General features: G+C 69.6%; 55 protein-coding genes and 1 riboswitch (1 of these 56 running past the window's edge). Of the genes, 23 read left to right on the forward strand and 32 right to left on the reverse strand.

What is annotated here, in order from left to right:
* Positions 1 to 4: 4 nt before the first annotated feature.
* From VGN58_RS01430 to VGN58_RS01450, 5 genes are all read right to left on the reverse strand, one after another.
* A complete protein-coding gene (locus tag VGN58_RS01430) occupies positions 5 to 1,978 on the reverse strand; it encodes a hypothetical protein (RefSeq protein ID WP_327480906.1) in 1,974 nt (657 codons plus the stop codon).
* Positions 1,979 to 2,008: 30 nt separating this feature from the next.
* Positions 2,009 to 2,644, reverse strand: a complete 636-nt coding sequence (locus VGN58_RS01435) for a hypothetical protein (RefSeq protein ID WP_327480908.1) — start codon at positions 2,642 to 2,644, stop codon at positions 2,009 to 2,011.
* 15 nt (positions 2,645 to 2,659) lie between these two features.
* Positions 2,660 to 3,322, reverse strand: a complete 663-nt coding sequence (locus tag VGN58_RS01440; protein WP_327480910.1) for a PspA/IM30 family protein — start codon at positions 3,320 to 3,322, stop codon at positions 2,660 to 2,662.
* The gene (locus tag VGN58_RS01445) at positions 3,322 to 3,963 is read right to left on the reverse strand and encodes a DUF2170 family protein (protein ID WP_327480912.1); all 642 of its coding nucleotides are present in this window, start codon (positions 3,961 to 3,963) and stop codon (positions 3,322 to 3,324) included. Before VGN58_RS01445 ends, VGN58_RS01440 begins: the two co-directional genes overlap by 1 nt.
* A gap of 72 nt (positions 3,964 to 4,035) precedes the next feature.
* A complete protein-coding gene (locus VGN58_RS01450) occupies positions 4,036 to 4,509 on the reverse strand; it encodes an Lrp/AsnC family transcriptional regulator (protein ID WP_327480914.1) in 474 nt (157 codons plus the stop codon).
* A 165-nt stretch (positions 4,510 to 4,674) separates the two neighbouring features.
* Here VGN58_RS01450 and VGN58_RS01455 point away from each other — a divergent pair, with 165 nt between their 5' ends.
* The 3 genes from VGN58_RS01455 to VGN58_RS01465 all read left to right on the forward strand — a co-directional run bounded on the left by VGN58_RS01455 (position 4,675) and on the right by VGN58_RS01465 (position 7,371).
* Positions 4,675 to 5,568: a proline dehydrogenase family protein gene (locus VGN58_RS01455; RefSeq protein WP_327480916.1), complete on the forward strand. Its 894-nt coding sequence runs from the start codon at positions 4,675 to 4,677 to the stop codon at positions 5,566 to 5,568.
* Positions 5,561 to 5,986, forward strand: a complete 426-nt coding sequence (locus VGN58_RS01460) for a DUF2000 family protein (RefSeq protein ID WP_327480918.1) — start codon at positions 5,561 to 5,563, stop codon at positions 5,984 to 5,986. Before VGN58_RS01455 ends, VGN58_RS01460 begins: the two co-directional genes overlap by 8 nt.
* 296 nt (positions 5,987 to 6,282) lie before the next feature.
* Positions 6,283 to 7,371 carry a glycerophosphodiester phosphodiesterase gene (locus VGN58_RS01465; RefSeq protein WP_414710725.1) on the forward strand — a complete coding sequence of 363 codons (1,089 nt, stop codon included), beginning with the start codon at positions 6,283 to 6,285 and terminating at the stop codon, positions 7,369 to 7,371.
* A 5-nt stretch (positions 7,372 to 7,376) separates the two neighbouring features.
* Here VGN58_RS01465 and fabB read toward each other — a convergent pair whose 3' ends face one another.
* A complete protein-coding gene (gene fabB, locus VGN58_RS01470; protein ID WP_327480920.1) occupies positions 7,377 to 8,585 on the reverse strand; it encodes a beta-ketoacyl-ACP synthase I in 1,209 nt (402 codons plus the stop codon).
* On the reverse strand, positions 8,585 to 9,100 hold the full coding sequence (fabA, locus tag VGN58_RS01475) for a 3-hydroxyacyl-[acyl-carrier-protein] dehydratase FabA (protein ID WP_327480922.1): 516 nt from the start codon (positions 9,098 to 9,100) through the stop codon (positions 8,585 to 8,587). Before fabA ends, fabB begins: the two co-directional genes overlap by 1 nt.
* 213 nt (positions 9,101 to 9,313) lie before the next feature.
* Between fabA and dinB the strand changes: the two genes are divergently transcribed.
* Both dinB and VGN58_RS01485 read left to right on the forward strand, forming a co-directional pair.
* Positions 9,314 to 10,384: a DNA polymerase IV gene (gene dinB, locus VGN58_RS01480; RefSeq protein ID WP_327480924.1), complete on the forward strand. Its 1,071-nt coding sequence runs from the start codon at positions 9,314 to 9,316 to the stop codon at positions 10,382 to 10,384.
* 118 nt (positions 10,385 to 10,502) lie between these two features.
* Positions 10,503 to 10,982: a hypothetical protein gene (locus VGN58_RS01485; RefSeq protein ID WP_327480926.1), complete on the forward strand. Its 480-nt coding sequence runs from the start codon at positions 10,503 to 10,505 to the stop codon at positions 10,980 to 10,982.
* A 17-nt stretch (positions 10,983 to 10,999) separates the two neighbouring features.
* Here the strand turns inward: VGN58_RS01485 and btuB are convergent, their stop codons facing one another.
* From btuB to VGN58_RS01500, 3 genes are all read right to left on the reverse strand, one after another.
* Positions 11,000 to 12,865 (reverse strand): TonB-dependent vitamin B12 receptor, encoded by a 1,866-nt coding sequence (gene btuB, locus VGN58_RS01490; RefSeq protein WP_327480928.1) that lies wholly within the window; start codon positions 12,863 to 12,865, stop codon positions 11,000 to 11,002.
* Between the two features lie 125 nt (positions 12,866 to 12,990).
* Positions 12,991 to 13,211, reverse strand: a riboswitch (cobalamin riboswitch).
* A gap of 208 nt (positions 13,212 to 13,419) precedes the next feature.
* A complete protein-coding gene (locus VGN58_RS01495; protein ID WP_055939591.1) occupies positions 13,420 to 13,791 on the reverse strand; it encodes a TfoX/Sxy family protein in 372 nt (123 codons plus the stop codon).
* Positions 13,788 to 14,273, reverse strand: a complete 486-nt coding sequence (locus VGN58_RS01500) for a GAF domain-containing protein (RefSeq protein WP_055939594.1) — start codon at positions 14,271 to 14,273, stop codon at positions 13,788 to 13,790. The genes VGN58_RS01495 and VGN58_RS01500 overlap by 4 nt, the downstream gene beginning before the upstream one ends.
* Positions 14,274 to 14,392: 119 nt before the next feature.
* On the opposite strand from VGN58_RS01500, the gene bioD reads away from it, so the two are divergent.
* Positions 14,393 to 15,061: a dethiobiotin synthase gene (bioD, locus tag VGN58_RS01505; protein ID WP_327480931.1), complete on the forward strand. Its 669-nt coding sequence runs from the start codon at positions 14,393 to 14,395 to the stop codon at positions 15,059 to 15,061.
* Positions 15,062 to 15,254: 193 nt separating this feature from the next.
* Here the strand turns inward: bioD and VGN58_RS01510 are convergent, their stop codons facing one another.
* The 3 genes from VGN58_RS01510 to VGN58_RS01520 form a co-directional block, all read right to left on the reverse strand.
* Positions 15,255 to 15,647 (reverse strand): phasin family protein, encoded by a 393-nt coding sequence (locus tag VGN58_RS01510; protein ID WP_327480933.1) that lies wholly within the window; start codon positions 15,645 to 15,647, stop codon positions 15,255 to 15,257.
* 157 nt (positions 15,648 to 15,804) lie between these two features.
* The gene (gene queD / locus VGN58_RS01515; protein WP_327480936.1) at positions 15,805 to 16,161 is read right to left on the reverse strand and encodes a 6-carboxytetrahydropterin synthase QueD; all 357 of its coding nucleotides are present in this window, start codon (positions 16,159 to 16,161) and stop codon (positions 15,805 to 15,807) included.
* Between the two features lie 62 nt (positions 16,162 to 16,223).
* Positions 16,224 to 17,594, reverse strand: coding sequence for a DEAD/DEAH box helicase (locus VGN58_RS01520; protein WP_414710726.1), 1,371 nt, complete (start codon positions 17,592 to 17,594; stop codon positions 16,224 to 16,226).
* Positions 17,595 to 17,992: 398 nt separating this feature from the next.
* Between VGN58_RS01520 and VGN58_RS01525 the strand changes: the two genes are divergently transcribed.
* The gene (locus VGN58_RS01525; protein ID WP_327480938.1) at positions 17,993 to 18,760 is read left to right on the forward strand and encodes a Crp/Fnr family transcriptional regulator; all 768 of its coding nucleotides are present in this window, start codon (positions 17,993 to 17,995) and stop codon (positions 18,758 to 18,760) included.
* A gap of 72 nt (positions 18,761 to 18,832) precedes the next feature.
* On the opposite strand, the gene VGN58_RS01530 is transcribed toward VGN58_RS01525, so the two are convergent.
* From VGN58_RS01530 to ccoN, 16 genes are all read right to left on the reverse strand, one after another.
* Positions 18,833 to 19,390, reverse strand: coding sequence for a hypothetical protein (locus VGN58_RS01530; protein ID WP_327480940.1), 558 nt, complete (start codon positions 19,388 to 19,390; stop codon positions 18,833 to 18,835).
* Positions 19,391 to 19,420: 30 nt separating this feature from the next.
* Complete coding sequence (locus tag VGN58_RS01535) at positions 19,421 to 21,604, reverse strand: phospholipase (RefSeq protein WP_327480942.1); 2,184 nt, start codon at positions 21,602 to 21,604, stop codon at positions 19,421 to 19,423.
* Between the two features lie 15 nt (positions 21,605 to 21,619).
* Positions 21,620 to 22,462, reverse strand: coding sequence for an ankyrin repeat domain-containing protein (locus VGN58_RS01540; protein ID WP_327480945.1), 843 nt, complete (start codon positions 22,460 to 22,462; stop codon positions 21,620 to 21,622).
* A 118-nt stretch (positions 22,463 to 22,580) separates the two neighbouring features.
* Positions 22,581 to 23,432, reverse strand: a complete 852-nt coding sequence (locus VGN58_RS01545) for an ankyrin repeat domain-containing protein (RefSeq protein WP_414710727.1) — start codon at positions 23,430 to 23,432, stop codon at positions 22,581 to 22,583.
* A 256-nt stretch (positions 23,433 to 23,688) separates the two neighbouring features.
* Positions 23,689 to 25,386, reverse strand: coding sequence for a thiol reductant ABC exporter subunit CydC (gene cydC / locus VGN58_RS01550; RefSeq protein WP_327480946.1), 1,698 nt, complete (start codon positions 25,384 to 25,386; stop codon positions 23,689 to 23,691).
* Positions 25,383 to 27,068: a thiol reductant ABC exporter subunit CydD gene (cydD, locus tag VGN58_RS01555; protein WP_327480947.1), complete on the reverse strand. Its 1,686-nt coding sequence runs from the start codon at positions 27,066 to 27,068 to the stop codon at positions 25,383 to 25,385. Before cydD ends, cydC begins: the two co-directional genes overlap by 4 nt.
* Positions 27,065 to 27,790 carry a sulfite exporter TauE/SafE family protein gene (locus VGN58_RS01560; RefSeq protein WP_327480950.1) on the reverse strand — a complete coding sequence of 242 codons (726 nt, stop codon included), beginning with the start codon at positions 27,788 to 27,790 and terminating at the stop codon, positions 27,065 to 27,067. The genes cydD and VGN58_RS01560 overlap by 4 nt, the downstream gene beginning before the upstream one ends.
* On the reverse strand, positions 27,780 to 27,974 hold the full coding sequence (ccoS, locus tag VGN58_RS01565; RefSeq protein WP_062351317.1) for a cbb3-type cytochrome oxidase assembly protein CcoS: 195 nt from the start codon (positions 27,972 to 27,974) through the stop codon (positions 27,780 to 27,782). Before ccoS ends, VGN58_RS01560 begins: the two co-directional genes overlap by 11 nt.
* Positions 27,971 to 30,343, reverse strand: a complete 2,373-nt coding sequence (locus VGN58_RS01570) for a heavy metal translocating P-type ATPase (RefSeq protein WP_327480955.1) — start codon at positions 30,341 to 30,343, stop codon at positions 27,971 to 27,973. The genes ccoS and VGN58_RS01570 overlap by 4 nt, the downstream gene beginning before the upstream one ends.
* An 8-nt stretch (positions 30,344 to 30,351) precedes the next feature.
* Positions 30,352 to 30,873 (reverse strand): FixH family protein, encoded by a 522-nt coding sequence (locus tag VGN58_RS01575; RefSeq protein ID WP_327480957.1) that lies wholly within the window; start codon positions 30,871 to 30,873, stop codon positions 30,352 to 30,354.
* Complete coding sequence (locus tag VGN58_RS01580; protein ID WP_327480959.1) at positions 30,870 to 32,462, reverse strand: 4Fe-4S dicluster domain-containing protein; 1,593 nt, start codon at positions 32,460 to 32,462, stop codon at positions 30,870 to 30,872. Before VGN58_RS01580 ends, VGN58_RS01575 begins: the two co-directional genes overlap by 4 nt.
* 76 nt (positions 32,463 to 32,538) lie before the next feature.
* Positions 32,539 to 32,835 carry a hypothetical protein gene (locus VGN58_RS01585; RefSeq protein WP_055939627.1) on the reverse strand — a complete coding sequence of 99 codons (297 nt, stop codon included), beginning with the start codon at positions 32,833 to 32,835 and terminating at the stop codon, positions 32,539 to 32,541.
* Positions 32,832 to 33,767, reverse strand: a complete 936-nt coding sequence (ccoP, locus tag VGN58_RS01590) for a cytochrome-c oxidase, cbb3-type subunit III (protein WP_327480961.1) — start codon at positions 33,765 to 33,767, stop codon at positions 32,832 to 32,834. Before ccoP ends, VGN58_RS01585 begins: the two co-directional genes overlap by 4 nt.
* Positions 33,764 to 33,904 (reverse strand): cbb3-type cytochrome c oxidase subunit 3, encoded by a 141-nt coding sequence (locus tag VGN58_RS01595; protein WP_327480963.1) that lies wholly within the window; start codon positions 33,902 to 33,904, stop codon positions 33,764 to 33,766. The genes ccoP and VGN58_RS01595 overlap by 4 nt, the downstream gene beginning before the upstream one ends.
* A gap of 3 nt (positions 33,905 to 33,907) precedes the next feature.
* Positions 33,908 to 34,528, reverse strand: coding sequence for a cytochrome-c oxidase, cbb3-type subunit II (gene ccoO / locus VGN58_RS01600; protein WP_327480965.1), 621 nt, complete (start codon positions 34,526 to 34,528; stop codon positions 33,908 to 33,910).
* Positions 34,529 to 34,538: 10 nt separating this feature from the next.
* On the reverse strand, positions 34,539 to 35,978 hold the full coding sequence (ccoN, locus tag VGN58_RS01605; RefSeq protein WP_327480967.1) for a cytochrome-c oxidase, cbb3-type subunit I: 1,440 nt from the start codon (positions 35,976 to 35,978) through the stop codon (positions 34,539 to 34,541).
* A 220-nt stretch (positions 35,979 to 36,198) separates the two neighbouring features.
* Here ccoN and VGN58_RS01610 point away from each other — a divergent pair, with 220 nt between their 5' ends.
* The 11 genes from VGN58_RS01610 to VGN58_RS01660 all read left to right on the forward strand — a co-directional run bounded on the left by VGN58_RS01610 (position 36,199) and on the right by VGN58_RS01660 (position 47,175).
* Positions 36,199 to 37,770, forward strand: coding sequence for a cytochrome ubiquinol oxidase subunit I (locus VGN58_RS01610; RefSeq protein WP_327480969.1), 1,572 nt, complete (start codon positions 36,199 to 36,201; stop codon positions 37,768 to 37,770).
* 12 nt (positions 37,771 to 37,782) lie between these two features.
* Positions 37,783 to 38,928, forward strand: a complete 1,146-nt coding sequence (gene cydB, locus VGN58_RS01615) for a cytochrome d ubiquinol oxidase subunit II (protein ID WP_327480971.1) — start codon at positions 37,783 to 37,785, stop codon at positions 38,926 to 38,928.
* Between the two features lie 11 nt (positions 38,929 to 38,939).
* Entirely contained in the window at positions 38,940 to 39,056 is a 117-nt protein-coding gene (gene cydX, locus VGN58_RS01620) for a cytochrome bd-I oxidase subunit CydX (protein ID WP_327480973.1), read from the forward strand.
* A gap of 156 nt (positions 39,057 to 39,212) precedes the next feature.
* Complete coding sequence (locus VGN58_RS01625) at positions 39,213 to 40,634, forward strand: sialate O-acetylesterase (RefSeq protein WP_327480975.1); 1,422 nt, start codon at positions 39,213 to 39,215, stop codon at positions 40,632 to 40,634.
* 139 nt (positions 40,635 to 40,773) lie between these two features.
* The gene (locus VGN58_RS01630) at positions 40,774 to 41,433 is read left to right on the forward strand and encodes a thermostable hemolysin (RefSeq protein WP_327480977.1); all 660 of its coding nucleotides are present in this window, start codon (positions 40,774 to 40,776) and stop codon (positions 41,431 to 41,433) included.
* Positions 41,430 to 42,935, forward strand: a complete 1,506-nt coding sequence (locus VGN58_RS01635) for an AMP-binding protein (protein ID WP_327480979.1) — start codon at positions 41,430 to 41,432, stop codon at positions 42,933 to 42,935. Before VGN58_RS01630 ends, VGN58_RS01635 begins: the two co-directional genes overlap by 4 nt.
* Complete coding sequence (locus VGN58_RS01640; RefSeq protein WP_327480981.1) at positions 42,932 to 43,606, forward strand: iron-containing redox enzyme family protein; 675 nt, start codon at positions 42,932 to 42,934, stop codon at positions 43,604 to 43,606. Before VGN58_RS01635 ends, VGN58_RS01640 begins: the two co-directional genes overlap by 4 nt.
* Positions 43,606 to 44,445, forward strand: a complete 840-nt coding sequence (locus VGN58_RS01645; RefSeq protein ID WP_327480983.1) for an SDR family oxidoreductase — start codon at positions 43,606 to 43,608, stop codon at positions 44,443 to 44,445. The genes VGN58_RS01640 and VGN58_RS01645 overlap by 1 nt, the downstream gene beginning before the upstream one ends.
* Positions 44,426 to 45,091, forward strand: coding sequence for a hypothetical protein (locus VGN58_RS01650; RefSeq protein WP_327480985.1), 666 nt, complete (start codon positions 44,426 to 44,428; stop codon positions 45,089 to 45,091). The genes VGN58_RS01645 and VGN58_RS01650 overlap by 20 nt, the downstream gene beginning before the upstream one ends.
* Before the next feature lie 24 nt (positions 45,092 to 45,115).
* The gene (locus tag VGN58_RS01655; protein ID WP_327480987.1) at positions 45,116 to 45,790 is read left to right on the forward strand and encodes a response regulator transcription factor; all 675 of its coding nucleotides are present in this window, start codon (positions 45,116 to 45,118) and stop codon (positions 45,788 to 45,790) included.
* Between the two features lie 17 nt (positions 45,791 to 45,807).
* Positions 45,808 to 47,175 carry an ATP-binding protein gene (locus tag VGN58_RS01660; RefSeq protein WP_327482016.1) on the forward strand — a complete coding sequence of 456 codons (1,368 nt, stop codon included), beginning with the start codon at positions 45,808 to 45,810 and terminating at the stop codon, positions 47,173 to 47,175.
* A gap of 7 nt (positions 47,176 to 47,182) precedes the next feature.
* Here VGN58_RS01660 and arsN2 read toward each other — a convergent pair whose 3' ends face one another.
* Genes arsN2 through azu form a run of 3 tightly spaced genes read right to left on the reverse strand, consistent with a single transcriptional unit; the run spans position 47,183 to position 48,490 of the window.
* Positions 47,183 to 47,626: an arsenic resistance N-acetyltransferase ArsN2 gene (gene arsN2 / locus VGN58_RS01665; protein ID WP_327480989.1), complete on the reverse strand. Its 444-nt coding sequence runs from the start codon at positions 47,624 to 47,626 to the stop codon at positions 47,183 to 47,185.
* Positions 47,627 to 47,646: 20 nt separating this feature from the next.
* Entirely contained in the window at positions 47,647 to 47,991 is a 345-nt protein-coding gene (locus VGN58_RS01670) for a hypothetical protein (protein WP_327480991.1), read from the reverse strand.
* A gap of 43 nt (positions 47,992 to 48,034) precedes the next feature.
* Complete coding sequence (gene azu, locus VGN58_RS01675; protein ID WP_327480993.1) at positions 48,035 to 48,490, reverse strand: azurin; 456 nt, start codon at positions 48,488 to 48,490, stop codon at positions 48,035 to 48,037.
* 166 nt (positions 48,491 to 48,656) lie between these two features.
* Between azu and VGN58_RS01680 the strand changes: the two genes are divergently transcribed.
* The 5 genes from VGN58_RS01680 to VGN58_RS01700 all read left to right on the forward strand — a co-directional run.
* Positions 48,657 to 49,901 (forward strand): molybdopterin molybdotransferase MoeA, encoded by a 1,245-nt coding sequence (locus VGN58_RS01680; RefSeq protein ID WP_327480995.1) that lies wholly within the window; start codon positions 48,657 to 48,659, stop codon positions 49,899 to 49,901.
* Positions 49,901 to 50,455, forward strand: a complete 555-nt coding sequence (mobA, locus tag VGN58_RS01685; protein WP_327480997.1) for a molybdenum cofactor guanylyltransferase — start codon at positions 49,901 to 49,903, stop codon at positions 50,453 to 50,455. The genes VGN58_RS01680 and mobA overlap by 1 nt, the downstream gene beginning before the upstream one ends.
* Before the next feature lie 344 nt (positions 50,456 to 50,799).
* Positions 50,800 to 51,906, forward strand: coding sequence for a Fe(3+) ABC transporter substrate-binding protein (locus tag VGN58_RS01690; protein ID WP_327480999.1), 1,107 nt, complete (start codon positions 50,800 to 50,802; stop codon positions 51,904 to 51,906).
* Positions 51,907 to 51,916: 10 nt separating this feature from the next.
* Positions 51,917 to 53,578, forward strand: coding sequence for an iron ABC transporter permease (locus VGN58_RS01695; RefSeq protein ID WP_327481001.1), 1,662 nt, complete (start codon positions 51,917 to 51,919; stop codon positions 53,576 to 53,578).
* On the forward strand, positions 53,575 to 54,450 hold the 5' portion of the coding sequence (locus tag VGN58_RS01700; RefSeq protein ID WP_327481003.1) for an ABC transporter ATP-binding protein. 126 nt of this gene lie beyond the right edge of the window; only the first 876 of its 1,002 coding nucleotides appear in the window; the start codon lies at positions 53,575 to 53,577; its stop codon lies off the right edge, out of view. The genes VGN58_RS01695 and VGN58_RS01700 overlap by 4 nt, the downstream gene beginning before the upstream one ends.

Genomic DNA, 54,450 nt, shown 5'->3' on the forward strand with positions numbered 1-54,450 from the left:
TGGATCAGGCGTCGGTCGCTTCGGCCGTTCGACCGGGCGCAGGCAGGCCGGCGCCCGCCAGCCGACCCAGCAGCTGCGATGCGATCGGGCTTTCGCCCACGATGCCTTCCAGCGCCTTGCCCAGCGAGATGCCCTTGGTCAGCGCGTCGAACACGCCGCCGTCGCCGCCGATCAGCTCGATGTTGGCGCTCTTCAGCGCGCCGGCCAGCACCTCGGCGTTCTCGCGCGAGATCGCCTTGCCCGCGTCGATCGACGCCAGCAGCTGGCGCAGCTGGGTTTCCAGCAGCATGCGGAACTCCTCGTGGCTGCGCGCATCCGGGCTCATCTTGCCCATCGCGTCGAACTTCGAGGTCAGGCCTTCGGCTTCGGCGGACATCTTCTTGGCGATGTTGCTGGCTTCGGCATCGCCCATCGCCTGGGTGGCGCTGGCGTTGGCCTGGCCCAGCTTCTGCGCGCCGTCGGCCTCGGCGGTCAGGCGCTCGCTCAGCACGCGCGCATCGGCGTTGCCCTGCTTGTAGGTGGCGTCGGCCTTGGCTTCCAGCACGCGGGCTTCGGCCAGCCCGGTCTTCTCCATCGCCACGGCGTTGGCTTCCCGCACCTGCGCTTCGGCCAGGCCGGGCGCCGCGGTCTCGGCGCGCACGCCGTCGGCCAGCACGCGCTTGGCTTCGGCCTGCTTGGCGGCGGCCTGCAGTTCCGCCTCGGCCAGCACGGTCATCTCGACGGCGCGGTGGCGCGCGGCCTGCTCCGCCGCTTCGGCGGCTTTCACGTCCTTGACCAGCGTTTCCTGCGCGGCGGCTTCGGCCGCGAGCACGGTTACCTGCTTGGCGCGGTCGGCCTCGGCGACCTCGCGGGTTTCCTTGATCTTCTCTTCGGCCACGGCGACGGTCTGTTCGATCTGGGTCCGCTCACGCACGACGTTGGCCACTTCCATGCGGCCCTGCTCCACGACCTTGTCGCGGTCGACCTGCTGCATCTGCACTTCCTTGTCGGTGTTGACGCGCTCCAGCTGCTCGGCACGTGCCACGCGCTCGAGCTCGATGGCGACGGCGCGGCGGCGGTTCTGTTCGGCCACTTCGACCTGGCGCAGCTGCTCCTGCTCGCGGATCTTGATCTGCTCCTCGGTTTCCAGGCGCGCGCGCTCGGACACCTGGCGCTGCTCCTCGATCACCTTGGCGGTCTCGGCGGCTTCGCGGGCGCGCACGGTCTCGACCTCGCGCTGCTGGCGCGCTTCGGCTTCGGCCTGCTGGCGTTCCAGTGCGAGCAGGGCTTCGCGGGCTTCGGTGTTCTTCTTGGTGATCGCCAGCTTCTCGTTCTGCTCCAGCTCGTTGGTCTGCACGTTCTGGCGCGCGGTCAGCTCGGTGATCTTGCGGATGCCTTCGGCGTCCAGGATGTTGCTGGGGTCGAGCAGGTGCTTCGGCGTCTGTTCCAGGTAGTCGATGGCGACGTCTTCCAGCACGTAGCCGTTGAGGTCCTGGCCGATGACGGCGACGATCTCGTCGCGGAATTCCTGGCGCTTGTCGAACAGTTCGGTGAAGTCGAACTTCTTGCCGACCGTCTTCAGGGCTTCGGAGAACTTGGCGTTGAACAGCTCGTCCACCGCGTGCTTGTCCGAGGCGCGGTCGGCGCCGATCGCCTTGGCCACGCGCAGCACGTCGCCGGGGGTCTCGTTGACGCGCAGGTAGAAGGCCACCGCGATGTCGGCGCGCATGTTGTCCTTGCAGACCAGGCCTTCCTTGCCGCGACGGTCGACCTGCAAGGTGATCAGGCTGATCTTCATCAGCTCGGCCTTGTACAGCACCGGGATGATCAGTGCGCCGGTGAAATGCACCTTGGGTTGCGAGCTCATGTCGTTGACGATGAGGGCCGTGCCCTGTTCGACCTTCTTGTAGAAGGCCTTGAAGATGCCGATGAAGCCCAGTCCCAGTACCAGCAGGACGGCAAGGCCGATGACGAAGGGGAGGATGGTGGCAGTGGTCATTGCAGAACTCCTTGTAGACGGCGCGGGCGCTTACTGCTGGTGGAAGAGGGTTTCGGACATGACGCGGTAGGTGTTGTCGGATTGGAGGTGCTCGATCAGGACGACGCGTTCGCCGCGCGACAGCCGTTCGCCCGGCAGCGTGCGGACCTGCAGGATCAGGCCGGCGCCGCCGTCGTCGAAGTGGGCGCGTCCCGTCTCGGCATCGGCGTAGGGCGAGATCACGGCGCCGGCGCGGCCGAGTACGGACGGCGGCACCGGCGGCCGCAGGCGCGCGATCACGGCGGCCAGCGGGCGCAGCAGCAGCGACGTCACCAGCGCACCGGGCAGCAGTGCGACGACCAGGGTGCCGGCGCCGGCGATCCAACGCAGGCTGTCGGGCAGGTGCTGCAGCAGGAACAGGTGCACGAAGTAGGTGATCAGCCAGCCGAAGAAGGACAGGACCGTCAGCACCAGCATCATCGGCACGCCGGACAGGCCGAGCCTGGCCACCATGCCGGCCACCACGTTGGGTTCGGCCGTGTCGCCGTCGGTGGTCAGCCAGCCGTCGACCGTGTCGAGGTCGACGATGCCCGTGGCCGCCAGCAGCCAGTACACCGTGCAGAACGCGAGCAGCACGCTGTAGACCAGGGTCGGAAAGGTCAGTGCGGTGTTCAGGAACTCGGTCATCGAGGCTCCCCTGTGTCAGCGCTTGCGCGCGGATGACGTGATGCGCTTGCGAGCGCGGTCCAGCACGGCCTGTGCGGGGTCGTCGGCGGTCTTCCTGCGCGGGTCCTGGCCGGCGACGCTCATCCCCTCGACGGGCGCACGCCGTTGCTTCATGCGCGCGGCGGAGGCGAACGCAGGCTCCGGATGCAGCGCATCGCCGGGCTGTCGCCGCGCCACCGTTGCCTGCGCACGCTGCAGGCGGTTGGACGCACGCAGGATATCCAGCTGGTGTTTCAACCGGCGCAGCCGGCCTTCGAGCTGTTCGACCACGTGCGCGAACTCGCGCTCCTGCGCGGCCAGTTCATGCCCCTCGTGCATCCGCTGGCTGCGCTCGGCCTCCAGACGGACGACCTGGTCCGCGGCCGTGCGTGCCTGCGTCGCACGCCCCTGCTTCAGCAAGGCCTCCACCCGGGCCTCCGCCTCGCCGATGCGGGTGGTGATGGCGGCCTGGTGTTGCTCGTTGGCCACGCGCCGCGCCTTCGCCGCCGCATGCTCGCCGCGGGCGCCATGCAGGGCGTCGTCGATGGTGCGGATCTCCTCGTCGAGCAGGCGCTCGGCACGGTCGCCCAGCACCGCATCGGCGACGCCTTCCATGCCCTCCTGGATGCGCTTGAACAGCGCCTTCAGCGTGTCCGGCATCAGGCCTTCCTCCGCGTCGCCGTGCGCAGGAACGGACGGTAGGCCTCGGTGGCGCTGATGACGTTCTCGGCCAGCGTCTCGATCTCGAACATGAGGTTGGCCAGGCTGGAGTGCGTGTCGAGCGCGCCGAACATGGTGTATCCGGCGACGCCGCCGATGCGCTGCAGGCCGATCGTCGACAGCGGCAGCAGCACGTGGGTGCTCAGTACGTGGGCATTGAACGCCGCCACATCGGCAACGTCCTCCACGGGCCACAGGTAGGCCTCGACCAGGATCTGTTCGCCGCCGACGGCGAGGAACACCGACAGGTCGCCGTACTCGTGCATCACCAGGTGCAGGCTGGGCTCCGCGCCCTCGATGGTCTCCAGGCTGATCCGGCCGTCGCGCACCGTGCTGGCCTGCTGCAGGGCATGGCGGATGGCGGCGACGGTCCAGCCGGCTTCGGCGGGCTGCGTGGGCAGGTAGGGGATGCCGGCGTCCCGCTCGGCGTCGCGCATCGACTTCTCGATGGCGGCCAGCTCCTCGGCGTATTCCGGCCGGATCCAGACGTCCTTCTTCACCAGGCCCTGCTCGCGCATGCGCTCCCGGTAGTTGCGGACATGCAACGTGGAGGCCTTGATCGCGGGGCGCGGGGCTGTCATGAAATGAAATCTATGGCTTACATGTAATCGTGTCAACCGGCCGTGGCGCCGGACCGACGGCCGGTACCCGGCTCAGTCCACCGGCAGCACGGGGGTGTCCTTCAGTTCGCGCAGCACGAACATGGTGTTCATCGACTTGATTCCGGGCAGGCGGCGCAGCCGCTGCATGGCGAAGCGGGCGTAGGCGTCCAGGTCGGCGGCGACCACCTGCAGCACGAAGTCGGCCTCGCCGGTGACGGCGAAGCAGGCATGCACTTCGTCCATCGCGGACAGTTCGCGCTCGAAGCGGCGGGCCTCGGCGTCGGAGTGGCTGTCGATGCTGATCCGCACCAGTGCCATCACGCCCAGGCCCAGCTGTTCGCGGTCGAGCACCGCCCGGTAGCCGCGGATCAGGCCGGACGCTTCCATCTGCTTCACCCGCCGCCAACAGGGCGACGGCGCCATGTGGACGCGCTCGGCCAGTTCCTGGTTGGAGAGGCGTCCTTCCTTCTGCAGGATGCGCAGGATCTCGCGGTCGCGCTTGTCGATCGGGCCGGTTTTGCTCATTTCTTCCTCCGTTCTGCGGTCTGGTGGAAGAATCTACCGGAATGCGTGCCCAGGACCGCCAAACGGGAAAGCCAATTCCCGGTCACACGGGTCATTCTTTTCGCCATGAATACGTACTGGCGACGCGTGTTTTCCCGCTTGGCGGGTTCCGATCGAATCAAGACGATGGCGCAGTCCGCCGGCCTGGGCCGCGCGCTCGCGCATCGCTATTGCGGCGGTGCGGACGCGCAGGCCGCGGCTGACACCGCGCTGGCGTTGCGGCGGCAGGGCATCGCATGCTCGCTGTTCCATCTGGGCGAATACGTGCGCTCGCCGTTGGAGGTCGAGCGCAACGTGCAGGCCAAGCGCGCGGCGGTGGCGGCGCTGGCGGCGGCTGGGCTGGACGTGCATGTCTCCGTCGATCCCACCCAGGTGGGATTGCTGCAGTCGCCGGCGGTGCTGTCGCACAACCTGAGGCGCATCGGCACGGATCTGGCGGCCGCCGCGACCGGTCCGGGCCGCCATGCGCTGATGCTGGACATGGAAGACGCCGGCGTCACCGATGCCACGCTGGCGGCGCACGCAGAACTGCGCGCCGCCGGCATGCCGGCCGCGGTCACGCTGCAGGCCTACCGCCATCGGACGGCCGACGACCTGTCGGGTCTGGTCCGCACAGGTGCGATGGTGCGGCTGGTGAAGGGCGCATTCCCGGCGGGGCCCGGGCTGGCGCTGCAACGCCGGCAGGACGTGGCCGCCGCGTACCTCGCCCATGCGCGCACGTTGCTGTCGCCGGAGGCCAGGCGCGCCGGCGTGTATCCGGCCTTCGCCACGCACGATACCGGCCTGCAGCAGGCCATCGTCGCCGTGGCCGAGCACGCGGGGTGGTATCGCGACGCCTACGAGTTCGAGATGCTGCTGGGGGCGCGCGACGAGGTCGCACGTTCCTTGGCGCAGGACGGCCGGCGGATACGCCTGTACGTGCCGTTCGGTGCGGACTGGTGGCCTTATGCCATGCGGCGCGTCGGCGAGAATCCGGCCACGCTGCGCGTCCTGCTGCGGGGAGGGCGCCGCCATGGATGATGCCGCTGCGCACCGTATCGCCGTGGTCGTGGATCCCGCCGTGCCGCTCGGCGTGCTGGCCAATGCCCTCGGCGTGGTGGCGGCCGGACTGGGCGCTGCGTTCCCGGCGCTGGCCGGACAAGCCTTGCAGGATGCGGCGGGCAGGCGCTTCATGGCGAGCGCGAGCCTGCCCCTGCCCGTGCTGCAGGCCACCCCGTCGGCGCTGCTGAAACTGCTGGATGCGGCGGCAGCGGCCGAGGGACTGGATGCGCTGGTGGTGTTCCCCTGCTTCGCGCGGGAGATCCACGACTTCGCCACCTATCGCGCCACGCTGGCCACGCGCGATCTGGCGGACGAGCCGTTGGCCGCCGTCGGCTTGGCCGGGCGGGCCGACGTGGTCAAGGCACTGACCCGGCGCCACTCGCTGCTGCGCGGCTAGCGAAGGTCCGGACCACGGCCGTCGTTCCCGCGAAGCGGAGATCCCGTGACGTCGGGCCATGAAAGCGAAGGCACTGGGTTCCCGCCTTCGCGGGAATGACGAGAAGAATCGAGTGGTTCGGAAAACCTTGGACGCCCCTGCGTGTCGCCGGCCTGTAACAGGCGGGATGCAGAATGCGTCCTGCAACGAGGCACCTCTCTCCTCCCGCGTTGCACCGGAGCCTGGCGGAAGCCGGGCTTCGTGCTTTCCGGGCCATGCCTGCCGCATGGCATGCTGGCCGCCATGGGGATTCCGACATGCCGCTCCGTCACCTGCTTGCCCTGCTGATGGCCATCGCGCCGCTGCCCCCTGCCATGGCGGTCCAACCGTCGGACACGCCGCTCGTCATCGCCCATCGCGGCGCCAGTGCATACCTGCCCGAGCACACGCTGGCCGCTTACGCGCGCGCGATCGAGGACGGCGCCGACTACATCGAACCGGACCTGGTCGCCACCCGCGACGGCGTGCTGGTGGCACGCCACGAGAACGAGATCGGTGGAACCACCGATGTCGCGCAGCGGGCGGAATTCGCCTCGCGCAAGCGCCGCCAGCGGATCGATGGCGAGGTGTTCGACGGCTGGTTCACCGAGGATTTCACCCTCGCCGAACTGAAGATGCTGTGCGCCCGCGAGCGCCTGCCCGAGCTGCGCGGCACCTCACACGATGGCCAACACGGGATCGCGACGCTGGACGAGATCATCGCGCTGGTGGCGGACCACGCCGTACGCAGCGGGCGCACCATCGGCCTGATTCCGGAGATCAAGCATCCCAGCCATTTCCAGCGCATCGGCCTGCCGATGGAAGAGCGCCTGCTGGACACGCTGGCGGCGCACGCCTACACGCGCGAGGCGCCGGTAGTGGTCCAGTCGTTCGAGCAGGCCAACCTGCGTGCGCTGCGCACGCATCTGGATGCCTCGACGCAGGACAACATCCGCCTGCTGCAGTTGCTGGGGCCGGCGGACGAGCAGCCCGGCGATGCGCGGGCCGCAGGCAGGCCGACCCGCTACGCCGACCTGATGACCCCGGCAGGACTGCAGGACATCGCCGGCTATGCCGACATCATCGGACCGTGGACGCGCCTGCTGATCCCGGTGGCGGAAGACGGCGCGCTGGGCGACGCCACGCCGCTGATGGCGGATGCGCGCGCCGCAGGCTTGCAGGTGTGGTGCTACACGTTCCGGCCGGAGAACCACTTCCTGCCGGCAGCGCTGCGCGAGGGCGACGATCCGCGCACGCGCAGCGACGCGGGATCCCTCGCGGAGATCCGCGCCTATCTCGCGCTGGGGATCGGCGGCTTCTTCACCGACGATCCGGCGCTGGGGCGTCGCGCGGTCGACGCCCGCTGAGACGCTTACACCCGGCCGAACACCAGGCTGGCGTTGGTGCCGCCGAAGCCGAAGCTGTTCGACATCACCGTGTCCAGCTTCGCGTCGCGACTCGTCTGCACGATGGGGAAGGCTGCGGCACCTTCGTCCAGCGTCTCGATGTTGGCCGAGCCGGCGATGAAGCCGTCGCGCATCATCAGCAGGCAGTAGATCGCTTCGTGCACGCTGGCCGCGCCCAGCGAGTGGCCGGACAGCGCCTTGGTCGACGAGATCGGCGGCAGCGTATCGCCGAGCGCATTGCGCACCGCTTCGAGCTCGATCACGTCGCCCAGCGGTGTCGAGGTGCCGTGCGTATTGAGGTAGTCCAGCGGCGCGGTGACGCCATCGAGCGCCATCCGCATGCAGCGCACGGCGCCTTCGCCGGACGGGGCCACCATGTCGGCGCCGTCGGAGGTCACGCCGTAGCCCAGCAGTTCGGCATGGATGCGTGCGCCGCGCTTCACCGCGTGGTCGTAGTCCTCCAGCACCAGCATGCCGCCGCCGCCGGCGATGACGAAGCCATCGCGGTCGGCGTCGTACGGACGCGAAGCATGGGTGGGATCGTCATTGCGCTTGCTCGACAGGGCGCCCATCGCATCGAACATCATCGTCAGCGCCCAGTGCAGCTCCTCGCCGCCGCCGGCGAACACGATGTCCTGGCGCCCGGCGCGGATCAGGTCCGCTGCCGCGCCGATGCAGTGCGCGGAGGTCGCGCATGCCGCCGAGATCGAATAGCTGACGCCCTTGATCCTGAACGCGGTGGCCAGCGTCGCCGAGACCGTGGAGCACATCGTCCGCGGCACCATGTACGGGCCGACCTTGCGGATACCGCGTGCGCGCAGCAGGTCGGCGGCCTCGATCTGCCATTCGGCTGACCCGCCGCCGGACCCGGCGATCAGGCCGGTGCGCGGCTGGCTGACCAGCGCGTCGTCCAGGCCGGCGTCGGCGATGGCGTCGCGCAGCGCCACGTGCGCGAACGCGGCGGCGTCACCCATGAAACGCTTCTGCTTGCGGTCGATCTGCGCGTCGAGGTCGATCTCGGGCGCACCGCCGACCTGGCTGCGGAAGCCGAGTTCGGCGTACTGCGGGATATGGCGGATGCCCGAGCGGCCTTCGCGCAGCGCGGCCGACACGGTGTCCGCGTCGTTGCCCAGGCAGGAGGTGATGCCGAGGCCGGTGATGACGACGCGGCGCATCAGAAGCTCTCCGTCGAGGTGAACAGGCCCACGCGCAGGTCGCGCGCGGTGTAGATCTCGCGGCCGTCGACCAGCATGCGGCCGTCGGCCACCGCCAGCACCAGCTTGCGGTTGACCACGCGGCTGATGTCGATCTCGTAGCTGACGCGCTTGGCGGTGGGCAGCACCTGGCCGGTGAACTTCACTTCGCCCGAGCCCAGCGCGCGTCCGCGCCCGGGTGCGCCGATCCACGTGAGGAAGAAACCGGTCAACTGCCACATCGCGTCCAGGCCCAGGCAGCCGGGCATCACCGGATCGCCGAGGAAGTGGCACTTGAAGAACCACAGGTCCGGATGGATATCGAGTTCGGCGCGCACCATGCCCTTGCCGTGCGTGCCGCCGTCCTGGCGGATCTCGGTGATGCGGTCGAACATCAGCATCGGGTCGTTCGGGAGGCGGCCGCTCTCGGGGCCGAACAGTTCACCGCGCGCGCTGGCCAGCAGCTGTTCGCGCGAGAAGGAAGCGGGGGCGTTCATTGCATCGTCCGTTCTGCGAAGCGCAAATAATGCACACATGTGCATACGCTTGTCTTGATGCGGATCAACCGGGCTTTTCCATACGCCGGCGTACCATCGGCGAAGTGCAATCGCGGCAAGGGTTTGGCCGGTGCTGTCCGCGACTCCACACGCGTGCGTATCGTGCGCGCCTGTGTCCATGCGATCGCGTACGGCGGCCGATATCATCGCGTGATGCGCAAGATCATCCACATCGACATGGACGCCTTCTACGCGTCGGTGGAGCAGCGCGACGATCCGTCGCTGCGCGGGCGACCGGTGGTCGTCGCGTGGCGCGGCGAGCGCTCGGTGGTGTGCGCGGCGTCGTACGAGGCGCGCGTGTTCGGCGTGCGCTCGGCGATGCCGGCGGTGCGCGCGGAACGGCTGTGTCCGCAGGCGGTGTTCGTGCCGCCGGACTTCGCCCGCTACAAGGCGGTATCGCGGCAGGTGCGCGAGATCTTCCTGCGGCATACCGATCTGGTCGAGCCGCTGTCGCTGGACGAGGCCTACCTCGACGTCACCGCGCCGAAGTCCGACCTGCCGACGGCCACCGCCGTCGCCGAGACCATCCGCGCGCAGATCCGCGAAGAAACGCGGCTCACGGCATCGGCGGGCGTGGCGCCCAACAAGTTCCTCGCCAAGATCGCCTCGGACTGGCGCAAGCCGGATGGCCAGTTCGTGCTCCGCCCGCACCAGGTGGAAGCGTTCCTGACGCCGCTGCCGGTGGAGCGCATCCCCGGTGTCGGCAAGGTGATGCAGGGGAAGCTCAACGCGGACGGCATCCACACCGTCGGCGACCTGCGCGCGTACTCGCAGCATGAACTGGAAACGCGCTACGGCAGCTTCGGCGGGGGGCTGTACCGGCGCGCGCGCGGTATCGACGAGCGGCCGGTGGAGCCGGACCAGCCGGTGCAGTCGATCTCGTCCGAAGACACGTTCGCGACCGACCTGCTGTTGTCCGAACTGGAGCCGCACATCGTGCGTATCGCGGAAAAGGCGTGGCAGGCCAGCCGCAAGACCGAGCGTGTCGGCCGGACGGTGGTGCTGAAGCTGAAGACCGCGCAGTTCCGCATCCTCACGCGCAGCTTCACGCCGGAGTCGCCGCCGGCGTCGGTGCAGGAGTTCGTCGCCATCGCGCTGGCCCTGCGCGAGCGCGTGGACCTGCCGGCCGCCACGCGGTATCGCCTGGTCGGCGTGGGCCTGTCCGGATTCCGCGACCGCGACGAGGTCGCGTCGCAGCCAGGACTGTTCGATACGGTGGTTTGACGCCGGTCACGGGACGGGTGCGCACGTCGCGGCCGCTCTCTGGCACTCGCCCGACACGCCTGCCAGCACGCGTCGCGAGGCGGCGCTAGGCTCATGCCGTCAACCGGGGAGGCAGACGATGGAAGCGATCCGACAAGGCGCGGCCGCCGAGCTATGGCAGTCGCTGGTGCGCGAAGCCTGCGCGCGCTGCGGGCAGACGCTGGATGAAGCGCAGGAGAGTTATCTGGTCTTCGTGCTGCTGCGGCACCAGCGCGACGGCCACCTGCTGGCGCGCACGCAGGCGCTGGAATGGCTGGAAGCGCAGCTGCGCGTCGGCAGCGCACGCACGGACGCCTTGCGCGATGTCGGGGATCGTTGCCTGCTGATCGCCGGGTTGTTCCCCGCGCTGGCGCAGCGCCGGCGGGTCAGCGTGGACTACTTCATCGACCTGGGACGCGGCGCCTACCAGGGCGTGGCCGACAGCGGACGCAGCGGTTATGCGGAACTGTTCGCGCAACTGGCGAACCGCTACCACCACCTGGTCGCGGCGCTGCGCGGCATCCGCGGCGACCGGATCGCCGATGCGTGGACCCTGCGCGATGCGCGCAGGGTCCACTGACGGGACCGCCCGCGCGATCAGTCGCGCGCGCGGTAGCGCAGGCTCAGGCCGTACTCGCGACCCGGCTGGTTGTACCAGGCGATCGTTTCGTACTGGCGGTCGAACACGTTGCTGGCGCGCGCCTGCAACGTCCACGTATCGCTGATGGCGTACTCCAGCCGCAGGTCCAGCGTGCCGTAGCCCGCCAGGCGCACGCTGTTGGCGACGTTGTCGTAGCGGTGGCTGGCGCCGTTGCCGGTCACGCCGATGCGGAAGTCGCCGAACGCGCGGTCCACGTCGATGCGCGCGGTGTTGCGGGCACGGCGCGGCAGCAGGTTGTCGTGCGTGACGCCGGCAGTGCGGTTGCGCGGATCGGTGTGGCTCAGTTCGGCGTTGATGTCGAAGCCGGCCAGCGTCACCGCACCCGTCAGTTCGGCGCCGCGGATGCGCGCCTCTTCGATGTTGACGATGTTGAAGTTGCTGTCGTACCCGATCAGCTCGTCCACCCGCGTGTCGTACACGTTGAAGGTCCAGTTCCAGTCGTCGCCGTACTGCGCCACGCCCAGGTTGAAACTGCGCGACTCTTCCGGTTCCAGATCGGGATTGCTGAAGCCGGGGTAGTACAGGTCGTTGAAGGTGGGCGCCTTGAAGCCGCTACCGGCGCTGGCGGTGAGCTTGAAGCCGCGGGCCAGGTTCATGCCCCAGCCGAGCGTGCCGGTGGCGTGGTTGCCGAACTGTTCGTTGTCGTCGTTGCGCACGCTGGCCTGCAGGCGATGCGCACCGAAGCGGCCCTGGTACTCGACGAAGACGCCGGTGTTGTCGCGCGTGTCCACGGTGAACGGCGTGGTGCTGGTGATCTCGTCGCGCAGCCAGTCGGCGCCGGCGGTCAGCAGATGCTGCTCGCCGAACGCGAAGTCGCCCTGCAGCGAAGCGTTGTCGCGGCGCGTATCGAAGGTGCTGACGTAGGTGCGCGTGCCGGTGGCGGCGTCGGCGAAGTGGTTGTCCGACTCGTCCGAAGCGCGGCCGACCTGCGTGGTGAGCGTGGCCCGGGTGGACGGCTTCCACGTCAGCTTGCCACCCAGCACCCGCTGCACGTTGTCGGCTTCGTTGCCGCTGAAGCTGCTGCCGTCGAATTCGTTGAAAGCATCGGCATTCAGCGCGTGGCCTTCCAGCGTCAGCGTGTCGGTGAACCGGTAGCCGCCGCGCACGTTGAGCGAGACGTTGCGGTAACCGTCGTCGTCGGGCTCATCGGTGAAGCAGCCCTGGAACAGCGTGCCCGAACCGCGACAGGCGTTGATGCCATCGGTTTCCTGATAGGCCGCATTCGCGCCGATCCAGCCGCGCTCGCCGCCGTAGGCGAAACCGCCGCTGGCTTCGCGCAGGTGATGGCTGCCGCCGCCGATGCGCAGTTCGCGCGACAGGCCCTTGCCGCCACGACGGGTGAAGATCTGGATCACGCCGCCGATCGCTTCCGAGCCGTATAGGCTGGAGCGCGGGCCGCGCACGATCTCGATGCGCTCGATCTGGTCGACCGGCAGGTCCTGGAAAGACGCCAGGCCGGCGGTCGCCGAGCCGATGCGGATGCCGTCGACCAGCACCAGCACCTGGTCGGACTCGGTGCCGCGCAGGTTGAGCGTAGTCAGCTTGCCCAGGCCGCCCTGGTTGCTGAAGCCGACGCCGGCGCGGCCCTTCAGCACGTCGACGAGCGAACGGGCCTGGCTGCGCTCGATGTCCTCGCGCGTGATGACCTGCGCGGGCACCAGGCTGTCCTGCAGCGGAATGTCCGTGCGCGTGCCGGTGACGACGACTTCGTCCAGCTCGGTGGCGTCCTGCGCCTGCGCCGCGAACGGCAGGGCCAGCGCGACCGCGGCGGCAAGAAGGGAAAGGGAATGACGGCTGTACATCGGATTCGAACTCCATCGCGCGCCCCGCGCGCATTTTTCGGCGTGGAGTTGCGACAGAGAGGGACACGTTGCGGACAGCGCGGCAGGCGAACGCGGCGCGGCACGCCGCGACGCCCTCCGCATCGCAACCAGTGGACTTCCGGGCCGGTCTCCGGGCTTGCGAAGGCGTGCGCGATGCACGCTGCCGGGGCGCCTTCCCATGCGTAGGTCGCACAGTGGCCGATGCCGCGGTTGTCTTCGCCTACCGTTGCGGGGGCAGCGCCGGAATGCCGCCTGCGCGGGTCACCGGCTTCCCGTTTCAACCCTGGCGTGGACGCCGTGGGTCACCTGAAAGCGCGCGCAGTATACGGGAAGCCTCCGTCCGCGACGTAGAGAGGAGCGGGCCCCGCTGCGTCCAGCGACAGAAGGTGTGCTGCGTCGAGCAGGCTCGACGCTACGTGGGCGGTGTTGCCAGGAGGTGCCGCCGCGAGGCAATGCGTGGAGCGGAGCGTGCTCCGCTGCTTTCCCGGAGGGGACGGTGCGCGGCGTCCAGCAGGCTCGACGCTACATCGGCGTCAGTCGTCGCCGCCGCGCGAGTCGAACAGGTTCAGCGACGGACCCGTGTCCTCTTCGCGCTCGGTGTGCGTGGTGGTCACCGGACCGGCAGCGGGGCGGCCGCGCGGCGGCGGCAGCAGGGCGGCGGCGGCATCGTAGGCCACCAGCAGTTCCGCGCGGCGGTCTTCGGGCAGTTGCTGCCAGTGGCAGTCCAGCAGGGCGCCTTCCAGCGCGTAGAGCAGGTTGAGGCTGGGGCGGAAGCCCGCGCGCTTGACCCGGATGAAGGCTTCCACCGCGCCCACGCCCTCCAGGTCCTCCTGCGTACGCAGGCCGACCTGGCGGAGCCAGGCGGCGGACTTGGGGCCGATGTTGCGCAGCTTGGTGCCTGTCATGTCAGCGAATCCACGAAGATGGCGGCGATGCGTTCCATGCCCGCCTGGTCGTCGGCATCGAAGCGCGCCAGGCGGGGACTGTCCAGATCGAGCACGCCGACCAGTTCGTCCCCTTTCACCAGCGGGACCACCAGTTCCGAGCGCGATGCGGAATCGCAGGCGATGTGGCCCGGGAAGGCCTCCACATCGTCCACGCGCTGGGTCTGGCGGGTGCGTGCGGCGGCTCCGCAGACCCCCTTGTCCAACGGGATCCGCACGCAGGCTGGTAAGCCTTGGAACGGACCGACCACCAATTCCCGGCCATCGAAGAAATAGAAGCCCGCCCAGTTGAAGTCGGGCAGCGCGTGGTACAGCAGCGCGGCCAGGTTGGCGGCATTGGCGATCCGGTCCGGTTCGCCGGCCAGCAGGGCGCGGGCCTGCTCGGCCAGCTGTGCGTATTGTTCCGGCTTGCTGCCGGTGAGCGTTTGCGAGGCGAATGACATGCGGCTGATTCTACTCCTCGGGTCCGACGGCGGCCGGATATCATCGCGGCCATGAATGTGCATCATCCGAACACCGTGACGAAGGGATCCCCGGGCGGCACCGCCTTCGGGAGAGCGTGATGGACCGCCTGTTCGTCACCGGCACCGACACGGGCGCCGGCAAGACTTTCGCCAGCACCGCGCTGCTGCACGCGTTCCGGGCGCGCGGGCTGCGTGCGGTCGGCATGAAGCCGGTCGCCAGCGGTTGCATGGCGACCCCCGATGGCTGGCGCAACGACGATGCGCTTGCGCTGCAGGGCGCCAGCGATCCGGTGCCGCCCTACGACGACCTCAATCCGTATGCGTTGCCCGCGCCGCTGGCGCCGGAGATCGCCGCGCGCGACGCCGGCGTGGACGTCCAGCTCGGCGTGCTGGTATCCGCCTTCGAGCGCCTGCATCCGCTGGCCGATCTCGTGCTCGTCGAAGGTGTCGGCGGCTGGTCCGCGCCGCTGACTGGCACGCTGGACCAGCGGCACCTGGTGCAGGAGTTGCGCCTGCCGGTGGTGCTGGTGGTGGGCATGCGGCTGGGTTGCATCAACCATGCGCGACTCAGCGCGCGAGCCATTCAGGACGACGGTGCGCGCCTGGTCGGCTGGATCGCCAACGAAGTCGATCCGCACATGGAGCGGCGCGACGAGAATTTCGCCCTGTTGTCCGCGCGCCTGCCGGTGCCCTGCTGGGGGCGCCTGCCGTATGCCCCGGACGCCAGCGCGGGCGCGATGGCCCATCGTCTCCAGGTCGACCCGTAGCGTGCGCCATGCGCACGGCCGCATGGCGCCTCCCCATGTGCCGTCGGTGCCCACGAACGTGCGCACGGCGCACGCTACGCCATGAGCGCGGCGGCCTCACGCACGCAACAAAAAACCCGGCAGCGTGGGGCTGCCGGGTCGGTCTGCGCGGAGGGAGGGGGAGCCGCGCAATAAAACGATGCAGCGGGAAGGCTTACTTCGCCTTCGCGGCCTTGGTCGCCTTGGCCACGGAGGCCTGGACGTTGTCGGTCGCGGTCTCGAACTGGGTCTTCACCAGCTGGCCGAAGGCCTCGCCGGTCTTCAGGCTCAGGCCGAACACTTCCTGACTGGCGGCGACGACGCGCTCGGCGTTGTCCTTGGCCACCTGCATGCCCTTCGGCCACAGGGTCTTGTAGCCCTCGAGGTCGCGGGTTTCGGCCAGCTCGCCGAAGAAGGCGGTGGTCGCGTCGATGTTCTTCTCGAAGGTCTTCAGCTGCACGCCGAACACGGTCTCGGCGCTTTCCAGGGCCAGGCGGTTGGCGCGCGAGGCGGCGGCGGCGAACTGCTGCGTGAACTGGCTGAAGCTTTCGTTGAATTGCGTGTTCATGGCGTACTCCTGAAAGGGGATGTCCCATCTGTTGCGGTGCAGCATAGACGCTCGCATGTTGCAGCGCAATAACAGCCGTATGGAAATCCGACGAACGGTCAGGAGCCGTTAAAAATCAAACGCTTGTAGGAACTGGTCTGAAACCGGTTCCATCCGCTCAGGGGCCGGTGTAGCGGCTTCCCGAGGTGCAGGTTTCGTGTACCACCACGGCGCTCAGCAGCGGCAGCACCGGCTTGGTGCGGTCCCAGATCCATGCGGCCAGCCGCTCGCTGGTGGGGTTGTCCAGGCCGGGGATGTCGTTGAGGTAGTGGTGGTCCAGCTGATCGTAGATCGGCTTGAAGGCCGCCTTCACGTCGGCGAAGTCCATCACCCAGCCGGCCTGCGGATCGACCGGTCCGGACAGGTGCAGCTCGATGCGGAACGAGTGGCCGTGCAGGCGCGCGCACTTGTGGCCTTCCGGCACATTCGGCAGGCGGTGGGCGGCTTCGACGGTGAAGACCTTGAAGATGTCCATGCGACGGTTCCGTAAGCGGTGGATCGCGCGGCACCGGCGAGGTGCCGCGCGGAGGGTTCGACTCAGCGGGCGGGACGCGACTGGCCCTGACCCTGGCGTGCGCCGCCGGGGCGGCCGCCGTCGCGACGCGGGCCGCTGCCGTGCTTCTTGGGGCCCGCGTGGGCATGGCGAGGCGCCTCGCTGTGCGGGCGACGGGCATGCTTCTGCGGACCATGGCGGCGCGGGGTGCGTTCGCCGCCCGGCAGGTCGGCCTTGCCCGGGGCGCTGTTGCCCCAGCGGATCGGCGTCTGCGGTTCGAAGCCCGGCACGTCGCGCAGGTCCACGTCGCGGCCCAGCATGCGCACGATGGCGCGCAGGTACTTGGCTTCATCCTGCGCCACCAGCGAGATCGCCTCGCCGGTCGAGCCATTGCGGCCGGTGCGGCCGATGCGGTGCACATAGTCCTCGGCCACCATCGGCAGGTCGAAGTTGATGACCTGCGGCAGCTGGTCGATATCGATGCCGCGTGCGGCGATGTCGGTGGCGACCAGCACGTTGATGCGACCGGCCTTGAAGTCGCTGAGCGCGCGCTGGCGGGCACCCTGCGACTTGTTGCCGTGGATCGCGGCGGTCTTGATCCCGCTCTTGTCCAGGAAGGTGGCCAGCTTGTCGCTGCCGTGCTTGGTACGGGCGAACACGAGCGTCTGCACGCGGCTGTCCTTGGCCAGCAGGTGCAGCAGCAGGTCGCGCTTGCGGCTGCCGTCGACCGGGTGGACGCGGTGGGTGATCGTCTCGGCCACCGTGTTCTTCGGCGTGACCTGGATCTGCTTCGGGTCGTGCATGAACTCCAGCGCCAACTCGCGGATCGGATCGGCGAAGGTCGCGGAGAACAGCATGGTCTGGCGATTCTGACGGGGCAGCTTGGCGAGGATGCGCTTGATCGAAGGCAGGAAACCCATGTCGAGCATGCGGTCGGCTTCGTCCAGCACCAGGATCTCGATGCCCGAGAGGTCGACGCTGCGGCGTTCGAGGTGGTCGATCAGGCGGCCCGGGCAGGCGATCACCAGGTCCACGCCACGACGCAGCGCGTCCAGCTGGTTGCCCATGCCGACGCCGCCGTAGATGGTGGTGCTGGGGATGCGCAGGTACTTGCCGTAGCCGCGCAGGCTGTCGTGCACCTGCACGGCCAGCTCGCGGGTCGGGGTCAGCACGAGGGCGCGCGGCCTGCGCGGGCCGCGGGCGGCGACTTCCTGCGGGGTGGTGGCCAGGTACTGGATCAGCGGCAGGCCGAACGCGGCGGTCTTGCCGGTGCCGGTCTGGGCGCCGGCCAGCAGGTCATGGCCGGCCAGGGCCAGCGGGATGGCCTGTTCCTGGATGGGGGTGGGCTGGGTATAGCCCTGTTCGTCCAGTGCGCGCAGCAGGGCGGGCGCAAGGCCCAGGGTTTCGAACGTCATGATGAAAGCTCCAAAGCCGGCCGGCCGGACACGCACGCCACGCCGGCACAGCGAAGTGCGGCAACGTAGGACGCGCAGAATGCGGCAAGACCGTGACTCGAAGCGTTCCCTGAAACCGCGCTGCGAGAAGAGGTGCGGAGGCGCCAACGCGGCGGATCCGAGCTTGCGCAACGAAAGAAGTCGGAGCGGGGCGGGCGCGGGAACCCGCGGGGAGTTCCCTGCGCCGGCGGACCATCGGGGAAACGAACGGCCGCAGGCAAGCGGCGCGCACTGTACCCGAATCCGGGCCTGAATGGGGGAACGGGGCCTGAAACCGGTGCCTGCGACCGATTGCCGCAGGCCGGGAATCCGTGACATGCGGGCGTATGATGGCCCCGAAGCCCCTCGCCGCCGCCGCCATGAGCAGCCTTCGCATCCTCCGCCAGAACGACGCTCCGGTCGCCAGCGCTCCTACCGACGGGGTGGTGTGCCAGGCCGCGCGCGGCTGCAGCGGTTGCCTGGTGCGGCACCTGGCGGTCTGTGCGGCCCTGCCGGTGTCCAAGGCCCACGCCATGGAAGCGCTGGCCGACGATACGCGGCTGAAGGCGGGCGAGGCGCTGGTGCGCGAGGGCGAGCCGCGGCGCGGCGTATTCACCGTCACCAAGGGCGCGCTGCGCCGGATCCGCCTGCTGCCCGACGGGCGCCGGCTGGTGGCCGGATTCCTGATGCCGGGCGACTTCATCGGGTTCTCCGGCACCTCGCACTACAAGCACACGATCGAGGCGATCACCGACAGTACCCTGTGCGAGTTCTCGATGGCCGACATGCGCAGCCTGTGCCATGACCATCCGGAGCTGGAGCGCGAACTGCTCGAGCGCGCCTGCGTGGAACTGGACGCGACCCGCGGCAACCTGATGGCGCTGGCCCGGCTCAACCCGATGGAACGGCTGGCCGGTTTCCTGGTCGACATGGCGCAGCGCCGCCGCCGCCAGGGGCAGGACGACAGCGAGGTCATCCTGCCGATGACGCGCACCGACATCGCCGACTACCTGGGCCTGACCGTGGAAACCGTCAGCCGTAGCTTCACCCGCCTGCGCCAGGAAGCCAGCATCGCCACCGACGACCCGCACCATGTGCGCCTGCTCGATCGCAACCGGCTGGACGCGCTGGCGGAAGCTCGGGTCTGAGGCCTTGACGCCGTGGGGCGCGATGCGGCGGTCCGGTGAAGATGCCGCGTCCCGTGCCCGGGCGACGATGGCCTAGGGGCGCGGCCTGGCTTGGCGATACTGCCGTTTCTCGCCCACGTGCTGTCCCTGCGGATCCTCGTTCGAGCAGATGCGGCCGCCGCAAACCACCGCATCGGAGGCGTAGAACGCCCGCACCACCGGTGCGGCGTCCTCGTAGCGCTCCAGTTCGTCCTGCACCGCGGCCAATTCGCGCCGGTAGTGGCCCAGCACGGCCCAGCCCGCCACCAACACCAAGCCCAGCAGCATCGTCGCGCCGCCCAGCCACATCCATGCCAGGCTGCCGGTCTGCTTCAGCCGCTGCGCCGTGGACGCGACGGCGCGGTCGTACTCGACGACCGCAGGCGACAGCGCATCCCGGGCGTCGCCGGCGATCCGTGCGCCCGCGCCCTCGACGAGGGAGGCGACATCACGCCGGAACTGACCGACCTCCTGCCTCAACGACTCGATCTGCCGGTCGAGCGACGCGTCCCGCCGCGCTTCACGCTGCGAGAGCTCCGACAACAACGCCAACGTGGCCTTGGCGGCATGCTCCAGCGCTGCCCGCGCCGATGCCGATTCTCCGTGTTCCATGATTCCTCCCTGGCGTGTCGCCGCTCGCCCTCATCGGCTGAGCGCCATGTCCTGCGCCGCGTGGGCGCGCTGCCCGTGCAGGTCCGGCAAGGCATTCGCCGGCGTCTGCCTGTGCAGCGCATCGCTCCCTTGCATCAGGCGTTGTCCTTCCTCTGATTTCGCAAAGTCGAGCGCGATACGATCAAGCCGTTCCCCATCCCCCGCCATCAGCGCGGCGTAGGCCTGGTTGAGGTGGGGGTCCTGGAACGGACCCCGACTGCCTTGTGGGGGCGCCTTCCCCGCCTCCAGCCACTGCCGCGATTCACGTTCCATCGCGTCGGTGTCCGCCTTCAGGCTCGGCAGGACCGTGGAGGCCATCAGGTGGCGCTCCGTGGCCTCGACCGCTGCGGCGGACGCATGCCGGGAGAGCTGCGGCAGCGTCCTTGCCAGCTCGGCGAGATTGGGTGCCGCTGCGGGATTCACGATCGGATTCAGACTGGCATGCGTCGCCACCGTGCTCCCCAGCACAGCGCCGGCCGCCGGCGCATGGTCCGTGACCGCCTTTACCTTGCGCCCGGCCTGATCCAGCGAGTCGTCCACCTGCGCGGTGGCGCCCGTGATCGTGTTGCGCTGGGTGCGATCGACGGTGACATGCACCGTTTCCATCAGCTGGCAGACATCCACCGCCGCCGCGCGGATAGCGGCCGCATCGCGGATCGCCTCCTGCCGCGCCGCATGCGCGTCGGCTTCCGCCGCATCGCGGGCCTGCAGGTTGCCGGCGATGGTCTGATCCACCCGAACGTCGGCGAAGCGCTCCAGCGCGCTGCCGGCCGGCGCCAGGTTCGCCACGCCCTGCCAGAACACGCCCCCGGCTGCGGTGGCGCTCGTCGTGATGTCCGCCTGCAGTTCCACGGCGCGCGCTTCCACCGCGCCCGCCGCAAGGCGGGCTTTCGCGGACGCCTCGGACAGGGCGTCGCCGGTGGTGCAGGACACCCACGCGATGCCCTCGCTGACCGTGGACGCGGCCTGGGCGGTATGCGCGCCGACCGCGCGCACGGCGTCGCCGCTGGCGTCCAGTGTGCGCTGCGCGATACCGCCTGCTCCCTGCACGATCTCCCCGGCCTCGTGGCCCAGATGTGCGCCGGCCTGCACGTCGCGGACCGCGCGCAATGCCGGCCCCGCCAGGGCCAACACCTGGTCCAGCGGCATTTCCGCCGGTCGCTGCACGAGCCGGCCATCCTGCCAGGAGCGTGCGTCCAGCGTGCGCACCTGGCCGGCCGACAGCGGCAGGTCGCGCAGCATGCGGTCGGCGTCGCCGTCGGCGAGCGCGTCGACGAAGCGGGCCACCGACGCGCGGGCGTGCATGGGCATGTCGGTCGACTGCAGCTGCCGCGTCACCGCCTGCTTCAACTGCGGCACGTCCTGCACCAGATCCGCCGTCTCCTTCAGCACTGCGCCCAGCATGCGTCGCTGCGCCACGTCCATGCGTTCGACGTTGTTCTGCAGGCCATCGGTCAGTACTTCACCACGCACCTGATAGGCGGTGATGAGCCCGTGAGGGTTGAAGATCTCCACGCCGGGGTTTTCTTGCTGGAACCGGCGTGCGGTATCCGGATGCAGGCCGGCGGCGTTGAAGGTGGTGCCGCGTTCGCCGCTGACCGCGACCGCTGCCGAGACGAGACCGCCGCCGAGGGAATGACCGGCGTAGTCGACTCGAACACCATAGTTCTTCAGGGTGTCTGCCAAGCGCATAGCGCGGTCGTAATAGTCCGTCTTCAAGCCGATGGCCTGCGGGAAGTTGTTGGCGCCGAAATCCTCGGGGCCGGTCTCGCGGCGGGTGCCGTCGGCTTGCAGTACTTCGCCGTTGGACCCCTTGAACACCACGGTTGGCGTGTAGCGGGGGCCGAGCACCGCAGGGTCGGGCAGGTAGATCTCGGCACGGAAGCCTGATCGTTCGGGTCGAAGCATTTCCCTGATCTGCTCATTACTCATGCCAGCCAACTCGGGCATGTGCTTGCGCATCAGATCGAGGTTCTCGCTCCCCCGCACCCAACCCACCGGAGATTCACCCCCACCACGGGCGGACTCGTATACGTCCTCGCTCACCAGGCCCATCTGTTCCTCGTAGTGGCGCGCCTGCAACGCATCTGCCTGCGCGTGCGCATCGGGCTGGCAGCTTGCCCGCAGATCGGCGACCAGTTGCCGCTGGGCCAGGATTTCCGTTTCAGTCCGCATGGTGCCGCTCCTGTCTCATAACAACGGGATGTCCTCTTCGTCAGTCGGGAAGCCGAAGGCTTCTCGCATCCGGCGGTAGCTGTCGGGCATGGGGGGGCGCTGATAGCCGCGCTGGAGCAGCCATTGCTGGCAGCGGCGTTGCCATTCCGGATCTTCAAGTTCGGTAGGACGCCAGAAAATCGCTTCGATGGTGTGTTTGTCCGGGGTCGCTCCATGCTCCAACAGCCAATGCGTTTGCATGAACCCACCCAGCGACGCGTACTCATTGACGAACGCCCGTTGCTGGCTCCGTGCGTTCACATCCGCCCCGCGTTCGACCAGCAGCTTCACGTTCTCCCACTGGTTGTCCATCAGGCGGGCCTGCAGCAGGAGCGTTTCGTTGTTGACATTGCGGGTATCCGGATCGCCGCCATGATCCAGCAGTAATTGGAGATAGATCGGATCATCGGCCTTGGCGGCCCAGACCATCGCGTTGTCGTTGTTCCTTGGAGTCCTGTCGGGCGGCAACGGATAGGGTTTCGCCACGTTGGGATCGGCGCCGTTCTCCAGCATCGCCTCCAGCCCGGCCGGGTTGCCAGTGAGGATCGGCCAGGCGAGCAGCGGCAGGCCTTCGGGGCTGAAGACCGTGTCCGGGTCGACGCCTTCCTCCTTCATCAGCCGGCGGACTTCGCGGGCATCGCCGCGCTCGGCCGCCACTGCCAGGGCCTGCGCCTTGGGATTGCCGGGGAAGGACTGCTCCACGTCCAGGAACGACTGCGAAGTCGGCGGCGCCTGCAGGCAGGCGGTCAGCAGCAGTGCCGCGCAGAATCCCAGTGCGCGTTGGAAGACATCCGTTCTCATTGCATCACCGTTCGACATCTTGCCTTTCCAGCGGTCATCATCGCGTCGGCCACCGACGTCATGCCGTTGCGGCTCGCACGCCTGCGGTCGATGGCCTCATCACGGCAAACATTCGAGTTCCTGTCGTCCCTGTCTGTCATAACAACGCGATGTCCTTTTCGTCGGTCGGGAAGCCGAAGGCTTCGCGCATCCGGCGGTAGCTGTCGGGCATGGGGGGGCGCTGATAGCCGCGCTGGAGCAGCCATTGCTGGCACCGGCGCTGCCACTCCGGGTTATTGGGATCGCCCGGGTGCCAGTAGATCGATTCGATGGTGTACTGCTCCGGACGTGCCCCGTGCTCCAGCAGCCAATGGGTGTGCATGAACCCCCCCGGGCCAGCATATTCATCCACGAAAGCCATGCCCTGACTCTTGGCATTCACATCCGCGCCACGCTTGACCAGCAGCTTCACGTTCTCCCACTGGTTGCCCATCAGGCGGGCCTGCAGCAGGAGGGTTTCGCCATTGCTGTTGCGCGTATCCGGATCGCCGCCATGATCCAGCAGCAGCCGCAGGTAGATCGGGTCATCGGCCTTGGCCGCCCAGACCATGGCGTTGTTTCGTATCCGGCCCTTGAATCGCGTCGTGTGCTGCAGGGGATGAAGTTCGGCGGCATTGGGGTCGGCGCCGTTCTCCAGCATCGCCTTCAGTCCGGCCGGGTTGCCGGTGAGGATCGGCCAGGCCAGCAGCGGCAGGCCTTCGGGGCTGAAGACCGTGTCCGGGTCGACGCCTTCCTCCTTCATCAGCCGGCGGACCTCGCGGGCATCGCCGCGCTCGGCCGCCACTGCCAGGGCCTGGGCCTTGGGATTGCCGGGGAAGGACTGCTCCACGTCCAAGAACGACTGCGAAGTCGGCGGCGGCGCCTGCAGGCAGGCGGTCAGCAGCAGTGCCGCGCAGAACCCGACGACGGCGCGGACCAGCGTCCTTGTCAGTGCGTTGGCTGCCACCATCCCGATCCCTGATGCTTCCTGCAACGACGGCGATCACGCGTGTCCGATCTGATCGGTGGCGGGACGTCTGCCTGTCCGCCAGCGCATCCGGCCGGGCACCACCCGGCCAATCGGCTGCGTCGGAACGAAGCTAGTGCGTTTTGTCTGTCGGCGCAACTCACGTTGCCGCAACCGAGAGCTCGTTCCCGAACCGGGGAATGGTCCAAGGCACGTTTGTGGCGAGGCTATCGGGCCCCCTTATCGGCGCGCGGTCTGTTCACGCCGTTGCCGAACACGTCTTCGGGCAGCGTTCCAGCCGCCCATCGCGCAGCCGGTAGCGCGTGTTCACCACGCCGTCCGGCAGTTCGGCATGGCTGATGATCAGCACGCTGCGTCCATTCGCTGCGTCGGCGAGGTCGCGTATCAGTGCGTCCGCCGTGTCCTGGTCGAGGCCCTCGGTCGGTTCGTCGAGCAGCAGTAGCGGCGCATCGCGCAATAGTGCGCGCGCCAGCGCCAGCCGGCGCGACTGGCCTGCGGACAGCGTGGCGCCGTTCTCGCCGACCCAGGTATCCAGTCCGGTCGCGCGGAAACGGTCGTCCAGCTTCACCTGTGCCAGTACCTGCCACAGGCGCGCGTCGTCCGCTTCGGGATCGCCGAGGTGCAGATTCTCGCGCACGCTGCCGGAGAACACCGGGGCGTCCTGCGGCAGCCACGCGATGCGCGCATGCCATTGCGCCGGTTCCAGCGACTGCAGATCGTCGTCGGCGAACGAGATGCGTCCGGCCTGCGGCATCCGCAGTCCCAGCACCAGCGCCAGCAGCGACGACTTGCCTTCGCCGCTGTCGCCGGCCACCAGCACGCGCTCGCCGGCTGCGATGCGGAGGCTGGCGCCATCGAGCACGCGCCGCACCGTGCCCGGCCAGGCGAACACGACATCCTGCAGCTCAAGTGCGCCTTCCGCGGCCGGCGACTGCAGGCCAGTGACCTCGCGCTCCGTCGTGGCCGGCGCCACCACCTCCTGCAGCCTGTGCGCGGCCACGGTCGCCGCGCGCCAGGCCTGCCACGACGGTGCGATGGCGCTGCACGCGTCCAGCACCGCGACGGTCATGAAGAACAGGCCGCCGGCCGACGCCGCGCCCACGCGGTCCGCGTGCACCGCCGCCATCAGCACCCACAGCATCGCCGGCAGCGTCAGCGCGGTCACCCCGGCATGGGCCAGGGTGGCGAGGGCGAGCCGCTGCTTGCGCCGGTCCTCCCAATGGGCAACGTCGCGGCTGCGTGCATCCAGCGCCACCAGCCACGCCGATGTCGCGTCCATCGCCGCCAGGTCCTGCTGACCTTCGATGCCTTCCTGCACGGCGGCCCGCAGGCGCATGCGGGCGCTCGCGCGTTCCTGTTCCAGCGCGGCGACGCTGCGCGCGGACAGCCACGGCGCAAGCACCGCGATCAGCACCAGTGCGACCAGCAGCACGATGCCGGCAAGCGGCAGCACCATCAGTGTCACCGCGACCGCAAGCAGGCACAGCGCCAGCAGCGCGAACAAGGGCCCGAGTGCGCGCACCAGCACGCCATCGACCGCGTCGATGTCCGCCATCAGCCGCGCCATCAGTTCGCCGACCCGGTACCGGCCGAGCGCCAGCGGCGCCCGCGGCAGGGCGCGCGCGAAGAACCATGCGCGCAGGTCGCGCGCGATCCGCAGGGTCACGTCGTGGCCGAGCAGCTTCTCGCCGTAGCGCGACAGGATGCGCACGAAGGTCAGTGCGCGGATGCCGGCGGACGGGCCGAAGAAGTTGAAGCCGATCGCGGCGCTGCCGGCCAGTGCGGCGGCGGTCAGGAAGTGTCCGGACAGGCCGAGCAGCGCGGTGCCGGCCAGCAGCGTCGACAGCAACAATCCGACCGACAGCGCGATGCGCGGGCGATGCCGTGCGATCACGTCGCGCAGGTTCGTCGCTTCGTCGTTCCGCTGCACGCTCACGCCGTTGCCCCTTCGATGTGCAGGCGGCCGTCGCGCACCTGCCAGACCTCCGTCATCGCCGCCCGGGCGGCGGCGCTGTGGGTGGCGAGCACCACGGCGCGACCGGTCGCGAAGTGCCGGATCGCCTGCAGCACGGCGGCTTCGGTGGCGGCATCGAGGAAGGCGGTGGGTTCGTCGAGCAGCAGCAGGTCGGGATCGCGCAGGAACACGCGCGCCAGCGCCACGCGCCGCGCTTCGCCACCGGACAGGCCGAAGCCGCGCTCGCCGGTCACCGTGTCCAGTCCTTCCGGCAGTCGCGCCGCGAAGCGCATGACCTGCGCCGCCTCGGCGGCCTGCTCCAGCTCCGCCTCGCTGGCATCGGGCCTGGCCATGCGCAGGTTGTCGCGCAGGCTGCCGGCGAACAGGAACGGCCGCTGCGGCGCATAGCCGATGCGCAGGCCGGGCGTGCGCTGCAGGCGACCCGCATGCACCGGCAGCCACCCGGCCAGCGCTTCCAGCAGCGTGCTCTTGCCCTCGCCGCTGGCGCCGACCAGGGCGACATGCTGGCCGCGCTGCAGCTGCAGCGTGACGTCGTGCAGCACGTCGCACGCAGAGGCGGGATGGCGCAGCGCCATCCCGTTCGCGCTGACCAGCGAGGCCCCCGATGCTCGCGGGCCATCGCCGGCTGACAGGGCAGGCGCGTCGACGTCGAGCACGAGGGCGATCTCGTCCATCGCCGCCAACGCCGCTGCTCGGTCGTGGTAATGCGTGGCCAGCCGCCGCAGCGGCGCGTAGAACTCCGGCGCCAGCAGCAGGCAGAACACGCCCATGCCCAGCGTCAGCGGCGTGCCGCGCAGGTCCAGCATGCCCAGGTAGCTCAGGCCGAGATACAGCGCGATCATCGCCACGCTGAGTGAGGCGAAGAACTCCAGCACCGCCGACGACAGGAAGGCGATGCGCAGCACGCGCAGGCTGCGCACGCGCAGTTCCTCGGCGGCGGCGCGGATGCCCTGCAGTTCCGACTCGCCGCGGCCGTACAGCCGGATCAGCCCCAGCCCGCGAAGGCGGTCGGCGAAACGCCCGCCCATGCGCGTGAGCGCCTGCAGCTGGCGCTGGCTGGCCGCCTGCGCGCCCCAGCCGACCAGCATCATGAACACCGGCACCAGCGGCATCGTCAACAGCAGTACCAGGCCGACGGTGCGGTCGACGAAGAACACCGCGAGCAGGATCGCCAGCGGCACGCCGACGACCTCCGCCCGCAACGGCACGAAGCCGCCGAAGTAGCCTTCCAATGCATCCACATGCGCGCCCATGCGTTCGGCCAGCGCACCGCTCTGCTGCGAGCGCACCCAGACCGGGCCGCGCGCGACGATGCCACGCGCGATCCGCGCACGCAGGTCGATGCGGATGCGTTCGACCGCGAGATCGGCGAGCCGGCGGCTGGCCCAGCCCAGGCCGGCGCGCGACAGCAGTGTCGCCAGCAGCGCGCCGAGCAGGGGCAGCAGCGTGATCGACGGTTCACCGTCGACGAATGCACGCTGCAGGCACAGCGCGATCAGCGCGGCCTGCGGCAGCACCAGCACGCCGCCGAGCAGCGCCAGCGCGCCGGCACCCCGGAGCGGACCCCGTGCCACGTCGCCCAGCGCCTGCAGGCGGGCCGTTGCGATCGTGTCGGTCGGCGCGTCGATCGGATCTCCACTCATGTCGGCAGCGGCTGGCAACCGAGCGCGGCCAGCACGCCGTGCAACGCGGGATGCCGCATCAGCCACGGCGAGGCGATCGTCAGCAGGCCCGCGAAGAGCACGAAACCCGCGGCCGTACGCCGCACCGACGCGTGCTGCCAGTGGCGGCCCAGGCGCGCGCCGGACCAAGTCAGCGTCACCATCATCGGCAGCGTGCCCAGGCCGAACATCGCCATCGTCAGCGCGGCATCGCGCGCATTGGCCTGCAGCCACGCCACCGTCAGCAGGCTCAGGCTCAGTCCGCACGGCAGCCAGCCCCACAGGGCACCCGCCGCCAGTCGTCGCGGCAGCGTGTCGGCAGGCAACACGCGTGCGTGCAGCGGACGCAGCGCCTGCCACACCTTCGCGCCGGGACGTGCAAGGACATCGAGGCGGCCTCGCTGGTCGAGCAGGCGCAGCGCCAGCGCCACCAACGCCAGTCCCACGCCGACGCGCATGGCGAGCGCGGCGGTCTCGTGCCGTGCCAGCGAAAGCAGCCCACCGCCGAACGCGCCGACCAGCGCCCCCGCCAGCGTGTAGCCGCCCACGCGGCCGAGGTTGAGCTGCAGCGCACTGCCCCAGCCCTGGCGGGACGACACCGCGGAAAAGCCGGTGGCGATGCCGCCGCACATCATCGCGCAATGCGTGCTGCCCACCAGGCCGGCCAGCAGCGCGGCGAGCAGGACCGGAACGTCAGGCGCCATCGTCGCCTTCGCGGACCGGCGGCGCAGCCGGCGCACGCGGCTTTGCGGGTGCGTCGTCGAGGATGTCCAGGGCCGGCGTGTCGAGATCGTCGAACTGGCCCTTGCGCACCGCCCATGCGAACGCGGCGATCGCCAGGCCCAGCAGGACCAGGCTGATCGGCAACAGCATCAGCAGGATGTTCATGCCGCCATCTCCGTGGACGTGCGCGCCAGCCGCAGCGCGTTGAGGGTCACCACCAGTGAGGATACCGCCATGCCGAGCGCCGCGATCCACGGCGTGACCAGGCCGGCGGCCGCCAGTGGGACGGCGAGCAGGTTGTAGCCGGCCGACCAGAGCAGGTTCTGCTTCACCCGCCGGCGCGACAGGCGGGCGATGCGCACCGCATCGGCGATGCGCAGCAGCGACGGGCCGGTGGCGACCAGGTCCGCCGCCTGCTGCGCCAGCGGCGCGCCTTCGCCCATGGCGATGGACACGTCGGCGCCGGCCAGCACCGGTGCATCGTTCATGCCGTCGCCCACCATCGCGACGATGCGGCCTTGTGCCTGCAGCTGCCGCACGTACGCCAGCTTCTCTTCGGGCGACTGGCGTGCGAGCGTCGCGTCGATGCCGAGCACATGCGCCAGCCGTCGCACCGCCGCGTCGCCGTCACCGCTGGCCAGGTGGATCCGCAGGCCCTGCCCACGCAGCGCAGTGACCGCGGCGGCGGCATCGTCGCGTGGCCGCTCGTCGAGGGTGAAGCGGGCCGCGCCGTGCGCACCATCGCCCAGCCAGAGCGCGCCGTCGTCGTCGCGGCCTGCGGCCCAGTCGGCGCGCCCGAAGCGCCAGTGGCGGCCATCGATTTCGCCTTCCACGCCGAGGCCGGCATGCGTGACGACGGACCGGGCCGGCCGGTGCACGTCGACATCGGCGAAGGCCGTGGCGATGGGATGGCCGCTGTCCTTTTCCAGCGCCGCGACCAGGTGCGTGGCCGCGTCCGCGTCCAGCCCGCCGAAGGCGTCCACGGCCACGCGGGCGGGGCGGCCGTCGCTGAGCGTGCCGGTCTTGTCGAACACCACATCGGTCGCGCGTGCCAGCGTGTCCAGCGCTTCGGGCCGCGTGGCCAGCACGCCGCAGCGGGCCAGCGCGCCGTGCGCGGCGGCCAGCACCGCCGGCACCGACAGCGACAGCGCGCACGGGCAGCTGATGACCAGCAGGGCGAGCGTCACCTCGAAGGCGCGTTCGGGCTGATGGAACCGCCAGCCGATATAGACGCATATCGCGAGCAGCAGCAGCGAGACCACGAAATGGCGGCCGACGCGGTCGGCGAGCCGCGCCAGCGGTGGGCGATGGCCCTGCGCGCGATCCACCAGTTCGGCCAGCTGCGACAGGCGCGTTGCGGTGCCGGTGGCGGTGACGCGCAGGCGTGCCGGACGCTCGCGGCAGGTGGTGCCGGCATAGACGGTCTCGCCCGCATGCCGGCGCACCGGTCGCGATTCGCCGGTCAGCAGCGCTTCCTCGAAATCGGCGGCCGCGTCCAGCAGCACGCCATCGGCCGGTACGCCTTCGCCGGCGGACACGCAGACCACGTCGGCCACCCGCAGCGCCGACGGCGGTACCGATTCGCGCGTGCCGTCGTCGCGCTCGCGGATCGCGAACACCGGTTGCGCCCGCGCCAGCGCGTCCACCTGCGCGGTGGCGACATTGCGCGCGCGCTGTTCCAGCATGCGCGCGGCCAGCAGCAGGAACACGAACATCACCGCCGCGTCGTACCAGACATGCGTGCCGCCGCGGATCGTCTCGACCAGGCTGGCGACGTAGGCCAGCAGCGTGGAACTGGCGATCAGCGTGTCCATGCCCACGTGGCGTGCGCGCAGTTCGCGCGCCATGCCGGCCAAGAACGGCCAGCCGCTGTAGAACACCACCGGCGTGCTGACCAGGAAGGTCAGCCAGCGGAACAGGTCGCGCGTCGGCAACGGCATCGTCGCGTTGACGTCGAGGTACAGCGCTTCGGCCAGCATCATCGCCTGCAGCGAACCCAGGCCGGCCACGCCCAGCCGCAGCAGCCAGCGTCGGCGTTCGGACAGGCGCGCCTGTTCGCGGGCATCGCCGGTGGCGAGGTACGGACGGTAGCCGAGCATCGCCAGCCGCTGCAGCAGCGCGGAGAGCGTGGTGCGTGCCGGATCCCAGGCGATGCGGATGCGTCCGGTGACGGCGTTGGCGGTGGTGTCGAGCACGCCGGCTTCACGCGCCAGGGCGCGGTCGATCAGCCACGCGCACGCGGCGCAGCGCATGCCGTCGGTGAGCAGCACGATCTCGCGCCCGCCGTCGATGACGCGGCTGTGCTCGTCCAGCAGCTCGGCGCGGTCCCAGCTTTCCAGGTCCAGCCGGTCCGCCTGCACGCGGTTGCCGTTCGCGCTGCGCAGGCGGTAGTAGCTGCCCAGGTCGGCGTCCTGGATCCATGCCGCGGCGGCGGCGCAGCCTTCGCAGCAGAACGCAGCGCCGTCCGCAGTGACCGCAGGCCCGCCGGCGAGCGGCTCGCCACAGTGATGGCAGGACACGACGGGCGCGTCCATGGCCGGCGTCAGCCGCCTCCGAGCGAAGGTGCCAGCCGCGAGGCCTGCGTCTCCTTCTGTAAACGGCCGCGGATGCGCCAGGCGTTGTTCGTGGGCGTGAGCTGCAGGTTCCAGTCGTGCCGCGTATCGATCTCGGCAGGCGCCGTCCAGCCGGTGGGCGTGCGCGGCAGCAGAAGGCGCAGGTCCTGCGCGGCTTCGGTGGGATGGGTCAGCACGAGTTCGAGTGCGGTTTCACGCTCGAACTCGCCGGTCACCGCGGTCAGTTCCACATGGTCGGGGCGCACCTGCAGGATGGCGCTCAGCTGGCGCTGCGCGGCGCGCTCGTCCGGTCCCAGATCGGTGGTCTGGATCTGCGACACGCGCTGCACGTCGTCGATTACCGGATCGGCGCCGCCGGCGCGCACGGCGGTGACCACCAGCCAGATGCCGGCCACGACCGAGGCCAGCGGCAGGCCCCACACCAGCCATACCATCGGCTCCTTCCAGAACGGGCGGGCATTGCCGGCGGCGGCGTCGGGTTTCGTGGTCATGGGCTGGGTCCGAAGAAACTGCTGTCCACGGTCTTCTCGTTGCCGGTATCGACATCGCGGACGGTGAACGTCACGGCATGGCGGCCGCGGAGAGTGGCGGGGGCGGTCGCGGTGACCGGCAGCGACAGCACCGCTTCGGGCGCGGCGCGCACGTCCAGGTCGCCATCGCGCAGGCGGATGCCGGCCGATGCCGAGGCCAGCGTCACCACGTAGCGGTGCACCTGCTGGTCCTTGTTGACCAGCTTGAGCGTGTAGCCGTTCTCGACCTGCCCGTCGGCGACCTCGCGGTACAGCGCATTGCGGTCGCGCAGCACTTCCGCGATCAGCACGTCGCGATGGAACACGCCCCAGCCCCAGGCCATCACCAATCCCAGCAGGATGGCGCCATACACGAAGATGCGCGGCCGCAGCACCTTCGACGGCTTGCCGTCGATGGCATTCTGCGTGGTGTAGCGGATCAGCCCCTTCGGGTAGCCCATCTTGTCCATCACGTCGTCGCAGGCGTCGATGCACGCACCGCAGGCGATGCACTCGTACTGCAGGCCGTTGCGGATGTCGATGCCCGTGGGGCACACCTGCACGCAGATCGTGCAGTCGATACAGTCGCCCAGCTGCTCCGGCACGAACTTCGGCAGCGGCTCGATCACCGCGCCCGCGCCTGCGAAGGTGATGGTGCCGTGCGCCCCCAGGCGCTGGTCGGCGGCGCTGGGGTGCGCATTGGCGCGCACCACGTAGTCGTAGGCGGTGACCTGGTCGAGCAGGCCGCGCGCGCGCTCCAGCACGCTGCCCAGGCCGCGCTTGCGCGGGCCGCGCGGCTCGCCGCGCATCGGGTCGTAGCCGATGATCAGCGTGTTGCGGTCGAACATCGCGCTCTGGAAGCGCGCATACGGACACATGTACTTGCACACCTGTTCGCGCAGGAAGCCGGCGAAACCCCACGTGGCCAGCGCGTAGAAGAGTACCCAGAAGGTTTCCCAGCCGCCCCATTCGAACGGCCACAGGCGCGCACCAAGATCGAGGATGGGCGTGAAGAAACCGACGAAGGTGAAGCCGGTCCACAGCGCGAACACGGCCCACAGCACGTGCTTGCCGCCCTTGCGCAGCAGCTTGTTGGCGCTCCACGGCGCCGCATCGAGCTTCATGCGCGCGCTGCGGTCGCCTTCGGTCCGGCGCTCCATCCACAGGAACACTTCCGTCCACACGGTCTGCGGGCACGCGTAACCGCACCACAGGCGACCGGCCAGGGCGGTGAAGAAGAACAGCGAAAGCGCGGCGATGATCAGCAGGACCGCCAGCAGCAGGAAATCCTGCGGCCAGAACACCAGTCCGAACACGTAGAACTTGCGCGCCGGCAGGTCGAACAGCACGGCTTGGCGATCGTCCCACTTCAGCCACGGGAACAGGTAGTACATGCCCAGCAGCCACCATACGGCGGCCACGCGCAGTCGGTTGAGCCTGCCGGCCACGTCGCGCGGATACACCTTGCGCTCGCTGACATAGAACGAGTTGCCCTGTGCATCCACCACGTCCAGCGGAATGCGGCGTCGGGCGGTGTCGTGAGCGGGCGGTGGCGGTGCTGGCGTGGACATGGGCGATGCTGTCTTGGCGGGCGTCATGCTCGCGCCGCAGGGGCGCGCGGGGGAGCGACGGGTTGTCGCAGGCCGCTCACTCCGGCGGCAGCGCGCGGTTGAAGCGGCTGGCCGGGCGCAGCAGGATCCAGGTGAACAGGCTGCTGGCCGCCGTCGCCAGCCAGAACATGAAGAAACCCAGCGTATAGCCGAGTTCGCGGCTGATCGCCAGGTCGGGGAAGGTCATGTCGCGCAGCGTCAGCGGGTCGACGAAGGCGAAGAACACCATCGTCGCCACGCCGGCGGCGAAGAAGCTGGGCCAGAGCACCGCCCCGACACGCTGGGCCAGCGGTCGGGGCGGATGATCGAACCGGGGCTCGGTGAAGTCGCTCATTGCGTGCCAGCGGGCGCCTGGCCCTGCTTGTGCGAGAGCGACCAGACGTACGAGGCGACCAGGCGCGCGCGCGTTTCCCCGAGCAGTTCGCGATGGGCCGGCATCACGCCGTGGCGTCCCCGGTTGATCGTCGTGCGCATGCTCTCCTTGCTGTTGCCGTACAGCCAGTAATCGTCGGTCAGGTCGGGCGCGCCGAGTTCCTGGTTGCCCTTGCCGTCGGCGCCATGGCAGGCGACGCACAGGCCATCGTAGAGCGGCTTGCCCTGGGCGGCCATGAAGTTGTTCTTCATGCCGTCCTGCGGATCGTTCAGCACGTTGACGTAGGCGATGACGTAGTCGACGGCGTTCGGGCCGCCCATGTTGGTCAGCGCGGTGCCCCATTCCGGCATCACGCCCTCGCGGCCGTCCAGCACGCTCTGCAGCACGAGGTCCGGCGTGCCGCCCCAGTGCCAGATGTCGTCGGTCAGGTTGGGATAGCCGATCGCACCCTGGCCGGTGGAGCCGTGGCAGGTGGCGCAGGTGTTGTTGAAGATGGACTGTCCCAGCGCCAGCGCCTTCGGATCCCTGGCCAGTTGATCGATCGACCGGTTGGCGAACGGCGCGAACGTGGCTTCCAGTTTCTTGTCCTGCACCGCCTTCGCTTCATCGTGCTCGCCGGTGGACGACCACTTCGCGTAGCCGGGCACGACGCCGAGACCGCCGTACCACGCGATGTAGCCGATGCTGAAGACGATGGTCAGGTAGAACAGGTTGATCCACCACCGCGGCAGCGGCTTGTTGTACTCGGTCAGGTCGCCGTCCCAGACGTGCGAGGTGTCTTCCGGTGCCGGGTCGCCCGGGCGGCGGCGGCCGGTCCACCACAGCAGCCACACGCAGCCCAGGATGTTCAGTACGACCAGCGCGACGATGAATCCGATCCAGCCTGCGCTCATGGGTTGTTCTCCCCGTCCTCACCCAGCGGCATGCGCGCCGCATCCTCGAAATCCGCCTTGCGGCGCGGGCTCCACGCCCACGCCCAGCCGACGATGAACAGCACGATCAGTGCCCCGGTCACGATCCCCGATACCATGGCTCAGCCTCCCCTCGGTGCGGCCTTGCCCAGCCCTTGCAGGTAGGCGACCACGGCGTCCAGTTCCGTCCTGCCTTCCACGTCGGCGGCGGCATTGGCGATCTCTTCGTCGGTGTACGGGTCGCCGATCCGTTGCAGCGTCTTCATGCGCTGCGCGACCTCGGCGCCGTCGACCTTGGCGGTTTCCAGCCAGGGGAAGGACGGCATGTTCGATTCGGGCACCACGTCGCGCGGGTTGATCAGGTGCACGCGGTGCCAGTCGTCGGAGTAGCGGCCGCCCACGCGGGCCAGGTCCGGCCCTGTGCGCTTGCTGCCCCACTGGAACGGACGGTCGTACACCGATTCGCCGGCCAGCGAGTAGTGGCCGTAGCGTTCGGACTCGAAGCGCAGCGTGCGCACCATCTGCGAATGGCAGTTGTAGCAGCCCTCGCGGACGTAGATGTCGCGACCGGCCAGCTGCAGCGCGGGGTAGGGCTTCACCCCCTCCAGCGGCTTGATCGCCTCGGCCTGGAACATCAGCGGGACGATCTCGGCCAGGCCGCCGAACGACACCGCCACCGCGATCAGCACCGCCATCAGGCCGACGTTCTTCTCGACCTTCTCGTGTGAATTTCCATTGCTCATATCGGGCTCCTCAGGCGCGCGCCTGGCTGGCATCGGGCGGCAGGATGGGGTGCGGCGCGGTGGAGCGCGCGGCCTGGAAGGTCTTCCACGTATTCCAGGCCATCAGCAGCATGCCGCCGAACACCAGCAGGCCGCCGCCCAGGCGGACCAGGTAGTAGGGATAGGTGGCGTTGAGCGCTTCCACGAAGCTGTAGGTCAGCGTGCCGTCGGCATTGGTGGCGCGCCACATCAGGCCCTGCATCACGCCGGCGATCCACATCGAGGCGATGTAGAACACCACACCCAGCGTGTGCAGCCAGAAATGCGTATCGATGGCCTTGACGGAGAACATCTGCTCGCGGCCCAGCAGCTTCGGCAGCATCGCGTAGACCGAGCCGATGGTGATCATCGCCACCCAGCCCAGCGCGCCGGCATGCACATGGCCGATGGTCCAGTCGGTGTAGTGGCTCAGCGAGTTGACCGTCTTGATCGACATCATCGGCCCCTCGAACGTGCTCATCATGTAGAACGACAGCGAGACGATCAGGAATTTCAGGATCGGGTCGGTGCGCAGCTTGTGCCACACGCCCGACAGCGTCATCACACCGTTGATGGCGCCGCCCCAGCTGGGCGCCAGCAGGATCAGCGAGAACACCATGCCCAGGCTCTGCGCCCAGTCCGGCAGCGCCGTGTAGTGCAGGTGGTGCGGGCCGGCCCACATGTAGATGGCGATCAGCGCCCAGAAGTGCACGATCGACAGGCGGTACGAGTACACCGGGCGGCCGGCCTGCTTCGGCACGAAGTAGTACATCATCCCGAGGAAGCCGGCGGTCAGGAAGAAGCCCACCGCGTTGTGGCCGTACCACCACTGCACCATCGCGTCGACGGCGCCGCTGTAGACCGGATACGAATGCAGCGGGCCGCTCGGCAGCGCCAGGCTGTTGACGATGTGCAGCAGCGCCACGGCGATGATGTAGGCACCGAAGAACCAGTTGGCCACATAGATGTGCTTGACCGCGCGCTTGGCGATGGTGCCGAAGAACAGCACGGCATACGACACCCAGACCACCGCGATCAGCACGTCGATCGGCCAGATCAGCTCGGCGTATTCCTTGCCCTGGGTCAGGCCCAGCGGCAGCGACACCGCCGCCGCCACGATGACCAGCTGCCAGCCCCAGAACACGAAGGCCGCCAGCTTGTCCGAGATCAGCCGCACGTGGCTGGTCCGCTGCACCACGTGCAGGCTGGTGGCGAACAGCGCGCAGCCGCCGAACGCGAAGATCACCGCATTGGTATGCAGCGGGCGCAATCTGCCGTAGCTCAGCCACGGCACGTCGAAGTTCAACGCAGGCCAGTACAGCTGCGCCGCGATCAGCACCCCCACCAGCATCCCCACGATGCCCCAGACCACGGTCATCACCGTGAACTGGCGTACCACCTTGTCGTTGTAAGTCCCCTGGACGCCTTGCATGCGGCCTCTCCTGTTCTGGTACGGTGGATTCTCGGCCCCATTCAGCCGGGGCGCATTGATCAGGATCAACCCCCTCCGGCCCCCTTGCCGACGGCCGGTAGGCCACGGGGCGCGCAGCATGCCGCGGCGCTGCACGGGACGGGATGCGACAAAGGGTCGCCCCCCTCATGGAACGGGCGGCGTCTAGAATCCGCCTCAGATACCCGGGAGCCGCATCGCCATGCCGGACATGACCGTCGTCGAGCTTTCCCGCCTGCAGTTCGCGCTGACGGCGATGTACCACTTCCTGTTCGTCCCGCTGACGCTGGGGCTCTCTTTCCTGATCGCCATCATGGAAAGCGTCTACGTGATGACCGGGCGCGACATCTGGCGGCGGATGACGCTGTTCTGGGGCACGCTGTTCGGCATCAACTTCGCCATGGGCGTGGCCACCGGCATCGTGATGGAGTTCCAGTTCGGCATGAACTGGTCCTACTACAGCCACTATGTCGGCGACATTTTCGGCGCACCGCTGGCCATCGAAGGCCTGATGGCGTTCTTCCTGGAAGCGACCTTCATCGGCCTGTTCTTCTTCGGCTGGGACAGGTTGAGCAAGGTGCAGCACCTGGTGGTGACCTGGCTGGTGGCGCTGGGCTCCAACTTCTCCGCGCTGTGGATCCTGGTGGCCAACGGCTGGATGCAGAACCCGGTGGGTGCGGTCTTCAATCCCGAGACCATGCGCATGGAGATCACCGACTTCATGGCGGTGATCTTCAATCCGGTGGCGCAGGCCAAGTTCGTCCACACGGTGTCGGCCGGCTATGTCACCGGCGCCATGTTCGTGATGGCGATCAGTGCGTTCTACCTGTTGCGCGGCCGCAACGTCGACTTCGCCAAGCGCTCGATGGCGGTCGCGGCGAGTTTCGGCCTGGCCTCAGCGCTGTCGGTCGTCGTACTGGGCGACGAGAGTGGTTATGCCACCAGCGAACACCAGAAGATGAAGCTGGCCGCCATCGAGGCGATGTGGGAAACCGAGCCCGCGCCGGCCGGCTTCAACGCCTTCGCCCTTCCCGACCAGACGCACCAGACCAACCACTACGCGCTGCACATCCCCTACGTGATGGGCCTGATCGGCACGCGGTCGTTCAACACCGAGATGCCCGGCATCCTGGACCTGGTGGAGCGCGCCGAGGGCCGCATCCGCAACGGCCTGCTGGGCTACGAGGCGCTGCAGACGCTGCGCGCGAACAGGCACGACGGTACCGCGCGACAGGTCTTCGAGGCGCACTGGCGCGACATCGGCCACGCCCTGCTGCTGAAGCGCTACCGCGAGGACATCGGCAACGCCACCGAGGAGGAGATCGTGCGCGCCGCGCACGACACCGTGCCGCACGTGGCGCCGCTGTTCTGGAGCTTCCGGCTGATGGCGGGGCTGGGCTTCTACTTCATCGCCTTCTTCGCGGTGGCGTTCTACCTGGCCAGCCGGCAGCGGCTGGACCGCTACCGGTGGTTCCTGAAGGTCGCGTTCTGGAGCCTGCCGCTGCCGTGGCTGGCGATCGAGGCGGGCTGGCTGATCGCCGAGTACGGGCGGCAGCCGTGGATCATCGACGGCGTGCTGCCCACGTTCCTCGCCGCGTCCGGACTGGAGCTGCACCAGATCGTGATTTCGCTCACCGGCTTCGTACTGATCTACACGGTGCTCGCCATCATCGAGGTCTGGCTGATGCGCAAGCTGATCCTGAAGGGGCCCGAGCATCTGTCGGAGCCGCAGCCCGATGGGGAAGGCGTGCCACAACCGGCCCCGGCGGGCTGACGGGAGAGACGCATGGACACCATTCCGCTCGACTACGCCACGCTGCGCCTGATCTGGTGGCTGCTGCTGGGCATCCTGCTGATCGGCTTCGCGGTGATGGACGGCTTCGACCTGGGCGTAGCGACGCTGCTGCCCGCGGTGGCGCGCACCGACGAAGAGCGCCGCCTCGTGCTGAACGTCATCGGCCCCGTGTGGGAAGGCAACCAGGTATGGCTGATCCTCGGCGGCGGCGCGATCTTCGCCGCGTTTCCGCCGCTGTATGCGGTCAGCTTCTCCGGGTTCTACCTGGCGATGTTCCTGATCCTGTTCGCGCTGATCCTGCGGCCGGTCGGCTTCAAGTTCCGCAGCAAGGTGCCCGATCCGCGCTGGCGCGCCGCGTGGGACGGGTCGCTGTTCGTCAGCGGGCTGGTGCCGGCGCTGGTGTTCGGCGTGGCGATGGGCAACGTGCTGCTCGGCGTGCCGTTCCACTTCGACGATACGCTGCGCATCTTCTACGAAGGCGGTCTGTTCGGCCTGCTGACGCCGTTCGCGCTGCTGTGCGGCCTGGTCAGCGTGGCGATGCTGGTGATGCATGGCGCCGCCATGCTGGCGATGAAGACCTCCGGTGCCATCGCCGAACGTGCGCGCCGTTACGGCAGCCTCGCCGCACTGGCGACGGCAGTGCTGTTCGTGATCGGCGGCCTGTGGGTCGCGCGCATCGACGGCTACGCGCTGCAGGTGGCGATGGATCCCGCCGGCGCGTCGAACCCGCTGGCCAAGGTCGTGGTCGCGCAGCCGGGTGCATGGATGGAGAACTACACGCGGTGGCCGCTGGCGTGGCTGCTGCCGGTACTGGGCGTGGCCGGCGCGGTGCTGAGTGCCGGCCTGCTGCGTGCGGGACGCGCCGGCCTGGCGTTCCTGTCGTCGTCGGGCAGCATCGCGTCGATCATCCTGACGCTCGGCGTGGCCGTGTTCCCGTTCCTGCTGCCTTCGTCCACACAGCCGGGCTCCAGCCTGACGCTGTGGGACGCCTCGTCCAGCCACATGACGCTCTTCATCATGCTGCTGGCCACGGCGTTCTTCCTGCCCATCGTGCTGCTCTACACCGCCTGGGTCTTCCGCGTGCTGCGCGGAAAGGTCGACCGGGACGGGATGGGCCGCAACCCCAACGCGTACTGAGGAGCTTCGCCATGTGGTACTTCAGCTGGATCCTGGGCGCCGGCCTGGCCGCGAGCTTCGCCATCCTCAACGGCATGTGGTACGAGATGCGCGAGAACGACCGCGACGCCGAACGCCGTGATCGCTGACCGGTCTGCGCCCGGTCGCCGGCGACCCCGGCGCGGCCGGGACCTGCGGCACTCGGCGCGCCGCCCCGGTTCCGGCATCATCCGGACGGTGTCGGGCATGGTGCCCGCACGGCCACGCCCTCGCGCAGGGTGCGGCCTCCGGCATGGAGAGGCGCCTTGAACCGAATCGCAACCGCATTGTTCGTCCTGTTGGCCGTTCCCGCCGCGCAGGCGGTGGAACTGCCGCGGCTGTTTTCCGATAGCATGGTCGTACAGCGCGATCAGCCGGTGCAGGTCTGGGGCCGCGCCGCGCCCGGCGCGCAGGTGACCGTGAGCTTCGCCGGTACCGCGCCCCCGGCCACGCAGGCCGATGCCGACGGCCGCTGGTCGCTCGAACTGCCGGCGCAGACCGCCGGCGGACCCCACGTGATGCGCATCGACGACGGCACGCGGCCGCGCGTGCTGAACGACGTGCTGGTCGGCGACGTGTGGCTGGCCAGCGGGCAGTCGAACATGGAGTGGCCGATCGCGCAGGCGGCCGATGCCGATACCGAGATCGCGCGCGCGACCGATCCGCAGATCCGCCACTTCAAGATTCCGCGCGCCTGGGCCGGCACGCCGCAGCACCAGCTCACCGGGGGCGAGTGGGTGGCCGCATCGCCGCAGGTAGGGGGCCGGTTCTCGGCGGTCGCCCATCATTTCGCGCGCGAGCTGCGCGCGGTTACCGGCGTGCCGATCGGCATCATCGACAGCACCTGGGGCGGCAGCCGCATCGAAGCGTGGATGGATGCGGCTTCGCAGGGACTGGATGAGGCCAGGGTGGCCGAAGAGGCCGCATCGCTGGGCGAGGGCGACGACATCAACCAGCGTCCCGCGTTGCTCTACAACGCGATGATCCATCCCCTGCAGCCCTACGCGATGCGCGGCGTGATCTGGTACCAGGGCGAATCGAATGCCGACACCGTGGAAGACGCGCTGCGCTACCGCCGCCAGTTCCCCACGCTGATCGAACAGTGGCAAAGCCAGTGGCGTACGCAGTGGGATGCGCCCAGCCTGCCGTTCCTGTGGGTGCAGCTGGCCAGCTACGCCTCGGGCAAGGACCGTGGCGATACGAGCCCGTGGGCCGTGCTGCGCGAGGCGCAGTCGATGACGCTGTGGATGCCGGGCACGGCGCAGGCGGTGACCATCGACATCGGCGATCCATCCGACATCCATCCGCGCAACAAGCGCGAGGTGGGCCGGCGGCTGGCGCTGGCGGCGCGCCGCGTGGCGTACGGCGAGGCGGTGGCCTTCCACGGTCCCACGCCGCAATACACCCGCTTCGAGGGCAACGCGGCGCATGTCGAGTTCGGCACGTCGGGCGGCACCCTGGCCGTTCGCGGTGGCGGCACGCGCGTGCGGGGGTTCGCGCTGGCCGGCACCGACCAGGTGTTTCATCCGGCCGAGGCAACGCTGCAGGACGGGCGCGTGCTTGTGCGCAGCGCGAAGGTGGCGCGTCCGGCGGCCGTACGCTACGGCTGGTCCGACAACCCGGTCGAGGCTGATCTGGTCAATACCGATGGGCTGCCCGCGTCGCCGTTCCGCAGCGACAACTGGTAGCAGGATCGCCGCGCAGTTCAGAAGTGATTTAACCGGCGCGTGATGCGGCACCGATTCTCACGAATTCGTTCGCAGAATCTAATGGGGGCTTAACTTCCGGCTAATTGAGCCTTAATCCAGCGCTTCCAGCATGCCCGCCATGCACTGGATCCGCTCCCACATCGCGCTCGCACCACTCCCCGGCCGTTTCGTCAGTGTCCGTTTCGTCGATCCGGGCGATCCGGATCGCGCCGAGGTGGAGGCGTTCATCGCCGGCGTCTATCGCGATCGCCATGGCGCGACGCTGCGGACGTTCTTTCCTCACCTGCTCGCCTACCGCGACAGCGCCGGCCAGTTGGCCGCCGCGGTCGGCATCCGCGCCGGCGGCGATGGCCCGCTGTTCGTGGAGCATTACCTCGACGCGCCGGTGGAACAGGCGATGTCGCAGCATGGCCTGGCGCGCGTCGACCGGCGCCGGGTGGTGGAGGTGGGCAACTTCGCCGCGACCACGCCCGGCATCGCACGCGAGCTCATCCTGCAGCTCGCACTCACCCTGCAGGCCGCCGGCATGGATTGGGTGTTGCTGGTGGCGACCCAGCAGCTGCGCAATGCGTTCGAGCGACTGCACCTGCCGATGCTCGACCTGGCCGAAGCCCGCGCGGAACGACTCGGCGACGCCCGTGGCGACTGGGGCCGCTACTACGCCTCGCGTCCACGATTGATCTGCGGCAACCTGGCCGAAGGTGTCACCTATCTGCGCGGAGATCCGCGGCCGCAGGCATGCGATGCGCCGATGCGGTGCCTGGCGGGCGCGCCATGATCCGGCCGATGGAGGTCGTGCTGCGGAGCACGGGCGAGCGCAGCCGGCCGCGCGTGATCACCGCCGACAGCGCGCTGGACGACCGGATGCTGGCCGCCAGGATTGACGCCATGGTCGCGTGGCTGGCGAAGACCGGCATCCGCCGCGTCGCCAGCCGGCTGGACAACGGGCCATCCTGGTTCGTGCTGGATCTGGCGCTTCGCGAGGTCGGTGGCGTGCATGTGCCGCTGCCGATGTTCTTCTCCGAAGCGCAGATGCGGCACGCGCTGGCCAACAGCGGCGCGCAATGCGTGATTACCGCACGCGAGGACGCCATGCCGCCGGGCGCGGAAGCGCTGACCGGCTTCCTCGATGGCGAGCGGCTGGCGTGCTGGCGTACGCCGGCAGACGAGAGCCGCGCGACGGCATTGCCGGCGCGCACGGCGTGCATCACCTACACCTCCGGTACGACGGGCCGCCCGCGGGGCGTATGCCTGGACGCCGACACGCTGTTCACCGTGGCCGCGTCGCTGGTGGATGCCGCGGCGTCGATCGCGCCGCGGCGGCACCTGTGCCTTATGCCGCTGGCCACGCTGCTCGAGAACGTGGCCGGCCTGTACGCCACGCTGCTGGCGGATGCCGAGATCGCGCTGCCGTCGTTGGCGGAGATCGGCTACACCGGCGCCACCGGCCTGGACGTGCCCACGCTGCTGCGCTGCCTGCACCGCTACCAGCCGGAGAGCGTGATCCTGGTGCCGCAGCTGTTGCTGGCGCTGGTGATGGCGGCCGAGCAGGGCGCGCCGCTTCCGCCATCGCTGCGCTACGTCGCTGTCGGCGGTGGACGCGTCGGTCCGGGACTGCTGCGACGCGCGCGCGCGCTCGGGCTGCCGGTGTTCGAAGGCTATGGCCTGACCGAATGCGGCTCGGTGGTCTGTCTGAACCGCCCCGATGCGCTGCGCGAAGGCAGCGTCGGACGTCCGCTGCCGCACGCCCGCGTCTCGATCGTGGAGGGCGAGATCCAGGTCGACGGCGCGCGTGCGCTCGCCTATCTCGGCGGCGAACCGCTGCCGGCCGGTCGCGTCCGAACCGGTGATCTCGGTCACCTCGACGACGAGGGCTTCGTGCACATCACCGGTCGCCGCAAGAACGTCTTCATCACCGCGTTCGGCCGCAACGTGTCGCCCGAATGGGTTGAGAGCGAGCTGCTCGCGCACCCCGCCATCGCCCAGGCGGTCGTGTGGGGCGAAGGCCAGGCGGACAACGTGGCGGTGCTGGTGCCGCGTCGCGCCGACATCGACGACACCCGCCTCGCGCGTGCGCTGTCCGACGTCAACGCCGGATTGCCCGATTACGCACGCATCGCGCGCTTCGTGCGTGCGGGCGCGTCCTTCACCGCCGACGCCGGCCTGCTGACCGCCAATGGCCGGCCGCGTCGCGAGGCGATCCTGTCCCGCTACCAGGCCGATGTCGATGCCTGCTACCGGCGCGCCCCCAACGTATCCCCCTCCGGAGTTGCTGCATGAGTTTCCATGACGAACTGGTCGCGAAGACGGCGCGCGAGCGCGATGGCCTGCTGTCCATCCCCATCATCCAGTCCGCGCTTGCGGGCAGGATCGCCCGCGACGACTACGTGGCGTTCCTGACCCAGGCCTTCCACCACGTCCGCCACACCGTGCCGCTGCTGATGGCCTGTGGCGCGCGGCTGCCGGCGCGGCTGGAGTGGCTGCGCACGGCCGTCGGCGAATACATCGAAGAGGAGATGGGACACCACGAATGGGTGCTGGACGACATCGCCGGATGCGGCGAGGACCGGGCGGCCGCGGAAGCGTCCTCGCCCTCGCTGGCGACCGAGCTGATGGTCAGCTACGCCTACGACACCATCCAGCGCGGCAATCCGGTCGGCTTCTTCGGCATGGTGCTGGTGCTCGAAGGCACCAGCGTGGCGCTGGCCACGCGCGCGGCCAACACGATCCAGCAGTCGCTGGACCTGCCGCGCAATGCCTTCAGTTATCTGCTCTCGCACGGCGACCTCGACATCGAACACGTCGGTTTCTTCAGGCAGCTGATGGACCGTATCGACGATCCCGCGGACCAGGCCGCCATCGTGCACGCGGCGCGACGCTTCTACGTGCTCTACGGCGACATCTTCCGCACCCTGCGCGGCGGCGGCGTACGCCTGGCGGAGGCGGCGTGATGGACCTGGCCGGTCGGACCGTGGTCGTCACCGGGGCCAGTGGCGGCATCGGCGTGCCGCTGTGCGCGGCGCTGCTCGGCGCCGGCGCGCACGTGCTGGCCGTGGGGCGCGACGAAGCCAGGCTGCGTCGCCTCGCCCAGCAACTGCCGGCCGGGCGCGTGTCGTGGGCGGTGGGCGATGTCGCCACCGAAGCGGGGCGTGCGCGCGTGCTCGAGGCCGCGCGTGCCGCCGTTCCCACGCCATCGGTGCTCGTACTCGCCCATGCGCAGGCCGCGTTCGGCCTGTTCGAGGACCAGTCGCCGGAGGAGATGGCGCACCTGATGCAGACCAACCTGGTGGCGCCGATGCTGCTGGTGCATGCCCTGCTGCCCGTGCTGCGCATGCACGATGCGTCGTCGGTCGCTGTCGTCGGTTCGACCTTCGGCAGCCTCGCGTTTCCCGGCTTCGCTGCTTACAGCGCCAGCAAGTTCGGGCTGCGCGGCCTGACGGAGGCGCTGGCGCGCGAGCATGCCGATACGCCGTTGCGGTTCCAGTACCTGTCGCCGCGCGCCACCCGCACGCCATTCAACACGCCGGCCGTGGATGCGCTGAATGCCGACCTCAAGGTGGCCAGCGATGCGCCCGACGAGGTCGCTCGCCAGCTCGTTGCCGCGATTGCGCGCGGAACGCCACGACTGCAGCTCGGGTGGCCGGAAAAACTGTTCGCGCGCCTCAACGGCCTGCTCCCGGGACTGGTCGACCGCAACCTCCGCGCCAGCCTGCCCATCGTCCGTCGCCACGCGCGACGATCCCGCCCGACCCCTGCCGAGACCCTTCGTCATGAACCGCAATCACGGTAAATCCATGCTCTTCCTTCTCCTCATGTCCACGGTGCTGATCGTCGGCATCGCCATGGCCACCGAGCCGGGCGCCAGCACGGTCCCGCAGGTGCGCGACCGCTGGGCGCAGATCAACTACCAACTGCCGAAGGCGCAGCGCGAGTCGGCCTTCGAGGACCTGTTGCACCAGGCCGAAAGGATCCGCCAGGCGCAGCCGCGCGACGCCTCCGCGCTGATCTGGGAAGGCATCGTGCTGTCGAGCCTGGCCGGCGAGAAGGGCGGCGTGGGTGCGCTGGGTCTGGTGAAGCGCGCGCGTGCGGACTTCGAGTCGGCGATCAAGCTGGACGCGGATGCGCTCGACGGCGCGGCCTATACCAGCCTGGGCGCGCTGTACTACCAGGTGCCCGGCTGGCCGCTGGGCTTCGGCGACGACGATACCGCCCGCACGATGCTGCGCAAGGGACTGGCGATCGATCCGGACGGCATCGACGCCAACTACTTCTACGGCGATTTCCTGCGCGACCAGAAGGATTGGGCCGGTGCGCGCGCGGCGTTGCAGAAGGCGCTGGCGGCGCCGGCGCGTCCCGGACGCGAGGTCGCCGACGCCGGCCGTCGCCAGGAAGCGCAGGCCCGCCTGAAAGAGGTCACCGCCCATCTTGCGCACTGAAGGAGCGCCCACCAGACTGGCCGCATGCGCATCCTGCTGGTGGAAGACGACCTGTCGCTGGGCGAAGGCATCCGGACCGCGTTGCGGCGCGGCGCCTTCGCCGTCGACTGGGTGCAGGACGGCGCGAGCGGTCTGCTGGCCGTGCGCGATGGTGGCTTCGATCTGGTGGTGCTGGACTTGGGGTTGCCACGGATGGATGGCATCGAGGTGATACGCCAGCTGCGTGCAGCGGGCGACGCCGTGCCGGTGCTGGTGTTGAGTGCGCGCGAACGCCCGGCCGACCGCACGCTGGGCCTGGATGTCGGTGCCGACGACTACCTGGGCAAGCCGTTCGATACGGCCGAACTGCTGGCGCGCGTGCGTGCGTTGATCCGCCGCAGCGCCGGTCGCGCGAATCCCTCGCTCGAAGCCGGTCCGCTACGGCTGGACCCGGCCACGCTCGCCGCGACCTGGAAAGGGCGTCCCCTCGACCTGACCCGGCGCGAGTTCGCGCTGCTGCGCGTCCTGATGGAACAGCGCGGCCGGCCGATGGCGCGCGAGGCGATCCAGCAGCACCTGTACGGGTGGGATGCCGACGTGGCCAGCAATGCGGTCGATGTCCATGTCCATCAGCTGCGCCGCAAGCTCGAGCCGGGCATCATCCGCACCGTGCGCGGACTGGGCTATGCGCTCGGCGACGCGAGCGGGGACGCGCCATGAGATCGATGCGCGCCACCCTGCTGTGGCTCCTGCTGGGGGCGCTGGCCGTGGTGATGGCGATAGCCGGTCTGCTCAGCTACCGCGCCGGCCTGCAGGAGGCCGGCGAGATGTTCGATGCGCGGCTGGTGCAATCCACCCGCGTGCTGGTGAGCCTGGTCGACGAACCGCTGAGCGAACTCAACGCGTATCCGGGCGAGCCGATCGTGCTGCGCGGCTGGCATGGCGAGGCCCATGGCGTCGGCGAGGCGCTGGCGTTCGACGACGGGCACGCCTACGAGAACAAACTGGCCTTCCAGGTGTGGGATGCGCAGGGGCGCCTGCTGCTGCGCTCGGACAGTGCGCCCGTGCGTCCACTGGCGACCCTGAAGGCCGGTTACGAGGACGTGGTGGTGGAGGGGGCGCACTGGCGAGTGTTCACCCTGCGCTCGCCGAACGGGCGCTGGTTCCAGTCCGCCGAGCTCACCGACATCCGCGAGGAACTCGCCGGCGACATCGCAGGGGGCACGCTGCTGCCGCTGCTGCTCGCACTGCCGCTGATCGCGCTGGTGGTCTGGTGGAGCGTGGCGCTGGCGACGCGTTCGCTGCGGCGGATGTCGCACGAGATCGGCCAGCGCGATCCGGAACGGCTGGCGCCGCTGGATCCCGCCCAGGTCCCGCAGGAGGCACGCGGCCTGGTCGATGCGATCAACGGCCTGCTGCAACGGCTGGATGTCGCGCTGGCGCGCGAGCGCACCTTCGTCGCCGACGCCGCGCACGAGCTGCGTACGCCGATAAGCGCGTTGAAGGTGCATGCCGACAACGTGCGTCAGGCGCGCGATCACGCCGAGCGCGAGGCGTCGCAGCGCATGCTCGCGTCCAGCGTGCTGCGCGTCGAGCGGCTGGTGGCGCAGCTGCTGTCGTTGAGCCGGGCGGAGAGCGCAGGGCGTACGCCGGAGCAGGCGCGCCTGGATCTCGCCGCACTGGCGGGCAGCGAAATCGAGGCGGCCCGTCCGCTGCTCGATGCCAAGGCGCAGGTCCTGCATCTGGACCTTCAGCCGGTGCAGGTGTCGGGCGACGAGTTCGCGCTCGGCCTGCTGGTGCGCAACCTGGTGGAAAACGCATCGCGCTACGCACCGCCCGGCGCCGCCATCGACGTGCGCACCTGGCAGGCCGGGGCGCGCGCGTTCCTCTCGGTCGACGACAGCGGCCACGGCATTCCGGAAGAGGAACGCGAGCGGGTGTTCGACCGCTTCTATCGCCGGCTCGGTACGCGCCACGAGGGCAGCGGCCTGGGCCTGGCGATCGTGAAGGAAGTGGTGACGGCGCACACGGGCACGATCCGGTTGGCGCCGTCGCCGCAGTGGGGTGGCCTGTCGGTCGTGGTGGAACTTCCCGCGCTGACGTAAGCGCGTCTCAACCCGCGGCGGGCGATATCCGCTTGTGCATGCACACCGCCGACGCCGGACACAGCGAACGGAACTCCGCCGAGGCCTGCAGTGCGGCGGGCGCCTCCTCGCGTGGCAGTGCCTGGAATCCCTGAAGGGAGAAGAAGCGCTCGGCGGTCTGCGTGAGCAGGTACAACCCCGCGATGTCCTGCGCGGCGGCGTCCGCTTCCAGCGCCGCCACCAACTGCCGCGCCAGGCCCTGCCTACGCCAGGCGGGCGCCACGGCCAGTGAACGCAGCAGCGCATCCTTGCCCGCGCGTTGCAGGCCGATCACGCCCGCCACCTCGCCGTCGGGCACGTCGATCAGGAACGAGACGCCCGCCTCCGCGATGTCCTCGACCGGGAGCGCGGACTGGCGCAGCAGCGCGAGCAGGGCGGGACGCTCTGCCTCGGTGGCGGGGCGGATGGACATCGGGAGGGCTCCTTCGTGGATCAGGCGGTCGATGCCTGGATGTTCGCGCGGGAGACGATAGCAGTCTCCGCGCCGCATCGGACAGCGGCGTATCCCGTTGCGCACACTGGGCGCGAGGATCTTGCATCCGCTGCAGCCGCCGCAGCACGCCGATGGCAGGCGTTCGACACGCGGTAGCCGGCGTCGGCCAACGTATGCAGCAGTTCCACCGCGGTGGCGCTGGTCGAGCAGCGCAGTACGCCGGTCGCCGCGTCCCGGTCGAGGAGGGCGGCAGGATCGAGGTCGAGCAGGCGGTGCTCGATCGGCGCCAGGTCGGTCGGCGCTTCGGCGAGGCGGATGACGTATTCCCTGCGTGCACTCCCCAACGGACGTCGCCGCCCGCAGGCGGCGCCGTTACGTTCGTCTTGCTTACCTGGTGACGACCAGCTTGCCCTTCATCAGGGTGGAGTGGCCGGGGAAGCTGCAGAAGAAGCTGTAGTCGCCGCCGGCGGTGAGCTTCTTGCCGGGGAAGGTGATCTTCGTCTTCTGGCCACCCCCGACCAGCGACGTGTGTGCGATCACGCGCGCGTCGTTAGCCTGCACGTAGGCGCCGGCCGCACCCGCCTTCATGCCATCGCGCGCCACGGCCGCCAGATCGGCGCTCTTCGACACGACCACGTTGTGGCCCATCGCGGTGACCGGCAGCTTGCCGCTGTGGGTCAGTTCGATGGTGATGGTGGGGCAGCTGGCGGAGACGGTGGCCTCCTTCAGGTCGAACCTCATCGCGTCATCGCCCTTCAGGCTGACGAAGCAGGTGCCGGCCGCCTGGGCCATGCCGGCGGCGCTGAGCAGGGCAATGGTGGCGAAGGTGCGGGAGAGCGTCATGGTGGAACTCCGGGTGGAAACGAAGGAGGGAGCCCCATGTCAGCACGGCCTCAGCCGTACCGCCTTGATCTGGATCAGTCGACAGCAACGGCATCGCGGTACCGGTTTGGCTTTGGCGCGCGCCGCCACTAGGCTGGTGCCCGACATGCACGGGAGAGGATGTACGGTGATCGGCTATCGCGAGGCCATGGCACGACTGCTGGATGGCGCGGAGCGGCGAGGGACCCAGCAGGTCGCGCTGGCCGGTGCGTGCGGTCGCGTGCTGGCCGCAGATGCCGTGGGCGTGCTGGCGCTGCCGCCGTTCGACAACGCCGCGATGGACGGCATTGCGCTGGCGTCGGGCGGCGGTACGTTGCCGGCGGGCAGCGAGTGGGAGATCGCCGCGCGCATCGGCGCCGGCGAACCGGCACCGCAGGACACGGGCGTCGCGTGGGAGGTCATGACGGGCGCGCCGCTGCCTGCACGCGCCGATACCGTCGTGCCGGTGGAGGGCATCGAGACCCTGTCGTCGCCGGGTACGCGCCGCCTGCGCGTGCGCCTGCTGGCCGACGCGCGGCCGCAGGCCAACATTCGGCGCCGGGGCGAAGACGTGCAGCCGGGACAGGTGCTGCTGCAAGGGGGCGGTGTGATCGATGCGGCGCAGCTGATGTTGCTGGCGGGCGCGGGTATCGGTGCGGTCGACGTGGCGCGTCGACCGCGCGTGGTGCTGCTGGCGACCGGGCGCGAGATCGTCTCCGCCGGCGCACCGCTGACGCAGGGCGGTATCCACGATGCCACCTCGCCGTATCTGCGGGCGGTCATTGCGGCCGCGGGTGCAGAGCTGATCCGCGTGGTGCGCATGGGCGACGATGCCGCACGGTTCCATGCCGCGCTGGACGAGGCGGTCGCCGATGGCGTCGATCTGGTGCTCAGCACGGGCGCGGTGTCGAAGGGCGCCTACGACTTCGTCCCCGGCGCCCTGGCGGCGCGCGCTGCCGATCTCCTGTTCCATGGCGTGGCGATGCGGCCCGGCAAACCCGCGCTGGCGGCGCGCCTGCGCGAGGGTCCCGTGTTCGTCGGTCTGCCCGGCAATCCGCTGTCGACGGCGGTGGGGTTCCGTTTCCTGGTCGAGCCGCTGCTACGCGCGTGGCTGGGCATGGCGGCCGAACCGCAGCACTGGCTGCCCCTGGCGGAGGCATGCGGCAAACGCGCAGGCCTGCTCGCGGCCTTCCATGGCGCCGTGCGGGGCGATGGCGAGGGTCGACTGCAGGCCTGCGTCGCCGATGCGCAGGCCTCGTTCCGGTTGCTGCCGTTCGCGCGATCGTCGGTGTGGATCACGCTGCCGGCGGAACAGGACCGCGTCGCGGCCGGCACGCGCGTGCAGGTGCACGGCCTTGGCCACCTGCACCCCCCGATCTGGCAGGCCGTCTGATGACGTTGTCTTCGACATGGCGTGCGGTGCTGCTCGCCGGCGGCCGCTCCTCGCGCATGGGCACGGACAAGGCGCTGCTGGCGTGGGCCGGCGGCACGCTGCTCACCCATATGCACACGACGCTGTTGCAGGCAGGCGCGGCGCAGGTCGTCGTCAGTGGCGACCGGCCGGAACTGGGGGGCGTGCCCGATGCGGAGCCCGGCACCGGCCCGATGGGTGCGCTCGCGCAGCTGGCCCCCAGGCTGCAGGACGGCCCCTGGCTGGTGGTACCGGTCGACATGCCGCTGCTGACCCCGGAACTGATGCATGCGCTGTTGTCGGTCGATGCCGCGTGCGCCTGCGTTGAAGACCATCCCCTGCCGATGGCGTTGCGGCTCGATGCCGACGTGCGCGCGGTGATGGATGATATCGGGATTCGACCGGAGCGCGAGCGATCGCTGCGCGCCCTGCAGCAGCGGCTGCAGTGCCTGTACCTGTCGGCGCCACCGTGGTCGGCAGTACTGCGCAACGGCAACACGCCGGAAGACTGGGCGGCACTGCGGGACAAATCCTGAAAGGCCGCGACCGGGCAGGCCAGTTCCACCGCCAGACCGTGCAGTACGTGCAGCATCCGTCCCGACAGGCTGACGCAATCACGATGCGGCTCCCGTGCGATTCGGCGAAGACACTGGGCGCGATGCAGCACGCGTTTCGTCGTTGCACGCACAGCTGAATCCTTCGTTCATGTCGAGTCGCGGACGGCGGCGCGATGCGCCTTGTCGCCGGTGGCTTGCACGGGAGAAGGGCGCCGTCGCGGTGGCGTTCGCGCCCTTCGAGCGCTTAGTATCGCGGTCGCTGCTCCAGCCGGCGCATGGCCACGCCAGAGCCCTCCCTCCATCCATCCGAGGTGTCATCCTCCATGCGTACCGTTGCGCACCGCCGTCCTGCGTCCCTGAAAACGCTCACCGGCAGGCTCGCCATCACCAGCAGCCTGCTGCTCGCGCTCGCTGCGTGCAAACCGCAAGCGCCTGCCGCCGATCCTGCGGGCGCGGCGCCTGCCGCCGGCGGTGGCGAACTGAATCTCTACACCACGCGCGAGCCCGCGCTGGTGCAGCCGCTGCTCGATGCGTTCACCGCGCAGACCGGCACCAGGGTCAACACGGTCTTCGTGAAGGATGGTCTGCCCGAGCGCCTGCGCGCCGAAGGCGAGCGTTCGCCGGCCGACGTGCTGATGACGGTCGACAGCGGCAACCTGATCGAACTGGTGGAAGGCGGCCACACGCAGCCGGTCGCGTCCGAGGTGCTCGACGCCGCGATTCCGGCGCACCTGCGTGCGGCCGATGGCCAGTGGTTCGCGCTGTCGCTGCGCGACCGCGTGCTGTACGCGCGCAAGGACCTGTCGCTGGCCGGCTTCGCCTACGAAGACCTGGCCAAGCCGGAATGGAAGGGCAGGGTGTGCATCCGCTCCGGCCAGCATCCGTACAACATCAGCCTGATCGCGGCGATGATCGTCCACGCCGGCGAGCCTGCGACGGAGCGGTGGCTGCGTGGCGTCAAGGCGAACCTGGCGCGCAAGGCGGCCGGTGGCGACCGCGAAGTCGCACGCGACATCCTCGGCGGCATCTGCGACATCGGCATCGCCAACGCGTACTACGTCGGCCGCATGAAAAACAGCGACGAAGGCTCCGAGCAGCGCCAGTGGGGCGATGCGATCCGGGTCGTGCGCCCGGTGTTCGCCTCGGCGACGTCGAGCGGCACCCACGTCAACATCAGTGGCGCGTCGGTGGCGAAGTTCTCGCCGAACCGCGACAACGCGGTGAAGTTGCTGGAATTCCTGGTCTCGGACGAGGCGCAGAGCCTGTATGCGAAGGCCAACTACGAGTACCCGGTGAAGGCGGGCGTGGAACTGGATCCGGTCGTCGCCAGCTTCGGCGAGCTGACCAGCGATCCGTTGCCGCTGCAGCAGGTGGTCGCGCAGCGCAGGAAGGCCAGCGAACTGGTCGACCGCGTGGGCTTCGACAACTGAGGTGCATGCCGTGCCGCGGTTCCCTGGCCTGACCGGGGGATGGCGCGTCGCCGCGGCCGGCATCGGGCTGGTCGCGGTCGCGCCGCTGCTGGCCCTTGCGTGGCAGGCCGGCGGCGGCGATGTCGGCCAGTGGTCGCACCTGATGGCGCACGTGTTGCCGCGCGCCGGATTGAACACCCTCTGGGTGCTGGCCGGCGTGGCGCTGGTCGTCGGTGTCGTGGGCACGGGCACCGCCTGGCTGGTGACCGCGTTCGACTTTCCCGGTCGCCGCACGATGGCCTGGGCGCTGCTGCTGCCGCTGGCCGTGCCCACCTACATCGTGGCCTACGTCTACCTCGACCTGCTGCATCCGCTCGGCCCGCTGCATGCCGGCCTGCGCGCAGTGCTGGGCATCGACGATCCGCGCGGTCTCCGCTTGCCGGATGCGCGCTCGCTCGCGGGTTGCATCGTCCTGCTCGGTTTCGTCCTGTATCCCTACGTGTACCTCACCACGCGCGCCATGTTCATGACCCAGGCCGGTGGTCTGCTGGACGCGGCGCGCTCGCTCGGAACGCCGTCCGCGGCGCTGTTCCATCGCGTGGCCCTGCCGCTCGCGCGGCCGGCGATCGCCGTGGGCATGGTGCTGGCCCTGCTGGAAGCCCTCAACGACATCGGCGCGTCGGAGTTCCTCGGCGTGCAGACACTGACCGTGGCCATCTACACCACCTGGATATCGCGCAGCGACCTGGCCGGCGCCGCGCAGATCGCCATCGGCATGCTGGCGATCGTGCTCGCGCTGATCGCGCTGGAACGCTACGGACGGCGGCGGCAGCGCTACGCCGCGCAACGACGGCCGCATCCGATGCAGCCGCGCCGTCTGCATGGCGCGAAAGCGCTGGCTGCCTTCGTCGCCGCGCTGCTGCCGGTGCTGGTGGGTTTCCTGCTGCCGTTCGGACACCTGGCCGCCAGCGCGTGGACGCGCTGGCGGCGCGAAGGCGTGTCGGCGCAGCTGGTGGACAGCCTGTGGAACACGCTGGCGGTGGCGCTGCTCGCCACGCTGGCGGCGCTGGCCACCGCGCTGGTCGTGGTGTGGGCGCTGCGGCTGGCGCGTGCACTACGCAGGCCTGCGCTGGAGATCGCCAGTGTGCGTGCCGCGGGCCTTGGCTATGCCATCCCGGGCACCGTACTCGCGCTGGGATTGCTGGTCCCGTTCGCGATGTTCGATGCCGGGCTCTCGCAGGCGCTGTCGTCGTTCGGCATCGGACCGCGACTATGGCTGATGGGATCGGTGGCGGGGCTGGTGATCGCGTACACGCTGCGGTTCCTCACCATCGCGATCGGAAATCTCGAGGCGGGTTTCGAGCGTATCCCCGTGTCGATGGACGATGCCGCACGAAGCCTGGGGACCACCGCCTCGGCGACGCTGCGGCGGGTGCACGTGCCGCTGCTGCGGCCTGCGCTGGCCGCGGCGGTGTTGCTGGTGTTCATCGACGTCATGAAGGAACTGCCTGCGACCTTGCTGCTGCGGCCGCCGGGCTTCGATACGTTGGCGACATGGCTGTACGCCGACGCCGCGCGCGGCGCATACGAGGAGGGCGCGATCGCCGCACTGCTGATCGTGCTGGCGGGCCTGTTGCCGGTCATCCTGCTGGCGCGCGCCGGCCATCGCATGGGGAGGCATCACGTCGCATGACGCAGGACGACTGGCTCGCAGTGGAGGATCTGGTGGTCGGTTATCCCGGCCCGCAAGGATGGCGTGCGGTGGTGCATGGCCTGTCGCTGCGCCTGCAGCGCGGCGAGATCGGTGCGCTGCTGGGCGAGTCGGGGTGCGGCAAGACCACCACGCTGCGCGCCGTTGCCGGCTTCGAGCCGGTGGCGGGCGGCCGCATCGTACTCGCCGGCGACGAACTCGCCGCCAAGGGCCGTGCGGTGCCGCCCGAACGGCGGCGCATCGGCATGATGTTCCAGGACTACGCGCTGTTCCCGCACCTGGATGTCGCGGGCAATGTCGGCTTCGGTCTGCGGGCGTCGGGTGCCGCCGAACGCGACGCGCGGGTGCGCGCGATGCTGGAGCTGGTGGGCCTGCCCGAGGCCGCGCACGCGTTCCCGCACGAACTCTCCGGTGGGCAGCAGCAACGTGTCGCGCTCGCGCGCGCACTGGCACCACGGCCGTCCTTGCTGCTGCTGGACGAGCCGTTTTCCAGTCTCGACGTGCAGATGCGCGGCCGACTCGCCGCCGAACTGCGGGACCTGCTCAAGGCGACGGGTACGACCTCGCTGCTGGTCACCCACGACCAGTCGGAGGCGTTCGCCATGGCCGACCGAGTCGGCGTGATGGACATGGGGCGTCTGCTGCAATGGGACCGGCCCGAGATGCTCTACCGGGCGCCTGCGGATCGCGCCGTGGCCATCTTCGTCGGGCGTGGCGTCGTGGTGCCGGCGTCCGCACTGGAACCGGGGGGCCGCGGCGACGTCCTGCTCCGGCCCGGCGACCTGCGATGGGACCCTCGCGGCGACCTGCGTGGCGTGCTGTCTGGCGTCGCGTTCCGGGGTCCGCACTTCGAA

It is taken from the genome of Pseudoxanthomonas sp., assembly GCF_035999195.1.
Taxonomy (GTDB): Bacteria; Pseudomonadota; Gammaproteobacteria; order Xanthomonadales; family Xanthomonadaceae; genus Pseudoxanthomonas_A.

What these genes read in the sequence shown, in the direction of transcription:
- VGN58_RS01430 (WP_327480906.1), bottom strand. Translation starts at nt 1,978, where the DNA reads ATGACCACTGCCACCATCCTCCCCTTCGTCATCGGCCTTGCCGTCCTG.
- VGN58_RS01435 (WP_327480908.1), bottom strand. Translation starts at nt 2,644, where the DNA reads ATGACCGAGTTCCTGAACACCGCACTGACCTTTCCGACCCTGGTCTAC.
- VGN58_RS01440 (WP_327480910.1), bottom strand. Translation starts at nt 3,322, where the DNA reads ATGCCGGACACGCTGAAGGCGCTGTTCAAGCGCATCCAGGAGGGCATG.
- VGN58_RS01445 (WP_327480912.1), bottom strand. Translation starts at nt 3,963, where the DNA reads ATGACAGCCCCGCGCCCCGCGATCAAGGCCTCCACGTTGCATGTCCGC.
- VGN58_RS01450 (WP_327480914.1), bottom strand. Translation starts at nt 4,509, where the DNA reads ATGAGCAAAACCGGCCCGATCGACAAGCGCGACCGCGAGATCCTGCGC.
- VGN58_RS01455 (WP_327480916.1), top strand. Translation starts at nt 4,675, where the DNA reads ATGGCGCAGTCCGCCGGCCTGGGCCGCGCGCTCGCGCATCGCTATTGC.
- VGN58_RS01460 (WP_327480918.1), top strand. Translation starts at nt 5,561, where the DNA reads ATGGATGATGCCGCTGCGCACCGTATCGCCGTGGTCGTGGATCCCGCC.
- VGN58_RS01465 (WP_414710725.1), top strand. Translation starts at nt 6,283, where the DNA reads ATGCCGCTCCGTCACCTGCTTGCCCTGCTGATGGCCATCGCGCCGCTG.
- fabB (WP_327480920.1), bottom strand. Translation starts at nt 8,585, where the DNA reads ATGCGCCGCGTCGTCATCACCGGCCTCGGCATCACCTCCTGCCTGGGC.
- fabA (WP_327480922.1), bottom strand. Translation starts at nt 9,100, where the DNA reads ATGAACGCCCCCGCTTCCTTCTCGCGCGAACAGCTGCTGGCCAGCGCG.
- dinB (WP_327480924.1), top strand. Translation starts at nt 9,314, where the DNA reads ATGCGCAAGATCATCCACATCGACATGGACGCCTTCTACGCGTCGGTG.
- VGN58_RS01485 (WP_327480926.1), top strand. Translation starts at nt 10,503, where the DNA reads ATGGAAGCGATCCGACAAGGCGCGGCCGCCGAGCTATGGCAGTCGCTG.
- btuB (WP_327480928.1), bottom strand. Translation starts at nt 12,865, where the DNA reads ATGTACAGCCGTCATTCCCTTTCCCTTCTTGCCGCCGCGGTCGCGCTG.
- VGN58_RS01495 (WP_055939591.1), bottom strand. Translation starts at nt 13,791, where the DNA reads ATGACAGGCACCAAGCTGCGCAACATCGGCCCCAAGTCCGCCGCCTGG.
- VGN58_RS01500 (WP_055939594.1), bottom strand. Translation starts at nt 14,273, where the DNA reads ATGTCATTCGCCTCGCAAACGCTCACCGGCAGCAAGCCGGAACAATAC.
- bioD (WP_327480931.1), top strand. Translation starts at nt 14,393, where the DNA reads ATGGACCGCCTGTTCGTCACCGGCACCGACACGGGCGCCGGCAAGACT.
- VGN58_RS01510 (WP_327480933.1), bottom strand. Translation starts at nt 15,647, where the DNA reads ATGAACACGCAATTCAACGAAAGCTTCAGCCAGTTCACGCAGCAGTTC.
- queD (WP_327480936.1), bottom strand. Translation starts at nt 16,161, where the DNA reads ATGGACATCTTCAAGGTCTTCACCGTCGAAGCCGCCCACCGCCTGCCG.
- VGN58_RS01520 (WP_414710726.1), bottom strand. Translation starts at nt 17,594, where the DNA reads ATGACGTTCGAAACCCTGGGCCTTGCGCCCGCCCTGCTGCGCGCACTG.
- VGN58_RS01525 (WP_327480938.1), top strand. Translation starts at nt 17,993, where the DNA reads ATGAGCAGCCTTCGCATCCTCCGCCAGAACGACGCTCCGGTCGCCAGC.
- VGN58_RS01530 (WP_327480940.1), bottom strand. Translation starts at nt 19,390, where the DNA reads ATGGAACACGGAGAATCGGCATCGGCGCGGGCAGCGCTGGAGCATGCC.
- VGN58_RS01535 (WP_327480942.1), bottom strand. Translation starts at nt 21,604, where the DNA reads ATGCGGACTGAAACGGAAATCCTGGCCCAGCGGCAACTGGTCGCCGAT.
- VGN58_RS01540 (WP_327480945.1), bottom strand. Translation starts at nt 22,462, where the DNA reads ATGTCGAACGGTGATGCAATGAGAACGGATGTCTTCCAACGCGCACTG.
- VGN58_RS01545 (WP_414710727.1), bottom strand. Translation starts at nt 23,432, where the DNA reads ATGGTGGCAGCCAACGCACTGACAAGGACGCTGGTCCGCGCCGTCGTC.
- cydD (WP_327480947.1), bottom strand. Translation starts at nt 27,068, where the DNA reads ATGAGTGGAGATCCGATCGACGCGCCGACCGACACGATCGCAACGGCC.
- VGN58_RS01560 (WP_327480950.1), bottom strand. Translation starts at nt 27,790, where the DNA reads ATGGCGCCTGACGTTCCGGTCCTGCTCGCCGCGCTGCTGGCCGGCCTG.
- ccoS (WP_062351317.1), bottom strand. Translation starts at nt 27,974, where the DNA reads ATGAACATCCTGCTGATGCTGTTGCCGATCAGCCTGGTCCTGCTGGGC.
- VGN58_RS01570 (WP_327480955.1), bottom strand. Translation starts at nt 30,343, where the DNA reads ATGGACGCGCCCGTCGTGTCCTGCCATCACTGTGGCGAGCCGCTCGCC.
- VGN58_RS01575 (WP_327480957.1), bottom strand. Translation starts at nt 30,873, where the DNA reads ATGACCACGAAACCCGACGCCGCCGCCGGCAATGCCCGCCCGTTCTGG.
- VGN58_RS01580 (WP_327480959.1), bottom strand. Translation starts at nt 32,462, where the DNA reads ATGTCCACGCCAGCACCGCCACCGCCCGCTCACGACACCGCCCGACGC.
- VGN58_RS01585 (WP_055939627.1), bottom strand. Translation starts at nt 32,835, where the DNA reads ATGAGCGACTTCACCGAGCCCCGGTTCGATCATCCGCCCCGACCGCTG.
- ccoP (WP_327480961.1), bottom strand. Translation starts at nt 33,767, where the DNA reads ATGAGCGCAGGCTGGATCGGATTCATCGTCGCGCTGGTCGTACTGAAC.
- VGN58_RS01595 (WP_327480963.1), bottom strand. Translation starts at nt 33,904, where the DNA reads ATGGTATCGGGGATCGTGACCGGGGCACTGATCGTGCTGTTCATCGTC.
- ccoO (WP_327480965.1), bottom strand. Translation starts at nt 34,528, where the DNA reads ATGAGCAATGGAAATTCACACGAGAAGGTCGAGAAGAACGTCGGCCTG.
- ccoN (WP_327480967.1), bottom strand. Translation starts at nt 35,978, where the DNA reads ATGCAAGGCGTCCAGGGGACTTACAACGACAAGGTGGTACGCCAGTTC.
- VGN58_RS01610 (WP_327480969.1), top strand. Translation starts at nt 36,199, where the DNA reads ATGCCGGACATGACCGTCGTCGAGCTTTCCCGCCTGCAGTTCGCGCTG.
- cydB (WP_327480971.1), top strand. Translation starts at nt 37,783, where the DNA reads ATGGACACCATTCCGCTCGACTACGCCACGCTGCGCCTGATCTGGTGG.
- cydX (WP_327480973.1), top strand. Translation starts at nt 38,940, where the DNA reads ATGTGGTACTTCAGCTGGATCCTGGGCGCCGGCCTGGCCGCGAGCTTC.
- VGN58_RS01630 (WP_327480977.1), top strand. Translation starts at nt 40,774, where the DNA reads ATGCACTGGATCCGCTCCCACATCGCGCTCGCACCACTCCCCGGCCGT.
- VGN58_RS01635 (WP_327480979.1), top strand. Translation starts at nt 41,430, where the DNA reads ATGATCCGGCCGATGGAGGTCGTGCTGCGGAGCACGGGCGAGCGCAGC.
- VGN58_RS01640 (WP_327480981.1), top strand. Translation starts at nt 42,932, where the DNA reads ATGAGTTTCCATGACGAACTGGTCGCGAAGACGGCGCGCGAGCGCGAT.
- VGN58_RS01645 (WP_327480983.1), top strand. Translation starts at nt 43,606, where the DNA reads ATGGACCTGGCCGGTCGGACCGTGGTCGTCACCGGGGCCAGTGGCGGC.
- VGN58_RS01650 (WP_327480985.1), top strand. Translation starts at nt 44,426, where the DNA reads ATGAACCGCAATCACGGTAAATCCATGCTCTTCCTTCTCCTCATGTCC.
- VGN58_RS01655 (WP_327480987.1), top strand. Translation starts at nt 45,116, where the DNA reads ATGCGCATCCTGCTGGTGGAAGACGACCTGTCGCTGGGCGAAGGCATC.
- arsN2 (WP_327480989.1), bottom strand. Translation starts at nt 47,626, where the DNA reads ATGTCCATCCGCCCCGCCACCGAGGCAGAGCGTCCCGCCCTGCTCGCG.
- azu (WP_327480993.1), bottom strand. Translation starts at nt 48,490, where the DNA reads ATGACGCTCTCCCGCACCTTCGCCACCATTGCCCTGCTCAGCGCCGCC.
- mobA (WP_327480997.1), top strand. Translation starts at nt 49,901, where the DNA reads ATGACGTTGTCTTCGACATGGCGTGCGGTGCTGCTCGCCGGCGGCCGC.
- VGN58_RS01690 (WP_327480999.1), top strand. Translation starts at nt 50,800, where the DNA reads ATGCGTACCGTTGCGCACCGCCGTCCTGCGTCCCTGAAAACGCTCACC.